This window comes from Microtetraspora sp. AC03309 (assembly GCF_020826795.1).
GTDB classification, from domain to species: Bacteria; Actinomycetota; Actinomycetes; order Streptosporangiales; family Streptosporangiaceae; genus Microtetraspora; species Microtetraspora glauca.
Genome location: NZ_JADDIL010000003.1, coordinates 55,577 through 108,871, shown reverse-complemented (window position 1 = coordinate 108,871; position 53,295 = coordinate 55,577). Strand labels below are relative to the sequence as shown.

Here is a 53,295-nt window from a genome sequence, read left to right as displayed (position 1 = left end):
CTGCTCGACGACGACGGGATGCGGGACTGCTCCCGCGCCGAGCACTGCACCAACCCTCGACGGGTAGAGGACGACGGCAGGACCGTCTTGGCCCCCGCCCTCACCCCCCGCGCGTTCTGTGAAGCCGACCGGGCGATCATCGACCGTAGCCTCAGCGAGCTGCCCGAGCTGTATGCCCGCGTCCACGCCGAGATCGGCAACAAGCGGCAAGCCAACGGCCCCAAAGTGTTCGCCAGCAAGACCGCCCCCGTCCCGCTCTCACCGCCCGTCGACGCGCTGCTTCGCCACATGGTGGCCGTCCTCACCTCGTGGGAGGAGCGCGTCCGCGTCGCCGCCGGGCTCACGCTCCTCGACACGGACATCTCCCGTCGCCGCCGCGACCACGTAGCCGTACGCACCGCTTGCGCCGTCCTCACCGCACACCTGGACACGCTCCTGTCCCTCGACGGCGAGCCGATGGTCCGCGGCGTCGAACTTGCCGAACTCGCCGGCGTCGCCCACACCCTGTCCGGGGTCGCCCACCCGAACGCCGGCTACGCCGAAGTGTTCATGCCGCTCGACGGCGCCGACGCCGGACTGGAGGTGCTGCATCTGCACTACCGGTGCCGGACGCTCCTGTCGGAGACCAAGCCGCCGGCGCAGCACCTTCCCGTGCCGTGCAAGGCGTGCGGGTTCCGGAGGCTGTACGAGCGGCGGGATTGGGACGGCAACCCGGACGGTGCGGTGTGCCGCCACTGCGGGGCCCAGTACACGGACAACGAGTTCACCGTGCACCGCGGCGAGGTGTATGCGGCGGAGGCGGCGAAGCGCGCCGTCAGCGGCGGCAGGATGCGGGCGTACGCGTTGCAGGCGGCTGAGTCGGATAGCGGGTCCGGCCGGGCGTAAAGGTGGGAGAATGGGGGAGCGATGGCCGCTTCCCCTCCTCTCCTTGCCGATGTCGCTTATGTCATGTCTCGCGCTGACGGCGGCTACCGAGTGGTGCCTTTCGTTCTGCCGATTGATGTGCCGCCCTCGGCGCTTTCGATGACGGTTGCGGAATGGCTGGCGGTCGAGACGGGACACGCCGAAAAGTAACGGTCGCCCCTATTTGCTAACGCTCTGACCTCGTGCGACACTAAGGATCGAAAGTTGACCTTGCACGCCCACGAACCAGCCCGGTTCGGGGCGTTTTCGCATTTCAGGGGGTGGCCCTGGATGCGAGACGATGACAAGGTCCGCCCGACAACTCTCGCCGCCGCCGCTGCCTTTTTCGGCAAGCCGTGGTCCACAATCCGGGATTGGCCATCCCGCTACGACTCGCCTCGCGTCGGCAAGGTCGGCAGGCTCGTCTACTACGACATGCGGGACCTTGAGACGATCGACGCGTTCAAGAACCTAGGCAAGCCGATCCCGTCCCACGAGGAGCGGATGCGGTATCGCAGGGAGAGCGCGGCACCTCGCGTCTCTGCCGCCTAGACATCCCTATACATCCCAAGACGCGCGCCTTCGGGTGCGCTTGCTCCACTGCGATGTCTTCCCCGTCGTCGTGGTGTTGAGCCCTCCAAGACGCAGCCCGATCCTTGCTGGGGGGTCGGGGTCGGGCTGCGTCGAGACTTCAACCCCCGGAGGCACCATGAGCCAGGCCCCGAGCGTCGGCCGTATCGTCCACTATGTCTCGTACGGCACCCCGAATGGCGAGTACAAGAGCGAGTGTCGGGCCGCGATCATCACGGGCGTCGACGACTACCAGGCTGGCGAAGGGGGCGGCGGGCTGCACGTCGGCCACGTCAGCCTCGCCGTGCTCAACCCCGAGGGCATGTTCTTCAACCGTGCAGTCCTCCACGACGAGGGCGCCGAGACTCCCGGCTCGCCCGACTGTCCCGACAAGGGGTCGCATGGCAACCCGTTCCGCTACTGCGTGTGCGGCTGGATCGAGGGGGCGCACCGTGGCGGCACGTGGCACTGGCCGGAGCGCGCCTGATGGGCGGGCCCGAGATCACCCCCGAGGACATCGAGGTCTGGCATTGCCGCGCCTCGCAATGCACGGCCACCGCCCCCGCCGGTGCCGACGGTTGGGCCGACGACCTCGGCGGCCCGTACTGCGGGGTGCACGGCTGATGATCACAGTGAGCACCGAACAGGAAGCCAAGAGGACGATCCTGCTGCCTCCGGGCCCCGCACTCCTGTACGTGACCGAGGGTGACGCGCCGACCATCACCATCCTCGACAAGGCCGTCATCGATCAGATGCCGAGCCGCGACCGCGCGCTCTGCCGCGCGCTGTTGGCCTACGTCACCGAGCAGTTCGCCACCTGAGAGGGTCCACAATGCCGCCTGCCCAGCAGTGGTGACTGATCCTCGCCCCCCGAAGCTGGACGCTCTGCAGGGTGTCCTCCTGCCATCCCTTCGGGGATGTGCTCGGCGCTTAACCCGGCCTTCGTCGGGGGCGGTGCCAGACCGCCTCATTCCGGTGAGGCTTTTGCTGCTGGCCGTCCTCCGGGGCTGGCGAGCAAGTCCTAGCACCTCCTCGTTGAGGGGCTAGAAGCTCAGCGAAAGAGGTCCGGTAAGCCTCTGCCGCCGTCTCCCGCTTGACGGTGGCTAGCTGGGATCGGCCCGCGTCGGGCGGCGCAGTCATGCGCGGGCCGAATGTCCGCCTTCACGGCGGACCGTTCTCGTAGTCCAGCGGCCTAGGACGCCGTGTTCCGGACGGTTCGAATCCGGCCCGAAAGGGCAAGTGGCCACGGCACGGTAGCGCCGGTTCAAATCCGGTCGAGAACGCGAAGGGACGGCGGCGTGCGTGCCCACGGAACACTGTGCCGCCGTCCCTGAACAACTCCGTCCTACAGGAGGTCTGCATGGCGGCGACCCCCGCGCCCTGCGGATTGATAAGCCTCCGGGCGAAGCAAACGAACTTGTCAAACCTGGGAGACTGGGCAGCATGAGCGGACGTTTCTCGGGCGCGGACTGTTAGGTCCACGCCGAAGAGCTCGGCGGGGCCGAAAGGCTCCCGCATGTCCCGCACCGTCCACCACGTCACCGACAAGCACCGCGACTCGACCCGCGAAGAAGACGCGCGCCCACCGGCACAGTTCTGGCGGATCACCGCACCGATGGCAGGGCACCGCATCCGGTCTCTCCGCTACTCGGCAGCGATCCTCCGGGGTGCGGTCGAGGCTGGCCACCGGCCACGCCCCACTCGGGTCTCGCGCCGCTTGGACGCCCACACCTACCCGCGCACCTACGGCGACCGCTGGATCGCCTACGCGGCGAACCGGCAGGAACGCGCTCTGCGTGCCGCTGACCGTGTCGCGGCAGTCAACACCAGGCATGTTCTCCGGGCCGCCGACGAGCTTGTGGACGCGGCGTGGGATATGGACTGGCCCGACCCTCGTCACCGCCATTTCGCCGTATGGGACTCGTACTGATCGGGCAGAATGGCGTCTATGACGACGACCGCTGCTTTCGCCGGCGAACTGGCCACGACCGTGCCGGATCTCGCGGCTGTGCCTCTCGGTGAGGTGCGCCCGGATGTGCGGCTGCTGGCGAGGCTTGTGCCTGACGTGCCGCGCGTTGATGTGGCGGCGTTCAACTCGTCGATCTGAGCTCTCCGAGGAGGCGTGATGCGTCTCCTCGGACGGAAGACCTGGTACGGGGTTCCCTGCTCGTGCTGCAACGGGCCGCGCGAGGTGAAGGTTGAGCGGGTCCGCGAAGAGCGCGAGTGGCGCCGGGAAGCCGACGACGAGACGCGGGATCGCGGCGCTGAAACACGTCTGGGCCTGACCTGAAGATCAGACCCAGAACCCAAGCCTCGCCAAGCCCAGCATCGCCCCGCCTCGACCAGCCCCGCCTGGCCTGAGCCCAGACTCGCCCAGTTGGTGCACTCAGGATATCGCGCGCTAGAGCGCCGTTTCCCAGCGTTCGGGCTCTCGCCACCAGTCGTCCGGGACGTGCCGGATCGCGACCGGTGAATATGCGTACCACGCCTCGTAGTGGTGTCTGCCCGAGTAGTAGTCCAGTAGGCAGTCCCAGCGGTCCTCTCGCTGATGCCACGCCTGGATGAGTCCGGCGTGCCAGCGCCCGTCGTCGCACAGTACGAGCACTGGCTTGCGCGGCTCGGCGGGCTGTTGCCGTGCGGTGGTTTCGCCTCTGAGGGCGCGAAGCATGGGGCGCGGGCACTGGTGCCATGACGAGCAGGCGGATAGACCGAGCATTCTTCCAGTCTCGAACACATGTGCTATTGATCGCCAGTTGAACCACCGAAGGGCCGTCCAATGGGCGGCCCTTTCCCGTGCCCAGAGGAGCCCCGTGGATCGTGCAGCCGCACTGAGAGCCCAAGCCGACGCCGTCGAGACGCTCGACCGTCTCGAGCGCGACCTGGCCGACGCGAAAGCCGCCCACGAGGACAACCCGACCCCCGAGACCTACGCCGCCAAGCAGAAGGTCGCCCACGCCCTGCGCGCCGCTCGTGAAGCCGCCCGCAGCGAAGGCGTGACCGTCGGCGGCGATGCCTACGTGGACGAGGAGAACTAGCCGTGGCCATCACCCAGTCAGGCATCTACGTCTCGACGATCGTGGACGTGTTCGACACCACCCAGTTGGCGATGAACCTCGACGCTGACACCCTCAAGGCCGCCCTCTATGGCGCCTCGATTACTCCGGACTTCAATGCGGCAGCCGCTTCCGCCGCGTACGGCGCCGGCGTCTACTCCGGCACGGAGCTGACCGGCACCGGCTACACGGCAGGCGGGGCGACTCTCGCGTCCACCACGTTCACTGGCGCGTCCGGTGTGGCGACGTTCGACGCCGCCGACGTGTCGTGGGCCAGCTCGACCATCTCGGGTGCTCGTGGCGTGCTCATCTACGACAGCACATTGACCGGAAAGAACGCGCTGGTCCTTGTGGACCTGGGCAGCTCGTATTCCACTTCGGCGGGCACGCTGGCCATTTCATGGTCCGCTAGTGGGATTTTCCGTCTCGCGCTGGCATAGGTGCCCACAGCCGCCCGTGACCGCCTGCTCGTCTTCGCGCCCATCCGCCTGTTGAGGTGAGGAGGCGGAACGGTGCTGAAGAAGAACTCGTTCTCTGGCGGCACGAACGGCGCGACGATCACCACCGCCAACAGCGGTGGCACCAGCGGGGATGCGTTCAACGACGCCAGCGGCAGTACCTACTCCAGCACTAACGCCACAGGGTCGCGCGCCCCGATGGCGGCGAACATCCCGTCGGGCGCGAGCACCTACGTGGAGTGGTCGGGCCTTTCGCTCGCCGCCCGGACGATCTACGTTCGCGCGCATGTCTACCTGACGTCCGCCCCGACGAGTGCCTCTCCGTTCGTCGGGGTGTACACGGCGGCCTACGGCGGCGTCGCGTTCGTCGGGATCGACACGGCCAGGAAGGTGTATGTCGGGAACGCCTCCAGCACGGCGGTATCTGGGACGACGACGACCGCTGCGATTCCCACTGGTCAGTGGGTCCGCATTGAGGCTCAAATCAACGTCGGCACCACCACCAGCAACGGCACGTGCGAGCTGCGGATTTACACCTCGGCCGACTCCACCACAGCTACGGAAACCAGGACCGGATCTGGCGCCAACTTCGGCACGACACTGCCAACGGTTGTAAATTTCAACGGGTTGCCTGGCGTCGCCTACGGCCTGGATGACATCGGCGTCAGCGACACAGGCTGGCTCGGCCCTGCTGTTTCGAGCCAGAACGCGACCGCTACCCCGTCGGCCGTTGCGGCTACGTCGTCAGTCCCGTCCTCGACCATCTCGGCAGGCGCTAGGACGTCGCCCACACCGGTCGCCGCTACGGCGTCCGTCTCGGCTCCGACTGTCACGGCGACGTCGAACGCCACCGCGACGCCCGCTCCGGTTGCCGCAACGTCCACGGTTCCAGCCCCGTCTGTGGCGACGGGTGCGACCGCGTCTCCCGCTGTGGTGTCTGGGACGTCGTCGATTCCGGCGCCCACCACAACCGTGAGCGCGACCCCGTCACCGTCCACGGTGGCAGCGTCGTCTACGGTGCCTGGACCTGCCGTCACAGCGGTCGTCAAGGCGTCCCCGAGCGTCGTCGCCGGTACAGCTTCGGTTCCGGCCGTGTCGGCGTCTGCGGGTGCTACAGCCTCACCGGGCACGGTCGCCAAGACGACCACGGTCCCGGCGCCCACGATCACCGCTGTTGTGGCCGCGAACCCGAACACGGTCGCCGCCACAGGGTCAGTGCCAGCGCCCACGGTTTCGGCCTCGACGAGCGCGACCGTCACACCCGCTGTCGTCACCGCATCCTCGACCGTTCCGGCGCCCACCGCTTCGGCAGGCTCCACCGCGAGCCCCGCCGTCGTGCAGGCGACCACGAGCATCCCCGGCCCCACGTCGGCCGCCGGCTCAACCGCCAACCCGGCCACGGTCCAGGCGACCTCGACGATCCCGGGCCCGGACGTTCAGGCGAGCTCGACCGCCGCTCCTGGTGCCGTGTCCGCCACGTCGTCGATTCCTGGCCCGACCACATCCACCGGCCTCATCGCCCACCCGGACGTCGTCACCGGATCGGCAACCTTCTCGGCGCCCGTCGTCGCGGCGAGCTCCACGGCCACGCCCGGCATCGTGCTCGCCGCGGCTTCGGTTCCCGCGCCGGATGCCACCGCAGGCGCGACCGTGCTACCGGCCGTCGTCACCGCAAGCTCGCAGGTCTACCAGCCGTCCGTCAGCTACGGCACGGCAGCGACACCAGGCGCCATCACCGCCGCAGCGTCCATCGCCGCTCCGACGGTTTCGGCAGGGCAGACGGTCACGCCCGACGTCGTCACCTCCGCGGCGAGCATCCCGGCGCCCACCGTCCAGGCAGGCAACAGCACCACCATCACACCTGGCGTCGTGGTCGGAAGCGCAAGCTTCGGCGCCCCGAACGTGACGGCCGGTTCGACCGTCAGTCCCGCCGCAGTGAACGCCAGTACCGCCGTGCCGACGCCTGCAACGTCGGCGGGTGTCACGGCGTCTCCCGGCGTGGTGAACGCGTCTACGGCCATCCCAGCCCCGGCGGTCAGCGTCCACACCACCGTCACCCCGGACACCGTCACCGCGACCACGTCCACCCCCACACCCACCGTGGGAGCCGACGGCAACGCCACCGCGGCGCCGGCCACCGTCACCGCCACGGCAGCCGTACACGCGCCCACCATCACGGCGTCCACAACCATCACCGCGGCGACCGTCCTCGCGACCGCCGCCGTTCACACACCCACTACTACCAGCCTGGTCGCCGCCACCCCTGCCACCGTGCAGGCGTACGCGACCATCCCGGCGGCACTCATCTCCACCACAGCCCAGCCGCCAGCCATCCCCGCGGTCTGCACGGTCCCCATCCCCGCCGTCACCACGGGAGGCGGGCCAGCGCTCGGACAACTCGGCGGCTCGCTCGTCGCTGCGAACGTCCTCGGCGGCTCACTCCTGACCGACCACGAGCTCGGCGGCTCACTCGCATAAAGGGAGGTCACAGTGTCCGACTGGGCGAACGTCACCATCCCCGAAGGGGCGAACACCTCCCGGACGTGGCGGCTGACGTCGGACGGCTCACCTCTGGGCCTGTCCGGCGTCACCGTCACCGCCGTCATCAAGCCGTCCGAGCACTACGAAGACGACGACCAACTGGCCCACACCCTCACCCAAGGATCAGGGCTAACCATCGTCGATGCCGCGGCCGGCACGGTGAAGCTGGCGGTCCCGACGGCGGTGACGCAGGCGCCGTCGTCCTGGTTCTACAAGATCATCCCGTCTAGCTCTGGTGAGACTGAGCCGGCCGTAATGGGCTGGATCTACATCACGGACGCTTGACATGGCGAGCCGCGCACAGCAGGTGTGCAGTACGCCGGGCTGCCCGAACTTGACACCGTCCGGCCGCTGTGACACCTGCCGGGCCGAGGCTGAACGTCAGCGGGGGACAGCGAGCCAGCGCGGCTACGGCTCCCGCCACCGTGACCGGTTCAGGGCTGGCGTTCTCGCCAAGCACCCGACATGCGTGATCTGCCAGTCAGCGTCATCAACCGTGGCTGACCACTGGCCGCTCGACCGGCGTGAACTCGTACGGCGGAGCCTCGACCCCGACGACCCCAAGCATGGCCGCGGGCTGTGTAAGTCCTGCCATGACGGTTCCACCGCGCAACGCCAGCCGGGCGGCTGGAACGCCCTCTAGGTGCCGACTTTTCGCAGGTCGCATCCGTACTAGTCGGTAACAACAGCGCTTCGTCGAGCAAGCCCAACAGCCCTCCCACGGCCCCATTTCCCGCACTTCAGGAGGTGGTCCATGGGACGCCACGGCGCATGGAACGAGCACGACCATCCCCGCGACCCCCTCGGCCGCTTCGGGCACGGCAACGGCGGAGACGGCCGCGGCACCGCAACCCCGCACAGCATCAACGCGAGAGGCGGCGACGGCCGGCGCGGAATGCCCGACACCATCGCCTCCGCGGACATCACCCTCCACAGCGGAGACGAACTCGCCCTCGACCGCCACGCAGACGGCAGCCTCACCCTCGCCACCGAACGAGCCCAGGTGACGCTGCAAAAGCATGAAGCCGCAGACCTGACGTACTACCTCGGGCAGATGTCCGCCGGAGCATTCGGCGATGGCGAAGAGGCGTGGATCAAACGCACCGAGACCAACCCGGACGGCACGCCAGGCTCATTCGGCCTCGCCGTACTCCTACGCCAGGACAGCGACAACACTTACAGCCTGCACCTGGCAGAGACCAGCAACCCAACCCCCGACGACGTGCGAGCGACACCCGCCCTCCGCCTCGGACGCAAAGACGTCGACCAGATCGAGAACGCCGACGCCGACCTGTCAGCCGCCTCACGTGTGGACACCGGCAACGGCGACGTCGACGTCTTCGTCAACGGCGAAGGCAATCCCGCCTTCCGCCACCTAGGAGACGACGGCAAGCCAGTCGAGGTGGCGTTCACCCCGAAGAGCTTCGAAAAGATCGTGGACGCGGTCAATGTCGTATACGAGGGCTTCGACGAGCTGGAGCAGTTCCACAAGGGCGACGCGGCAGATCACGTCACCCGCGTCGACGTCCCCACCAGCGCCGGCAAGGTCCGAGTCGAGGCGTTCGGTGAGTGGGGGGACGACAAGACGGGCGACCGCATCGAGATCACCGCAGCCGACGACTCGTGGGGAGTTGTCATCGACGGCTCGCGGTTCGACGAGTGGAGCGACGCCATGACCCGCGTCAACGACGCAGTCTGGTAGCTCGCGAGCCCCTGCCGATCGTTTACGTTTCCCCAGCTCGCCGAGATGCGACCTGCGTCTTTATCAATAGAACGATCAATGCACCCCCCAACGGAGGTCGGGTTGGACATCAAACTGAAGATCAAGCTCAGCGACGGTGGAGAGCTTGAAACCACAACCTCCGACTTCGCCAGCAGAGACGAGATGCTCGCTGGACTTCGCAACATCTGGAACGCACCCGCAGCCTGCATGACCATCACCAACCCTGACGGCAGCGTCGTCCTCATGAACCGAGACCACATCGTCACCGTCACGATTGGCTGATCGCCATGCCCAAGAACGCAGGGAAGAGCGGCCACATCCGCGGCATCACCCCAGGCCGCGAAGACGTGTACCGCGAACTCAAGCCGAGATACGGGAAGACGAAAGCGGCGAAGATCGCCAATGCGGGGAAGACGAATGAGCAGCGCTCCCGTATGGCGAAGAAGGCCGCACGCACCCGCAAGGCCCGCAGCGGGTAAGGCGACTCAAGGCTGCAAGGTCACCACCTGGTGCAGACAGTGATCTGCTCCCAGAAGATGGGCTGACCGTCGAGCGGCATAGAGCGCGCAACCCACACGTCGTTGCGGTGCGTCCCCGGTATGCAGCCCCACAGGTCCGCAGTAGCGTCCCGACCTGGCGGCCCCATCGGGCCCGCTGGCCCTTCAGGTCCCTGCTCGCCAGCGGCGCCAGGAACGCCGCGAAAGAGTTCGGTCCCCCCGAACACTCGCACCCCGCCGAACATGAGAAGCGCCCCGACAAGCCCTCCAAGCACAGCCGCCTTGAGCATGCGCCGGCCTTCTAAGTCACTCTGCTCCGTCACGAGCACGGGAACCTACGCCCCCTGAAGCTCGCGAGGGGCGCGCGCAGGTATCGGTTCGGGGTCAGCCGAGGTGTCGATCATGGGCTTCTCATTCCACTGCGAATGCACGACACATGCCAAATCGGACATAAAGGGGCATAACCCCCAAAGTGGACATTCAACAGGAGACCGCGGGGGAGAGCTCTCTTTGGCCGGGCGGGTTCAAAAGGTGATCATGCCCCTATCTTCCTGCCCGCCGCGCTGAAGCGCCTGCCTTCGAGCGGTGCGGCATTCAAAGCTTCGAGGTTCGGCGCAAGGCCAAGCCTCACCTCATCGCCGCGCAACGCGGCTTGTAGGGAGATGCATCATGCCCAGAGGTGGAGCCCGCGTGGTTTCAGGGCCGCCGCCGGACCCGAACGCGCTGCGGCGTGACCGGCCCGGTGACGCGGCGACATGGACGACACTGCCGGCGGAGGGACGCGCGGGGAGCCCTCCGGAGTGGCCGCTACTGGAGGCGGATGGCCGCGAGTGGGAGCTGTGGGCGGACCTGTGGACGAAGCCGCAGGCGATCATGTGGGAGCGGCTTGGCCAGTGGTATGAGGTCGCGATGTGCGTCCGCATGCTGGCGCGTGCCGAGCAGCCGAAGTCGTCGATTGAGCTCCAGAAGGTGGTCCGGCAGTACTTGGATTCGCTGGGGCTGTCTACGCAGGGGATGTTGCGGAACCGCTGGCGGATCGCAGCGAACGAGGTCGCGGAGAAGCGGGCGACCAAGACGCCGCGGGCTGCTGCGGGAGCGTCGATGCGGGATCGGCTGAAGGCCATCGATGGCGGGGGAGCGTAAGCCTCGTCCGCTGCTCGTCGCCCCGTCATGGGTTGAGGCTCACTGCGTTGTCCCGGACGGCTTCCGTCTCGGGGCTCCGTTCCGGCTGTACGACTACCAGCTGCGGTACTACGCGAACTTCTACCTGGTGCGCGGGGACGCGCTGTGGATCCCGTCGGATCCGGTCTTGGGGCCGGCGTTCGTCTACCGCCGCGGTCTCCTTGCCGGGCCCCAGAAGTTGGGGAAGGGCCCTCACACTGCTTCGCACGTGTGCGTCGAGGCTGTGGGGCCGGCGTTGTTCGCGGGCTGGGCCGGCCGGGATGACGGGTACGCCTGCTCGGACTTCGGCTGCGGCTGCGGGTGGGAGTATCCCTACGAGCGCGGCGAGCCGATGGGGATGCCGTGGCCGACGCCGCTGATCCAGATCACTGCGGTCAGCGAGGAGCAGACGGACAACATCTACGGTGCGCTCCGGCCGATGATCGATCAGGGGCCGTTGTCCGATGTGATCCCGAAGACGGGCGAGGAGTTCATCCGACTTCCGGGCGGTGGCCGGATCGACACGGTGACATCCTCGGCGAGGTCCCGCCTGGGCCAGCGTGTGACGTTCGTGCCGCAGGACGAGGTCGGCTTGTGGACGCAGTCGAACAAGATGGCCAACGTTGCCGACACGCAGTACCGCGGTCTTGCGGGTATGGGCGGGCGGTCGTCGCTGACGACGAACGCGTGGGATCCGTCGGAGTCGAGTGTTGCGCAGCAGCAGTTCGAGTCGTCGGCGACGGACATCTACCGGCAGTTCACGCAGCCGCCGGGGCATCTGTCGTACCGGAACAAGGCGGAGCGCCGGAAGATCCACCGGATCGTGTACGGCGAGGCGTTGCGGGAGAACGGCGGGCATGTCGATCTCGATGCGATCGAGGCCGAGGCGGCGGACTTGCTCGAGCGGGACCCCGCGCAGGCTGAGCGGTTCTTCGGTAACCGGATCGTGTACGGCGCCGGCCACTACATCGACGGTGATGTGTGGGACTCGAGGGCCGATGTCCGCGACGTGCCTGACGGTACGGCGATCGTGCTCGGCTTCGACGGTTCGGACGTCGACGACTGGACGGGCATTCGCGCCGAGACGGCAGACGGCTACCAGTTCACGCCGACGTTCGGCCCGGATGTGACGCCGACGATTTGGGACCCGGCGAAGTTCGGCGGCCAGGTGCCGAGGCTGGAAGTGGCCGCGGCCGTGGATGAGCTGATGGATCGCTTCAAGGTGGTCCGCTTCTACGGAGATCCTCCTGGTTGGGCGTCCGAGCTGGACTCATGGGTGGAGCGGTACGGCGAGAAGGTCGTGCTCCGCTGGGCGACGTACCGGACGGTGCAAATGCATGCCGCGAATGAGCGGCTGCTGACGGACGTCACGAAGGCGGATTCGTCATTCGGCCACGACGGGTGCCCGGTGACGGCCATCCACGTGCGGAACACGCGGAAGGCTCCGCGGCCGGGTCAGCGGTACGTGCTGGCGAAGGCCAGCCAGACACAGAAGATCGACCTCACGGTGTGCTCGGTCCTCGCCCATGAGGCGGCAGGAGACGCGACCGCCGCTGGCCTGTTCAACGTGGCGCCGGCGGCCGAGAACCTCATCTACACGGCTTCCTCCACTCGTTTACGCAGATAAGGCGGTGGTTCGGTGGTCGAGATGTCGGACGATGCGCGCTCGGCCATCCGGATTCTCAACCGCCTCGTTGAGGAGTTGCAGCGTCGGGAGAGGGAGATCACGACGCGACTCGACTACTACGAGGGCCGCCACAAGATCTGCTATGCCTCGCCGGAGTTCCAGGACTACTTCGTGGATCGGTTCGAAGGGTTTGCGGACAACTGGTGCGCGCCAGTGATCTCGGGTCCGACCGAGCGCATGAACATCCTCGGCATCCGCGTCGATGACGCTGACCGCAAAGCAGACAAGGATCTATCGCGGGCATGGCGCGCGGCGGACTGCGAGCGTGGATCCTCTGAGGCGTTCGTCGTCGCCTTGGCCGCGGCCCGTAGCTACTGCCTTGTCTGGGGCAACCCGGCCGATGAGGAGACGCCGCGGGTCACGTGGGAGCGGCCGGATCAGGCCATCGTCGGATACGACTCGGACACGGGGGAGCGGGCCGCCGGGTTGAAGCTGTGGCGGGACGACACCACCGAGTACGCCACCTTGTATCTGCCGGATGAGGTATGGAAGTTCTCTCGGCCGGCTTACGCCCGTTCGGGGTACACGGTTGCGGGTCTGGTCGTCCCTGATGAGGGGACGGTTCGTAGTCGCGGCGCTGGTGCTTGGGAGCCGCGGCAGGGGCCCAAGGATGATGCGTGGCCGATCCCGAACCCGCTGGGTGTAGTTCCGCTGATCGAGATGCGGAATCAGACGCTGCTGGATGACAAGCCGCTGAGTGACATCTCTGGTGTCATCGCGATGCAGGACGCGATCAACTTGACGTGGGCGTACTTGATGAATGCCCTGGATTTCGCGAGCTTGCCGCAGCGGGTGGTCATGGGCACGGACGTGCCGATGCTGCCGGTCTTGGACAGTAATGGTCAGGTCATCGGCAAGCGCCCGCTGGAGCTCGATCAGCTTGTCCGGGACCGGATCCTGTGGATCCCGGGGGAGAAGGCGAACATCGGTCAGTGGTCTGCGGCTGACCTTTCCGCCTACTCGGGTGTGATCGAGCGGGCGATCGAGCATATTGCCGCGCAGACGAGGACGCCGCCGCACTACTTGATCGGCCGCGTGGCCAACCTCTCCGCAGAGGCCTTGACCGCGGCTGAGACGGGTCTGACGGCTAAGACGAATGAGCGGATCGTCTACGTCCAGTCGGCCGTCCGTGAGGTCTTCGCGCTCATGGCATCCGTGATGGGTGATGACGCGAAGGCCGATGCCTGCCGCAGTGGCACGGTTATCTGGCGGGACGTCCAGTTCCGGGCGATGGGCCAGAAGGTCGACGCGCTGATGAAGCTGAAGTCGATCGGTTTCCCGCTCCGGTGGATCGCCGAGCAGTATGGCTTGGAGCCGCCCGAGGTGGATCGGGTGATGCAGATGGCTGAGGATCAGGCGGCGATGGATCCGTTCGCCCAGGCGGTCAACGGGAAGCCGGATCTGCCGGCAAGCCCACCGACCGCCCAGCCTGGCGGCGATCCCTTCCAGCTGGAGCCGGCCGCGGCTGGAGGGTAGTCGGTGGCTACTTCGCAGCAGGTCGCGCAGGCGTTTCACAGGCAGCAGCAGCAGATCTCTGCGGCGGCGACCCGTTCGGTTGTCCAGCAGTTCAGCCAGTTGGATGAGCATGCGCTGTCGGAGTCGTGGTCTGCCGGGATTGGCCGGTCGATCACGGCGACGGTGTCACAGGCTCAGCTCACTGCGGCGTCTGGCGCGGCTCCCTATCTGGCGGATCTGGCTGAGGCGCAGGGCGCCGCAGGGCAGGTTGCCGCTGCGGTGCTGATCCCGCAGGCGCTGTCGGGGATCGCGTCGGATGGGCGTCCGCTCTTTTCGCTGCTGTATCTGCCGATCCTGCTGATCAAGAGTCTGCTGTCGCGTGGCGCGAAGCTGCCGGATGCGATGCGGCAGGGCCGGACCATGCTGGCGTTGCTCACTTCGACACAGGTGGCCGACGCCGGCCGGGCGGCGGTGACCGTGGGGATGACTGGGGACCGCGGGTGGGTCTCCTACGTCCGGTTCTTGAAGCTGCCGTCGTGCGGCCGGTGCATCGTCCTCGCTGGGCGGGAGTACTCGTGGTCCACGGGCTTCCCTCGTCATCCGCAGTGTGACTGCTACCACCTGCCTATCCGGAGGGATAGTCCGGAGCGGCTGCTCGTTCAGAGCCCGGCTGAGGCGTTCGCGGCGATGACCCCTGAGGAGCAGGACAAGGCGTTCACGAAGGCTGGCGCCGAAGCTGTCAGGCTCGGCGCGGACATCGGCCAGGTGGTGAATGCCCGCCGCGGTATGCAGACCGCTATGGGTGGCCGTCTGGTCACTACGGAGGGCACGACCTCTCGCGGTATCGCTGGTAAGCAGCTCGGCAACCTCAAGAAGCAGCGGGGCGAGCGGTACCGGCGTAGCCAGACGGTACGGCCGATGCCCGAGCAGTTGATCAAAGACGCTGGCGGGGACCGCGAGCTTGCTGTCCAGTTTCTCCGCCGGTTCGCCTACTTGATGGGCTAAAAGGTGTACAAGGTCACCGAAGTTGTCAGTGAGGTCTGAGATACTGAGACCCACATTCGAATAAGGGCCCCGGCGACGACTGCAATCGTCCCGGGGCGTGGCCAACCTGTGTGAGAGGTTGACGTGACAAAGCCTATATGTCGCTGGGCTGCGGGTTGCGACCGACCCGCGGCTAGTCGGACGCTGTGCAAGCGGCACTACGCGCGCGCACGCCACAACGGAACGCTCGATGACTACACGATAGAGCGATTTTGCGAGGAATGCCGTCGGCCGCTTCCTGCTGACGCTCGAACTACTCGGCGATTCTGCTCCCGTCTCTGCATGATGGCGGTCTTTCGGCGGGGAAACCGCGAACGGCTTCGAATCGCTGCGCTGGAGCGCCGCCGAGCGACGGCGGAGGAACGTCAGAGGCAGCGCGAGGAAGCCAAAGCGCGGGCAGCTCGAACTTGCGAAGAGTGTTCGCAGCCGCTTCCTGCTGACGCTCGGTGGAATCGCCGGTTCTGCTCGCAAAAGTGCGTAAACGTGCGAAGCCTTCGCACCAAGCCTGAGCAGAGGATACAAAGCAATCATCGTCGTCGGGTACGTATGCGGAGCGGGCTAGCGTTCAAGGTCACGCCGCGCGACTGGGAGCGGCTCGTTGACCGATACCGCGGCTGCTGCGCCTACTGTGGCAAGTCTGGCCCCATGACTCGCGACCATATAATCCCGATCTCGCGAGGCGGCTCGCATTCGATCGGCAACATCCTTCCAGCGTGCTGGTCGTGCAATAACGGAAAGCGAGCCAAGCTCCTCATGGAGTGGCGAATGCGTCGCGCCAAGCGACGATCCACCATCTAGTTCGCCCGTTCAGTGAAAGGGGCGGCACCGCCTGGTGCCGCCCCTTTCGCGTTCACGGCCTACCCGACTAGTCGCCGACCAGTCAGCTTGCCCGGCATTTCGTCATGCCTTCGCGCAACGCGTCGGCTTCCACCACCTACCCCGCAATGGGAGAGGAATCAATGATCGAGTTTGACCTGCCTGTCCATCCGCGTACCGGTCTTCGGGCGATCGGCCTGCTCCGCAATGGTGCTCCGATCTGGCCTGTGCTCGGCGGATCGGGGGAGGGCGACGTCATTGTTCAGGACGCCGACCCGGTTCCTGCTTCGGCCGTCGACGACGAGCCGGAGGCGCAGGGCTCCACCGGGGAGCCCGATCAGGAGCCCGACGAGGATACGGATGAGCCGCTCGGCTCTGCGGGGCTGCAGGCCCTTCAGCGGGAGAAGGAGCGGCGGCGGGTGCTCGCCCGTGATCGGCGGCAGGCAGTTCGGGAGCGCGATGAGGCGCTCGCCGAGCTCGCTCGCCTGAGGCAGGCTGCGGAGAAGCCGAACGGCAAGGACGGCGATGGGGAGGAAGCTGGCCCCGACCTGGACGCCATCCGCAAGGAAGAGGCGGAGAAGGCGAAGGCCGCGGTCAAGGCGGAAGTGCTGAAGGACCGCGTCAGCGACAAGATCGAGGTTCTCGCGGCGAAGCGGTTCCAGGATGCAGACGTTGTCCGCACGCTCCTGATGGCTAGTAGCGAGATCGAAGACTTCCTCGACGGCGACAAGATCGACGCCGAGGCGATCAAGGAAGCTCTCGATGAGCTCCTTGAGAAGCGGCCCTATCTGGGTGTGGAGGCGCAAAGCCCCCGCCGGTTCAAGGGCTCAGGTGACGGCGGTGCCCGCAAGGGGCCCACGGGTCCGTCGCAACTCACCGAAAACGACCTCAAGCGGATGTCTCCCGAGGAGATCGTTCAGGCGCAGCAGGAAGGGCGCTTCAACGACCTCTTGGGCACTTCGCGCTGATCAGTAAGGACTCCACAACATGAGCATCACCCGATTCCGGCCGGAGATCTGGAGCGCGAACCTCCTGGTCGGCCTGCGTAAGGCCTTGGTCTATGCGGGTCCCGGCGTCGTCAACCGCGACTACGAGGGTGAGATCCAGGAGGCCGGCGACACTGTCCGGATCACCTCGATCTCCGATCCGACGATCGGTACGTACGTGCCGAACAGCACCGCGATCACGCCCGAGGAGCTCACCGACGCTCAGCGGACGCTGCTGATCGACCAGTGCAAGTACTTCGCGTTCAAGGTCGATGATGTGGACCAGCGTCAGGCGCGTGGCAACGTCATCCCTGAGGCGATCTCTCGCGCCGCATACAAGCTGGCCGACGTCGTCGACCAGTACGTGGCGAGCCTGTACACGACCGTCGCGACGGCGAACGCCCTGGGCACTGTCGCCGTCACCGCGGCGACCCCGACCGACGCCTACGACAAGGTCCTGGTCCCGCTGAAGGTCAAGCTGGATGAGGCGAACGTCCCCAACGCGGGCCGCTATTGCATCATCCCGCCGTGGTTCCACGGACGCCTGCTGCTGGATGGCCGGTTCATCAAGCTCAACGAGTCCGGCACGCAGGACGGTCTGCGGAACGGCATGGTCGGTCGGGCCGCTGGCTTCGACATCCTCGTCTCGAACAACGCGATCAACGTGACCGGCGACGACTACATCGTGCAGGCGGGCTCTCCGATGGCGATCTCGTTCGCGGAGCAGATCAACAAGACCGAGGCGTACCGGCCCGAGGGCGGCTTCTCCGACGCCATCAAGGGCCTCGCGGTGTATGGCGCCAAGCTGGTTCGTCCGGACTGCATCGCCACCGCCGCCGCGTCCCAGACCTGATCCCGACAGATACCAAGAGAGTGAGGGCCTGACTCATGGCTCGTACCGCTGTCGCGTACAGCAACCTCGTCCCCAACGGCAACCTTGCCGACCCGACAGGCACCGCGACCAACGCAGGCGCCGGCAACGGCCACGTCATCCCGGCGGCTGGGCCCAACGGCAAGGCATTCCCCGAACTGACGATCCTGCGGGTCATCGCGGGCGCCACGGGCGGCAACGTCACCGTCAAGGCTGGCACCAACCCGCCTGCTCTTGCTGCCGGCCAGGGTGACCTGGTGGTGGCCGTGGCCAACTCGGGCACACAGTGGATTGGCCCGTTCGAGTCCGGCCGCTTCCTGCAGTCGGACGGCACCATCCTGGTCGACATCGCCGCCGGGTTCGTCGCGGGCACCATCACCGCGTTCAAGGTCCCGAGGAACACCTGATGGCGGACCGCGAAACCGGATTCTTCCGGGGCGCGGGCGGTGTCATCTGGGAGATGGATTTGCCGCTTCCGGAGGTCATGGCCGACCAGCTCACGAAGGGCTACCTGACTCGCGTTGCCGAGGACGGTAGTCCTTACGTCGAATCCGTCGCCGAAGAGGAGCCGGGGGTCGAGCTTCCGCCCGCAGCCAACGCCTCCAAAGCGCATTGGATCGGCTATGCGGTCCGCGTCCACAATGTGCGCCCGGATGACGCCGAGGCGATGACGAAGAACGACCTGATCGAGAAGTACGGTCCCCGCTGACAAGAGGGCGGTGACTTGTGGCATCTCTCGCAACCATGGCTGATGCGGCGCGTCTCGGCTACAGCCTCACCGCAGGCGAGGAGGAGGCTCTGCTGGCTCGCGCGTCGGCTCGAATCCGGCGCGAGGCGGGCCAGCAGATCTCCTCGATCACGTCCACGGTGACGCTGGACGTCCATGGCGGCCGGGTTCTGTTGCCGGGCGGCCCGGTGACTGCTGTCGCGTCGGTGGCGCATACCGCAGCCGATGGCGGGGCGGCGATCACCGGGTGGCGCTGGAACGGCTACGACAAGGTCTATCAGCTGCCGCCGTGCGCGCAGCAGGTGGCGGTCACCTACACGCACGGGTTCGTGACGGTTCCGGACGAGCTGGTGGAGCTGGTGTGCTCGGTCGCCCAGCGGCTGGGGACATCCGATGGTGCGACGGGCATGGAGGCTGGGATTCGGTCGGAGTCGATCGATGACTACTCGGTGACGTACGCGTCGGAGGCGCGTGAAGATGCGTCCAGTCTGCTGCCGGGCGAGGTTCAGTCGCTGCGGTCGGTGCTCGGCACGCCGACTGCGTTCGTGGTGAGCCCGAAGTGAGCGTCGCATCGGCCCTCGCGCGGGGGCGGACCGCGGCGCTCCAGTTGATGGTGGATAGCTGCCGGATCGAGCGGAAGACCGGGAGCTCGTTCAACGAGGCGTCCGGTGCTGTCACCGAGATGTGGGTTGAGGTCTACGCGGGGCGGTGCCGGGTCAAGGGCGGCAGCTCGGGTCGTGACGCCCAGTATGGCGAAGGCGAAGTGACCTTGCACCGGTACGAGGTCCGCATCCCATGGGACGCCGTCGCGGAGATCAAACGCTGCGACCGGCTGACCATCACAGCCTCCGATGACGCGTGGGTCATCGGCCGGCATCTCGAAGTGATCGATGTGACTTATACCGGTACGTCCACTGCTCGCAAGATCTCCGCTGAGGACCGAACCTAGGAGGTTCTCGTGGCCGATCTGGACCTCGACGGCTCGGAGCTGCTGAAGCTGGCCGAGGAGATCGGCGCCGACGCGCACAAGGTTGCTGAGGGCGCCTACCCGCTGGTCAAACAGTACGCCGAGAGCCTGCGGAACGATTGGCGGGATAACGCCCGCAGCACAGCCCGCCGACACGGCAAGCACTACCCGCGTGCGATCACTGCCGAGCAGGAGTTCTCCCGCACGGATGTGATCTGGGAGGTCGGCCCGGAGTCGCAGCGGAAGCAGGGTGACATGGGCCGCGGTTTCGAATTCGGCGGCGCCCATCAGCCGCCGCACTGGGACATGAGCATCGCTGTGACGGGCGTCGAGCCGAAGTTCAACAAGGCTGTGGACGATCTGGCTCGGAGCTTCTTGTCATGACGACGCCGTTGGAGTCTCGGCCGCTGGTCGAGGCCATCATCGCCATGCTCGAAGCCCAGGACGTGGCCGTCTACTGGGGCGGTGCGCCCACTCCGACGCCTGAGATGCCCTACGTCGTCATCTACCCCGATGCGGGGTTGGAGTCGGCGTACAACCGGACTCTGGGGAACGCCGCTCCGAACGAGCTCAGGTATCAGGTGACGTCGGTGGGGGTGACTGCCCAGCAGGCCGCGTGGGCTGCTGACCGTGCGGCTACGGCGCTGCTCGGCAACACTGTCGCCGTGCTTGGCCGTCGGGTGTGGCCGACGGTTCGCGAGGGTTCGCAGCCTGTCCGCCGCGATGACGCGTCCGCTGGCCTCTGGTTCTCGACGGCCCAGTACCTGACGAGATCCGACTCCTGAAGCCCCTTCACTGACCGTTTCAGCCCGCCACCGTGCGGGTATTTTCCTGCCCTGAGGAGAGCCCGTATGGCTACCTATTCCGCTCAGGCGATCACGACCGCCGGAGCCACGCTGACGTCTCGGACTGCGGCGTCAGGAGACAAGATCAACCCTGATGACAACCTGGCGCTGATCATCACCAACGGGTCCGGCGCGTCGATCACCTGTACGGCCGACGTCCCTGGCACCACCCCATACGGCGAGGCCAACCCTGATGCGGTCCGCACGATCGGGGTGGGCGCGACGGTCGGGTTCAAGCTCCGTCGGGACTGGGCGTCGCCCACGGATGGGCTGATCGCCCTCGCCTGGTCGGCGACCACCTCGGTCACCTACTACGTGGTGCGCCTCTGATGGCCCGCATCCGGGTTCGTGACCCCTATCAGGCCGAGTTCGAGATCGACTCCTCAGCAATCGCCTTCTGGGAGAACCGGGAGGGCTACACGGTCCTTCCTCCCACAGCACAGTCGGAGGCCGACGACGTATCGGCCACTGCACCCAGTACGCGTCAGCACACCACCAGGGCGGCGTCTCGGCCTGCCTCGGACGACAAGGAGTAGCAGGCCATGAGCAAGCGTCTTACTGACGGCAACACCAAGGCGACGTTCGTTCCGGCGATCTCTTCGATCACGGCTCCCACTGTGGCGGAGCTGACCGACGCGTCGATCGTCGTGCTCGAGAACACGGTCACCGATGACGGCCTGAAGGTCGACTTTGATGAGGGCACTGTGGCCGGCAACGTGCTCGCCTCCACTCAGGACTTCGAGTCGCCCGGCCGTTCGAAGGCTCAGATCGAACTCACCTACTACCGAGACTCGACCACGAGCGCCGACCGCATGTGGTCGGTAATGACTCGCGGCACCCAGGGCTTCCTGGTGGTCCGCCGCGGTGTCACTGCCGACACTGCCTATGCCGCCTCCCAGAAGGTGGAGGTCTACCAGGTGACCTGCGGTGAGCGGCGCCCCCTCGCGCCCGAGCGCGAGTCGTACGAGAAGGTGACGCTGAAGCTGTACGCGTCCGGCACCTACAACCTTGAGTCGACGGTGGCCTGACCTTGGCGACCTTCGAAGAGATCCGGGCGCTGTCCAAGCTTCCGGAGAAGACCGTCCCGCTATGTCTCCGCGGCGACCTCCAGGCCGAGTATGAGGAGCTGGAGCGTCAGCTGAAGGCGGCGAAGGCTCGGCGGGGCGGGACGCTCTCCGGCAGCGGCGACGACGTGAAGGCTCTCGAAGAGCAGGTCAAGGCTCTCAAGGAGCAGATGGCCGACAGCACGGTGGTGTTCACCCTGCGTGGAGTGACCCGCTCGAAGTGGTCGAACCTGAAGGCTGAGCACGCGCCGCGGGATGAGGATCAGGTCAAGGGCATCGACTACCACGGCGAGGAGTTCCCTGTCGCCGCCGTGCAGGCTTGTCTGATCGATCCCGCGCTCACCATCAAGGAAGTCGAGCAGCTCGTCGATGAGGTGTTCACGCAGGGGCAGTGGGACGCACTGTTCTGGCAGACGTGGATCCTCAACCAGGGGACTGTTGAGGTCCCTACCTAAGGTCTCGCATCCGCGAATCTCCTGAGCACGCCCAGGAGATGGCGGTTGCGCAGACCTACCGGCTGCCTCGGGACATCATCTTGGGGCGGGAACTGCGCTCTGTCACCACCTATGAGTACGACGATGATGGGCGTCTCGTGCGGTCGGTGACGGTGCATGAGAACCCGTGGGACGCACAAAACGTCGGCTGGGCTGTCGCGAAGATGGCCGAGGACGCAGACCGCTGCCCCGGCTGTCGCATGTCTCTATCGGAGACCACCGCCATGCGCGACGGCGAGCCCGCGCACAGCTACCACGTCGACATTCCACGGGTGTGCCGGGCGTGTGAGGCGCTGGCGAAGCGCCAGGACTCTTACGCCAAGGAGTACGAGGACCCGTATCCCGGTGCGAAGGTCTGGGAAGTCGAGCAGAGCGACTGATCGGCTACTTGGACTGTCGGTTGGATCGTCCGGCGAGCTTGACTGCCGCGAATACGACGCCGAACAGGACGACAAGAACGACCAAGCCGACGAGCAATTCGGTGGGGCCGATGTTTCCCATGGCGGGTCCTCCGTACTGGTGGGCGATTCCCCGATCCGTTTCGCGATGATGGCACGTTCCTTCCGGCGTTTGCGGCTGATTCCACTCGATCTGTTATGAGAGCGACGCATTTGGCGGAGGTGAGATCGCCTTGGCCGAACGCAGCATCTCGACTCGTTTGACGCTCAAGATTGCCAACTTCCTTGCGGGCGCGGACGGCGCGAAGCGCGCCTTGGGTGATCTGAACCGCAAGTTCACTGAGACTGCGGGCTTCGCGGCCGGCTTCCGCAAGAAGCTCGACGACGCGTTCAAGCGCCTTCCGAAGATCGAGATTGACGCGAACAGCACGCCGGCAGAGGTGAAGATCGCCGAAGTTCGGTCGAGGCTGGAGCAACTTCGGGACAAGAAGGTCGGCGTCGACATTGACGCCGGCGCTGCGCTCGCCGAGATGCACATGATTCAGCGGGAGCTCGCGTCGATCGACGACCGCGACGTGTCCTTCGACGTCAAGGCCGGCATCTCCGGGGCGATGGCGGAACTCGCCGCCGTCGACGCGGAGATCTCCCGTCTGGACGGGCGGGACGCCCAGGTACGTGTTCACGCGGACATCTCCGGGGCGATGTCCGGGATTGCCACGGTGGGGGCTGCCCTGGCGGCTCTCGCGGCGACGCCGGCGATCGTGTCCATCGGTGCCGCAGGTCTGGCTCTGGGCAGCGCGTTCGGCGCGGCGGGTGCTGGCGCGCTTGGCATGGCGGCTGTTGCGGTGCCAGCGCTCGGCCGCGTCAATGAGGCGCTCAAGCAGCAGGAAAGCTCGGCCGGTGGCGCTGGTGGGGCGGTCAAGTCTCTGGCGCAGAAGCAGGCCGAAGCCGCTGCTGCTGCGTTGCGGCTGGCGCAGGCTCAGGAGCGGGTCCGTAAGGCGAACGAGTCAGTCAAGGACGCAGCCCGCGGGGTTGTGCAGGCTCAGCAGGATGTGAAGCGCGCCCAGGACGCTGTCGCGCAGGCATCCGCCGACGGCGCCGCTCGTGTCGCTGACGCTGTCCGGCGGGTCAGTGACGCGGAGCGCCAGTACTCCGATGCGGTACGCGCGAGCAAGGACGCGCAGGAGGGCCTGAACGACGCCCGTCGTCAGGCTGTGAGGGACCTTGAGGACCTCGGGAACCGGCTGACGGACACCAAGCTCGATCAGCGTCAGGCGGCGCTGGATCTTGCTGACGCTGAGAAGGCGCTCAACAAGGTCAAGGGCAACAAGAACTCTTCGGCTGCGGACATCGAGCGGGCGACGATCGCCTACGAGCGCGCCCAGCAGCGGGTCAAGGAGCTGGCGACCTCGGTTGAGCGGCTCACCGCCGACAAGGCTGAGGCGGACGCGAAGGGCGTTGAAGGTAGCGACGTCGTCAAGTCGGCTCAGGACCGGCTCGCGGATGCGAATCAGCGGGTTGCCGACAGTCAGAAGGCAATCGCGGACGCGCAGGCGAACGTCGCGAAGGCGCAGACTGAGGCGGCTCAGAGCGTGGCCGCCGCCCAGGACCGTGTCGCATCGGCGCAGGAGAAGCTGATCGACGCCCAGCGCCGGTACAGCGACGCACAGCGTGACGCGATCATGGCCGAGCGGCAGTTGAAGCTGGAGAAGCTGCAGCAGAAGGCGGCAACCGAGCAGGCCGGCGCGGCTGCCGGTGGCGCCGCGTCGAAGATGGCCGAGCTGACGGTCGAGGAGCAGAAGCTCGCCAAGGCGATCAAGGGTTTCCAGGACGAATACCAGGCGTGGCAGCAGGGCCTTGAGGGCGATGTGTTCCCCGCGATCGTCGGCGGCTTGGACCTGGTCAAGGCCGGACTACCCAAGATCGCGCCGCTCGTGAAGACGGCCGCCAAAAGCTTCGTCAATTTGGAGAAAGACGCCAAGAAGGCTCTTGAGGGGCCGTTCTGGGACCGTTTCATCTGGGACCTCAACACCTACATGCCGGGAGCTATCCAGAATCTCGGCCGCACCACGGGCAATGTCTTCGCCGGAATGGCCGGCGTTGTCGACGCCTTCCTGCCGCATTCGGCGGCTGTCACCCAGTCCATCGAGGACGCCTCGAAACGGTTCGCCGAGTGGGGGCAGAACCTCAAGGATTCGCCCGGGTTTAAGGCGTTCATCGCCTATGTGGCCGAGCAGGGCCCGAAGGTTAAGGAGATCTTGTCGAACGTCGCAGAGGCGGTCGGGAAGATCTTCCAGGCTGGGCTCGATGTCGGCCCTGGGGCGCTGGACATTCTGGTTGCGGTGTCGCAGAAGCTATCCGAGCTTAGTCCCGATCAGATCAAGGCAATCGCGACCGGTGTTGGGCTGATCTTCGCAGCGCTCAAGATCGGTCAGACATTGAAGATCACTGCCCTGCTTGGGCTCGCCGAAGTGATCGGTAAGCTGCCGCCTCCGGTGCTGTATGCCGTCGCTGGCGGCATCGCCGCTGTCGTCCTGGCCGTCAAGGGCGTCCAGGCGCTCAAGAGCGTCACCCAGTGGTGGGGTGACATGCGGGGCAAGATCTCCGATATCGGCGAGGCGGCAAGTTCGGCCAAGTCGAAGGTCTCCGGCCTCGGTGAGAAGGTCGGCGGTCTCGGCGAGAAACTGGGCGGCTTGTCCACGGTGGTTGGCGGGGCGGCATTGACTGGCGGCCTGATGGTCCTGGAAAGCCGGTTCGCGGATGCCGCGACCGCTGCGGACCGTTACGCCGGGAAGGTCTTGGCGGCAGCTGGTAGTGACCTTGATTCGCAGATCGCGGCCGTGAGTCGCGAGCTGAAGAAGCAGAACGACCTCCAGGGCCCGAACATCGCCAACTGGATCTACTTCACCTATGCGGGGAAGGAAGCCGGCGATCGGGCGGCGACGCTCCAGGACAAGCTGGACGAGCTCAATTATCAGAAGGAGCTCGCAACGATCCAGGCCGGGAAGACCGGCGACGCGTACACCACCATGGGCGGCAAGATCGATGGGGCCACGGACGCCGTAAAGGGTCTGGACAAGTCTCTCGACACCTTCACTGCCCGGACTGACGTCGCGGCGGCGCTGCAGAACCTGACGAAGGACTACAAGGACGTCAAGCAGGCGATTGACGAGGCCAACGGCAAGCTGGACGTGAACGCCGGGAAAACCGATGCGCAGAAGAATGCCATCATCCGCGCGCGTGAGAAGTTCGCGGGCTACCTCACTGACCTCAGGAACGCGGCGGACGCGCAGAAGGGCCTCTCTGGGAAGACGTTCGACTCGACGAAGACGATCGTCGAGCAGTTGCCCAAGTTGTTCGACCTGGCTGGCAAGAACAAGGAGGCCAGGACTCAGGTTCTGCTGCTGGCTGAGGCATATGGGATCTCCCGTGAGGACGCTATCAAGGCGGCCAAGGGCGGCAAGGACCTGAAGGAAGTCCTGGACAAGCTGAAGTCAAAGTCTGTCCGGATTGATGCGAACACCAAGCCCGCTGAGGGCGCGTTCCAGTCCTTCCTCAACACGATCAACAACAAGGTGGCGTCACTCACCATCACGGCCGAAGTTCGGTATCAGCAGGCGAAGAAGACCGAGGCCGCCCGTAACAGCGCGGACGGCAACATCTTCATGGCCGACGGTGGGATCACCCGCTTCGCCAACGGCAGCGAGAAACACGTCGCCCAGATCGCCATGCCAGGCACCCGGATTTGGGCCGAACCTGAGACGCAGGGAGAGGCGTACATCCCACTCGCCCAGAGCAAGAGGCCGCGGTCATTGGCGATTCTCGACCAGGTGGCTGAGATGTTCGGCAAAGCGGTCGTGCCCGCGACCGCCGCGCCAACGCGGTCGGCTCCGGTGCAGTCTCGTCCTCGGGTGCGGTCGGCGCCGATCCAGATAGGCGGCCGAGGAAGCAGTGGCCCGGTGATCGACGGCCGGGTTATTGAGCGGCTGGAGAAGGCGCTCGCCTCGCGGCCTGCGTTGAACATCGAGTCGATGCCGGTCTATGAGACGGCGGACGTTGATGTGGTGTTGGCGAGGGCGTCGATGAAGATGGGCGCCCGCGGCTGACCTTCCTCCGATTGGCCCTGAGTCGAGTCCGGCTCAGGGCCTTTCTCCTCCTTTACCAACGAGAGGCGGTTTCGGCATGTCCGGATACGACCCTGCGTGTGGCGTGCCGTACGGCGAGTGGCTCAAGCGCAAGGGGATTGGCTTCAACCCGAATGGCGTGGTCCGTACGGAGCGGGTGACCGCTGAGGGCTACCTGCCGTCCGGCGAGCGGTTCAAGACCGTGCAGGACGAGCTCGGCAACCGCGTGCGTGAGCGGTCGGCGGAGATGGGCGTGAGCACCGGCCAGGACGTCCATATTGCCGCGCCATGCGTGACGGCGACGCTCGGGACGACGGAGACCCGCGACGTTCAGCCCGCGACCGGCTGACATTCCAGTACACGAGAAGAGGAGCCTTCGGTGGCGATTACCGCGTCCGGCTTGTACTACCAGACTTGGTCCAAGATCCTCGACGCCACGCAGCTGGCGGTGGATTTCGACGCCGAGAACCACAAGATCGCGCTGTTCACGAACAGCATCACGCCCAACTTCAGCACCGACTCGAGCTACTCGTCGTCGCCGTACACGTCCGGCCAGTCCAGCGGCACCGGCTACACGGCTGGCGGCCAGGCGCTCACTGGTACGGCGATCTCCGAGTCCCCGACGAAGACGATCAAGTGGGCTGCGGACAACATGCAGTGGACCAGCAGCACGATCACGGCGAGGGCGGCGTTGATCTACGCCGACGCGTTGGCCGGGAAGAACTGCATCCTGCTGTCGAATTTCGGGTCCGACTACGCAACAGTTTCCGGCACCCTGCTGATCACCTGGAGTGGTAGCGGAGTTATGACCATCGCCCTGTAGAACGATCCGTTCCGAAGTTAACCCGCCGCCGCCTCCGGGCGGCTTTTTCGTGCCCGCCAGCCTTCGCGACCTGACAGGAGGTAGTGGCGCGTGCTGAAGAAGAACAGCTTCAACGGCGGCACATCCGGCGCGACGATCACCACCGCCAACTCCGGCGGAACGAGCGGCGACGCGTTCACTTCGGTGTCCGGATCCCCAACATTCTCCACCAGCCAGGCGACGGGCGCCCGGTCGCCTTTGGTGGCGAGCGTCCCGTCGGGCGCGTTGTCGTGGGAGTCGTTAGTCGTCTCGGGGCGAGACGTCTACGTCCGGGCCCACATCTACATCACCGCGTCGCCGACCGCCGTGGACTCGTTCATCATCCTCACCAATGACGCGAGCTTCTCGACTGTCGCCCGGGTGCACATCGACACCAGCCGCCGCCTCTCCGTCCGCAAGGACGGGTCAACCACCGACCTTGCCAAACAGACCGGCGGCATCCCCACCAACCAGTGGTGCCGCATCGAGGTCAAGCTCGGCATCGGCACGACGACGTCCAACGGATCATGTGAGATCCGCCGCTACGACTCGGCGGACAGCAGCACCTCCACCGAGACCACCACCGCTTCCAGCATCAACCTCGGCACCCTCGTTCCCGACGCGATCACCTACACGTATGCGTCGAACCTGACGTTCTTGTATGACGACATCGGCGTCTCGGACACTGGGTTTCTCGGCCCGGCCACAGTGGACGCCACTGCCGCTCCGAGCGCGGTCGCTGCTGTCTCTGCGATCCCCGCTCCCGCGTTGTCGATTCTGCCGTCGCCGGCCGCGGTCACTGCCGTCTCGGCGGTTCCAGCTCCGACGGTCGGCACGGGCGCAAGCTTTGCTGCTACCTCGGTGGCTGCAACGGCTGCCGTACTCTCACCCGCGCTCGGGGCAGGACAGTCCGCAGATACTGCCACGGTCAGTGCATTGGCTGGCATCCCATCGCCGACCATCACCGTGGGCGACGTGGAGACGGTCGCGCCGACCTCGGTGGCGGCCCTCTCGGCGGTCCCGGCCGCCACACTCAGCGTCGGAATATCCATTGCCGCCCATGTGGCGGCAGCAGCGAGCGTGCCAACACCATCGCTTGCCACGGACAAGACGGTGTCGCCCGTGACCGCCGCCGCTGTCGCTCAGGTGCGGCTGCCGGAGATCAGCGTCCCCATCCTGCCCGGAGACCTGATCACCAAGCCGGGCCAGGTCGAGTACGACGGCAACCTGTGGGGGGAGGGCACACCATTCAGAGTCGCCGAGATCGAGGGCTGGGGCACGCCCAGCATTGACAACGGCAACACGCTCCGACCGGCACGACACGGTGCATGGGCGGGACGGAAGCTCGCGCAGCAGCGGCTCGTCACCATCCACTTGCAGGTCCTTAGCGGAGCTGACCCGACCCAGGTTGATGACCTGCTCGACGAGCTCGCCGCAGCTACGGCGATCCCGGATGACGAGAGCGAGTTCCCGCTCGTCATTCGCGGGTACGGCCCGAAGCGGATCGCGTACGGTGCCGTGATCGACTTCCAGCCCCCGATGGATGCCGACTACTCGGTGGGCATGCCGTCAGTCGGCGTCTTGATCGCTTGTTCGGATGCGCGGAAGTACGGCATGACCACCACCTCTGTGGTCGTAGCGAACGGCTCATCCACGGCCGCGGCCAATGCGGGCAACACCGGGACGCATCCGATCGTGCGGATCAACGGCCCCTGCAGCAAGCCAGCGGTCACGAACCAGACGACGAGCAAGACCTTGGCGTTCAACATCACTCTCGGCGTGAACGAGACCCTTGTGGTGGACACCAACGCCGGGACCGTGCTGCTCGGCACGGCAGACCGGATGTCCGCCCTGTCTGCACTCTCTGTCCCTCCCGAGGAGTGGTACCTCGCGAAGGGGACCAACGTCGTCTCCTACTCCGCCAGTACGGGCGGATCTAACGGTGTCGAACTCGAATACAGGGACGCCTATCTGGCGTAGGTTTGCCGATCCGGCGAGGGGGTGCGATGCCCGCGCCCTCCTACCGGTATGTCTTCGCCGACCTACTGACGGACGCCTACATCACCGATCTGCCGCTGCAGGACGTGTCGTTCGACCGGCGCATCCTGCAAGCCGGAACCTTCTCCGCGTCGGCGACGATCCCGAACCGGACCCTGGCTGATCAGGTTGCTCGCGTTGTGCCTCGCCATCCTGACGAGCTGACGACTGGGCCGGGCCGGACGGTCTGCCACGTCTACCGAGACGGCGCCATTTGGGGCACCTACCTGATCTGGCAGGCGAGCGTCTCACGCTCAGGCCGCGGGCCTATCCAGGTCAGGCTGCAGGGCTCCACCTTGGAGTCCTACCTCGAACACGTGACCATCCGGACAGACCTGACGTATGAGCAGGTGGATCAGATCGCCATCGCCCGGGACCTGCTCACCACCATGCAGTCCGTGCCCCGCTACAACGTCGGCCTGCAGCTGCAGGGCGGCACATCAGGGGTGTTGAGGGACCGCACCTATCTGGCGACGGAGGCAGCGCCATACGGGCAGCGCCTTTCTGAGCTCGCGAACGTGCTGGACGGCTTCGAGTACGTCATCGGAACGACCGTGGATCAGGCGACGGGTGTACGAACCCGCCGCTGGCGGTGGGGCTACCCGCAGCTTGGCGCGCTCGACTCCGACTACGTGTTCGCCGAGCCGGGCAACGTCTTGTCGTGGCAGGAGGACATCGACGCTCTACGCGGAGGTACTGCCTTCCTGACGCGCGGCGAGTCGATTAATGACGACGTCACCGAGGCGTCCGCCCCTCTCACCTCTGACATCTACCTCGCTCAGGACCATCTGGACGCGGGCTGGCCTGGCCTGGATATGACCGTGGACTACTCCACGGTCAAAGAGGTCTCCACCCTCAACGACTATGCGTCCTGGTGGGCCACCCATCGCGCGGGCGCTGTCCGCGTCCATCAGGCGACGGTGCGGCTCGACTCGGGGACAGCGTTCTCGCCGGCCGACTTGGGCAACTACGTCCGGCTGATGCTGGTGAACGATTGGTGGCCCGTCATCGACGGCGTCGCGAGCTTCTCCAAGTCGTGGCGTGTGGTCGGCATGGGGGTGCGGCCCGTCTCGCGCAGCAGCGGCCAGGAGGAAGCCACGCTCATCTTCGAAGAGGCGGTCGATCCCTGATGCCGGTCTTTCCCGATGATCTGCTGTTGACGATCCGCCAGTTGCAGGCCGACGTGCGGCGGCTGTTTACGAGCCTCGCGCACAGTGAGCCGTTCACGCGGCTGATCGCCCGGCAAATGCAGGTCGGCCAGGACGCGCCACAGAGACGGATCATCTTCAACCCTGACGATGCCCCGTCCGGTAGCGCCCAGATCTCCATGGTGCCCACGGGCAGCTCGAATGCGGTCCGACTGATCGCGGACACGGATGCCGCCTACCCGAACGAGGCCCTTTTTCACGCGGTGTCCGGCTCGTCGTCGTCCGGCGACAGTGAGTTGCGGATGGCGTCCGGCGAGGTCTTCATGCGGATCCGCGACTCGGGCGGTTCCGATGCTGGCGGGTACGCGTATTGGGGCCGCTCTGAGGCGATCTTCGGCTACAGGTCGTCGTCGAGTAGCAACTACTTCCGGTTCGGTTCGAGCATCTGTCGCCACTTCGGCAAGTGGGACGACTTCGCGAGCCTCCCAAGCAACGCAGGCCTGCTGTGGGGCTCCATCACGGTCGGCGGTAGCAACCTCGGCTGGATCATCATCTATCCGGCGACCATGCAGTCGAACATGGGGCCGATCATCGGCTTCAGGCCCGGCACGTCCACGGACGGCAAGGTCGAGTGGGCCATCACCGCCTCCTCGACGGACCGGTTCACCGTGTCGTGGTCGATCGCCCAGTCCGTCGCCATCTACATGTGTTCGTTCCGCCACTGACCAGGAGGTTCGTGTGGACATTGGTCAGATCTGGCACTGCGAAGCCTCCTATAGCGGTGACGCGATCCAGGACCGGGCCGACCTGGACGACGTCCATCCGGCGTGGGGCATCCACATGCACTGGCCGGACATGGATGAGGGCCGTGGGGCGTCGCTGGGGGCGACGATCTACCACGCTCGCCTCGAGAGTATGTGTGCCCGCTACGGGTTCGACGTCAACGACCTCGAGGGCATCGTTGACACGATCCTGCACCTGCCCCCGTTCGACGCCCACGATCCACTCCTGGACGAGCACCCCAATCCGGGTGTCCACCGGGTACGCCAGGCGATCGTTGAGATGCCGGACCCGCAGGACCCGCGCATGCCCTACTCGGAGCGGCGGGACGTGTTGATCGCCCATGCTGATGCGGTACGGCAGCACATGCTGTCCATCGACCACGCGCCCCGAGAGGACAGGCAGGCGGCGTTGGACTTCAGGTCGGCGTGCATCGACGTGCTCGAGGAGCAGTGCAACGCCGACGGCATACCGCTCCCGGCGCGCTTCCGCCTCAACCGCGAGTTGCGAGCGCCGAGGAACCCTCTCGCCCCGCTGATCGACGGCGGCCCGCTGGATGGCCGGCGCGTCATGGCTCGTCGTGCTCGGGACGAATACCTGGCTGCGGCGGCGGACCGGGCGTCCGACCCTGCGGTGGTCGCCCTGCAGCGCCCGCAGACGTTCGGGTTCTCGCTCGACGTGCCGCGGCTGGTTCCCGCCGCAGACCCGCAGGCGCCGTCAGGGCCGGTAGAGGTCGCGGTGCGCCGGGCGCGCTGACTGCATTACACACATGCGCCGCCGGCAGCGGCCCGGCGGCCCTATCCACATGTCGGGGGACAACCTTGGACTTCGTCCAACTGCCGATCATTCAGGGCGGCGCGCTTGCTGTCCTGCTGGCGGCCTGCTGGCTGGTCTATTCCGGCCGTCTCGTGCCCCGCTCAGTCATGGACGACCTACGCAAGGACCGAGACGCGAGAGTCGCGGAGATCCAGGCGGAGGTTGCCGAATATAAGGCGGCTTGGCTGGCCTCGGAGCAGGCTCGCCACGAGCAGGACGGGCAAATGCGTGAGCTCATGGAGTTGGCCAGAACGACGGACCAGGCCATCCGTGCCCTGGCGGGCCGTGGAGGGAGCCGCGATGCCGTGGCTCCGTAGACGCGGATACCGATCCCATCCGACTCCTGAAGCTCAACGGCGACTCGACGAGGCGCGGGCAGCCCGCGAGGAGACCGAGCAGCGCCTGGAAGAGGTGCGGGAGCGGTGGCCGGAGGTTGAGCAGGTTGTGGCGTCCTTGCGCCGGGCCAGGGAGCGGAATGGGTTTGCCGAGATGGTGACCAGAGCATTGGGGGGCGACCCGTGATCCAGGTCATCGGTAGCGTCCTCGTCGTCGTGACGGCGGTCCTGGCGGACGCGTGCGCCCTCCTTTACGGGCTGGGTTTCCGCTGGTGGACGCACCGGACGGGCTGGCATCTGCTGTCGTTCATGACCGCCATCGGGATCGTCGCGACGCTCGGAACGGTCCGCCTGCTGACTGGCGAGCCGTCGTGGTACGAGGTTGCCCGCCTGGTGGCGTTTTCGCTGGTTCCCATGGTCGTGGGCTGGCGGTTGGTGATCCTGATTCGCGCACTTCCTGGGGAGCGCCGGAGACGATCGGAGGGCCGAGAGTGAAGTACGTGCAGGCCGCAAAGCATGGCGGCTCCCAAACCAGCGTCAATCGGATCGTCATCCACGGAACGGTCTCGCCGTGCGTGCGCGGGGGAGCGAAGAACGTCGCCCGCTACTTCCAGTCCCCGTCTGCGGGCGGGAGCGCTCACTACATCGTGGATCCTGGCGAGATCGTCTCCTGCGTGCGCGAAGGCACTGTCGCCTACCATGCCCCGCCGAACACGGGCAGCGTCGGGATCGAGTTGTGCGACCCACAGAATGGCTCGTCGGCCCGGTGGCGAGACGACGACCATGAGGCGATGCTGAAGCTCGCCGCGGACCTTGTCCGGCAGGTCGCCAAGCGCTGGGATGTTCCATTGCGTCGGCTGACCGTGGCCGAGCTTCGCTCCGGGAAGCGCGGCATCTGCGGGCACGTGGACATCAGTAAGGCGTTCGGCCAGACGGACCACAGCGACCCGGGCAGTGGCTTCCCTTGGGGCCACTTCATGGCCCTCGTCCTGAACGAGGAGGCCGAGCCGGTGAAGGTCGTCATCAGCGATGGCGTTCCCCAGTGGCCGGGCCGCGTCTTGAAGGTGGCTGACCCGATGCTGTCTGGCGAGGACGTGAAGGTGTGGCAGGCCAAGCTCAAGGCGCGCGGCTGGTCGATCGACGTCGATGGATGGTACGGGCCGAAGTCTGCGGCGGTGGCGAAGGGCTACCAGAAGGCAACCGGGCTCAAGCCTACGGGTGAGGTCGACAAGGCGACGTGGGAGATGACCTGGTCGTGGAAGCCGCCGCAGCCCGAGGAGCCTCCACAGTCCGGCGTGGTCGACGCCGCCAACTGAGATCAACCACTTTCCAGCTTCCCGCCAGAGTGGCGGGCGTTCCCCCGAGGAGGGGCACTATGAAGGTTGGTTCCTACGCCAAGGCCGTGGTCTCTGCGGCCTCCGCCGGCACGGCTGCGCTGGTCACCGCGATGGGTGACGGCGTCGTTGTGACCGGTGAGTGGGTCACTGTGGCCCTGGCCGTGCTCGGCGCGCTGGGCATCACGTATGCGGTGCCGAACGCTGCGCAGTCCGAGCAGCGTCAGCGGTAGGACGCGATCTACGCGTGACGCCCGCTCCTCCTTCGGGAGGGGCGGGCGTTCTTCGTCGTTCCGGATGGCGTCTCGTAGGATCGCCGGGTACTACGCGCGACCCTGGGGGGCCGATGGCCGAGACCGACTTTCCTGCTGACCTGCTCGACGCCCAACGCTCGTTCTGGGCAGCTGATGCCCGTGTGAGGGAGTTGCTCGCCACACTGCCGCTGGGGTCGGCCATTGCCGCGTGCGAAGCCGAGATCACCGAGGAGCAGCACGCGGCGCTGAAGGCGGCCCGCGACGAGCAACATCGATGGCTCGACGTGCTGTACGACCACTCGCACTGGGCGACCGTCGCCGATTCCTACGCCGAACGGATGAAACTGCAGGCAGCAGCGAAGGAATGACGCGTTTCCTGCGGATTTGTCGCACCTGACCGGTACCGTGATCGCACAGTCGAGCGCTCCGGTTTCCGGTGGCTCACAGAGAAGGCCCGCACATCCTCACGGGTGTGCGGGCCTTCTTCGTATTGTGGCGTAAAGCGATCTCGATCGCGAGGACGCCGTGCGGCGATTCGGCAGGCCGAGGGGATCTCGCTATCCCCCGGACCCACCGCCTGTCCGATCTTTCCTTCCGGGGCGCGCTATCTGGTCGCTTGCACCAAGGCCGTCAGGTGCTCCGAGTTGCTGGTAGCAGGGATCGGGGCGACATGCGCGCCAAGATCCAGAAGCCAGCGCAGGGACTTCCCGACCCCGGCAGTGGCCGTCAGCCGACCGGCGTTCAACGGCCGGTAGGGCACGTACGGGATGTTGTTGTCCGCGCAGTAGTCGAGGGCCGGGTCGTCCGGCTCGTCGAGGTTGAGGCAGTTCTGGACCGCGGCGATCGGGACGATGCGGGCGGCCTCCTCGATCTGCTCGGGGGTGACCTTGGACAGGCCGACCGCTGCGACCTTCCCCTCGGATCGTAGGTCGGCGAGCGCTCCCACCTGATCGGCGAGCGGCACGGCCGGATCGACGCGGTGCAGGTAGCACAGGCCGACCGTTTCGACGGCCAGACGCCGCAGGGATCCCTCGACCGCGGCGCGCAGGTAGTCCGGCCGGCCGAGCGGACGCCACACGTTCGGGCCGGGACGGATCATCCCCACCTTGGTCGCCAGCAGCAGATCGTCCGGGTACGGGTTCAGGGCTTGCCAGATGAGTTCTTCGGCGGTGTGGGGGCCGTAGGCGTCGGCGGTGTCGATGTGGGTGATGCCCTGGTCCATCGCCTTGCGGAGAACCTCGACCGCGGTGAGCGAGTCGGCAGGGATATCCCACGTTCCGGGGCCGGTCAGGCGCATGGTGCCCAAGCCGAGGCGGGAGACCTGCTTGCCGGCGATGGTGATGACGCCGCCGGGGGCAGAGCTACTCATGGCGTCTCCAGGGATTCCATGACAGTGGTGACGGCGGTCTGGACGGCCTTGGCGTGATCGAGTCGGCCGACCGGCACGTAGTTGAGGTGGTGGTCCTTGAGAAGTTGGTGGAGATGCTGGTCAACGGCGGAACGGAAAGCGGTGTCGGGGTAGTCCGAGTCCTTGCCGGTGGGAGGAGTGAACCGGGCGGCGGGGTCCAAGACGGTGGCCATGATGAGCGCCTGGCGGTGGGCGTGGAGCCGAGCAAGGGTCACCAGGCGGTCCAGCTCATCCGGTGCAGCGACTTCCCCGCGGTGGTGAAGAGCAGCGAGGTAGTAGGCGAGAGCGTCGTATGCGGTGCGGTCCACAATGACGATGTCGGCGTGGAGCTCCGCTTCCAGGGTGGCTGCCGCTCCGGAGGCAATGATCCACTCGGTGGAGGCGGCGGTGTGCCGGGCCATCTTGGGGAATCCGAGTTCAGCGGCGCGTTTGGCGAGGCCGCCAGTGCGTGCGACGGTCAGGCCGGTGGCGCGGATCTCCATCTCGATGCGCCGGGCCAAGGTCGTTTTGCCGGTGCTGTGCGCCCCGGCGAGGCCGAGACGGATGGGGGTGGTCACCATAAGGTGGGTTCCTCGTGACGTGGGGAGACGAATCCCGGCATGCCCGGCGGGACGGCTGCTGCGGTGAGGGCGTCCCATGTGGGGTAGTGGCCGGCGAGGTTGAGCAGGAGAAGCGCTGTGGCGTGCGCATCGAATCCCGCCCGGTGACGCTGACCGTCGATGCCGGTCAGCGGGATAGCGGTGTAGGCGAGCAGCGCGTCCAGGCCGTATTTCGGGGCGGCAGGGTAGGTGGCGCGGGCCAGGCGCAGGGTGTCGATGACCCCCGCGGGCTCCCAGCCGGGTAGGTGGCGGCGCAGCGCGGTGTAGTCGACGCTGGCGTTGTGAGCGGCGATCCACGCGTGTTGGAGGTGAGTGTGCACGCCGGGGGCGACCTGCTCCCAGGAGGGGGCGCCCTCCACGGCCTGATTGCTGATGCGGTGGATGCGGGCGGCGAAGGGCGTGATCGGCTGCGGCGGCCGGACCAGGGTGCAGCGTGCCGACTCCGGCACCGGCCGGCCATCGGCGATGGGGATGGCGGCGACCTCGACCAGGTCGGGCGGGGTAGCCCCGTTGCCCTCCACATCGACGACAAGGAGCTGGTGAGGCCAGGTGCCGAAGTCCACGGGTCCTCCTAGGCAGTCGGCCAGCCGATGTCTGCTCGGCCGTGCCGGCGGTAGTGGTGGGGCTTGCTCCGGTCGTGGACCTGGTAGCCGTGGCTGTGCTGCAGGTAGTACCGCGGCGGCTCGTCCAGGCCCTCCACCATGATGGCGCGTTCGGTGATTTCCACGTCGCCGACCGCGCCAAGTGAGCGGGCTTGGCCGGTGACCAGGTCGAGGTCCGGTGTCTTCCAGGCGTCGCGGCACAAGCCGAGCTGGGCCTTGGGGCAGATGTCGCACAGCTCGCGGATGCCGTAGTGGCCGTTGTAGTCGGCCTCCCCGTGGGCGTAGGCGACGCCGCAGCTGGTCTTGCGGAACAGTGGCCCCCACGGGAGGTCCTGGTCGTCGGGGCGGTGGAACGCCTCCAGGATCCGGCGTTCGGATTCCTCCGGCATGATCTTGCGGCGTGCGGTGTCCTCGTACGGTTCGGGCAGGCCGTGGTCGCGGTAGTAGGCGGCGATCTCGTTCCGGAAGAACAGGCCGGTGAACACCGTGGCGTGGGCGTGCTCAGACAGCAGTAGGGCCCGTTGAATATGGTCGTCGGAGTCGTTGAGGCCGGGCACGATCGGACGCCAGTACAGGACGGTGCGGTACCGGTCGGCGTGCTCGTAGAGGGTGCGCAGGCTCGCCGCGGCGATGGCGGAGTCCACCGGTTCAATCCCGGGGTGGTCGATCCCCGAGTGGGTCACCAGGACCGTGAGCCTGATGTTGCGGAAGCTGTTGAGGATGGCGCAGTCCTCGGGGACGACGCGCCACCGGGTGATGACCAGGACGTGGTTGGTCAGGCCGCGCTCGTCCAGGAGGCGCAGCACGTTGAAGGTGTGCGGCTTGACCACGGGCAGCATGGGGTCGGTGGCCCGGTTGAACAGCTGGATTGGCGTCTTGCGCGGCTGGAAGTAGTGGTGCCCGGTCAGTAGTTCAACCGCGGCCTCGTCGCTCATGAGCGCGCGAGGGGTCTTCATCTCGAAGTTGTCGAACAGGTGGCGGACGCAGTAGCCGCAGTCCAGAGGGCAGCCCACGACGTGGTTCAGGGACAGCCCGGATTTGCGGTACTCGATGACCTCGGCGAGTTCAGGCTTGAGGGTTGAGATCTGGTCGGGTGTCAGCAGCGGGAGAGGGCGCCGGGCGCGGGAGGTCGTGGCCATGTGGGGCTCCTGTCGGCTGGGGTGGGGTGAGCAGGTGCCGCTGGTCGCGGCCGTACCAGATGTCGAAGTCGCGTTCGACGACGGCGGCATGGTCTGAGGTGTGGATCAGGTTGTTGATGAGCCGGGTCTCGGCGCGTGCGTTGTGGAGGCTGTCGACGCCGAAGTGGCCGCGGATCGTGTCGGGCCCGGCGATGCTGGGGTCGGTGTGTCCGAGCAGCGCGCGGACACGGGAAGCGGCATCCGGGCCGTGGCCGAGCGCCACCATCACCTGGTTGCCGACGTACAGGCGGCGCAGCTCGGCCGGGACGTCCAGGCCGAACTCCCGGGACACCTCCGGCGGCAGCAGGTCGTCGTAGTGGGCGAAGATCTGCTGCTCGGTCGGCGCGATGACGCAGTGGGCGCTGACGTGGACGTCGCGGGCGACCCAGGCCAGCACGTCGTCGGTCAGGCCGCGCGCCAGGCAGTCAGGTTTGAGCAGGATCACGGTCCAGGCGGACCAGTCTGTCGGGCTCACCGGTCTGCCTCGCTGATCCGGTCCGGCCAGCGGCAGGAGATCAGGTCATGGTGGTGCGGGGTCAGGGCGGCCATGACGTCGGCGTCGACGGGCCGGTGCGGCTGGTGGGTGATCTGCCGGTAGGTCTCCAGGAGGAGGAGTACCTGCTGCCAGTACGGGTCCAGTGGCAGGCGAGCGGCCTCGCCGGGGTGGAGACGGCGTCGGTTGGTCCGCAACTCCTCCTCCCACTCCAAGACCTGGTCCAGGGTCTGCCAGGTGGTGTCGGCTGGCATGGCGGGTGCTGCCGCCGGCGGTCGGGAGGGGTGGGCGAGGATCGCCCGGACGCGCGGCAGGTCTGGTTCGTTGAGGTGCATCGACGCCACGTGGTGGGTGTAGGTGCCCAGGGGGACGCCGAGCTGGATCGCGGCGAACTCGGCGATGAGCGTGAAGGAGAACACGTCGCACAGCAGCCCGATCATGGCGTCGTTGCCGCGCATGAAGCAGACAGTGTGCAACTGGCCGCCGCGGATGAGGAACTGCAGCCCGACGGTGCAGGCCACGTCAGGGTTGGCCGGGTCGGCGAACTCGTCCGGCCGCATGATCACCATGGCGGCGCGTTTGCTGCCGGGGTCCTTGGTGAGCAGCCGCATCGCGTGGTCGAACTGGCTGTCCCCTTGAGGGTGGAACAGGCGCGGACCGTAGGCGGTGCCGGTCAGCTGCTTTCCGTCCGCGGCGAGGGCGCGCAGTCGCGGCGCGTAGTAGCCGATCATCTCCGCGTCGCTGCGGCCCGCCAGGTACCACAGCGCTTCGGCGTAGTTGAAGATGATGTTGGTTTTGCGTGCGGGAGTGTTCGGGGTCCGGCGGCGCGGGTCGGCCAGGGCGAAGGAGATGTTCAGGCACTCCCGCGCGGTGTTTCCCCGAGGCTTCGTGAACTGCGGCCGGGTACTCACCTGCTCCAGGACTGCCAGGTAGGCATCGTGGAAGGTGGGGAAGAGGACTGGTTGCATCATCGGGCCTCGCCGGCGGGGGAGTGGGTTCTGGCGACCAGGTTCGTCATGACCTCGTGCAGGTGGCCGACCTGCTCGGAGACCCGCATCGGGTGCAGGTGTCGAAGGCACGAGTCGATCAGCTCGACATGCTCCGACGTCCCCGCGATGCCGCGCAGCCATTCGACGCGCTCGATTACTTCGTGCCGGTCAGCGGCGTGCAACACAGGCGGGATGGCCTGATCGGCGGCGACGATCGTCGCGGGGGTGATCGGCAGGCAGCCAGCGACCACCGCCTCGCCCAGGCGTTGAGTGAGCGCGCCAACGGTGGCATACCGGTCAGGAAGCAGCATCACCGTGGCGAGCGCGTTGCGGTAGATGCCGGCGACCTCGGGGAAGGCGCAGCGGCCAGTGAAGTTCACGTGCGGCCACCGCTCGGTGCGCGACCACTTCCCAGCTACCTGATGAGGGAACTGGACGGCGGCGGGGGCGAAGAACTCCTCGAACGCCTCGTCACGGTCGTACTGGTTCCCCACGTAGGCCAAGGCCAGGGGCCGGTCCGCGGTGGCGAGCTGTTCGGGGTCGGCTCCATCGACCAGCTCGTCAGGAACCATGCTGAACAGGACCGTCGAACCTGGAAGCGGGTGGCGTGCAGTGTCGCAGACGACGACGTTGGGCATCTGCCGCAGCGGATCTATCCCGGACATCTGCCGGTCGGTATCCCACAACACGGTCGGGGTGGCGCGGACCTGGGTGTAGTGGTCGAGCAACGCTTCTTGGCGATGCAGGTCGCAGGTATGGCCGGCGGATCCGCAGGGTGTGGTGTTGCGGCCGGGGAGCGGCCACCGCCACTCACACAGCAGGGCGTCGATGTCAGGGAACCCCGGCTCCCAGCGATAGGGGAGGTTCTCCCCGGCCTCGATCAGGTCGCGGTTGCTTTGCAGCATCACGATCTCGTGGCCGAGGGCGATGAGCTGGTCAATGATCGGGCGTCGCCAGAACCGTCCACCATCTGGTGTGTCGACGATGCCGGCACCGATGAACCCCCAGAAGCTGAAGCCGATTCTCATATTTCGGACCCACCCTTTCGGAGGTTCATACGCCACTGGGCTCCGGAAAGATCAATGGTCACGTTGTTCTCCTGACGCGAACGGTGGCGCCCGCAGCCCCGGGAAGTGCGCTGGCATTGCCAGAAAAGCTCCGGACATCCCCGCCGGGAAGCGGTTTTGCGTGTCCTGCACGCGGCATGCAGGATCTGCACATCGGCTGGACAGCTGCGGTGATCGGCCTACCATGTGCACGTGGCCTGACAGTTCGACCCCAATTGATCACATTGGGTAGTTGTGGCTGCCGGTGGAAACTCCCGCGAGGTCGGAGCCGCGATGGACGCGCACGAGGACGTGTGGCGATCTCCTCAAGCGCGCGCCTTGATTGACGCTCAAGACGTCGGCGGACTGATCAAATTCGCCCGGCAGGCACGCGGCTGGCGGCAGGCTGATCTCGGACGGGCCATCGGCTACTCCGCACCGACGGTCTCCCGCCTGGAGAGCCGACGAGTCGCGATCGACCTCGACACCATGCGGCGAATCGCGCGGGCGGTCCAAATCCCGCCGCATGTCCTGGGCGCGCTGCTTGTATTTCCGGTCCCTCCTCTGCCTACGGTAGCCACGACAGCCCCTCAGGCCGAGGAGGACCCGATGCACCGCCGCACCCTCCTGACCGCCCTGGGGCTGGCGATCCCCGCGCACCTGCTGACCACGCTCGATGACGCCTTAGCCGTGCTGCCGGCAGCGTCCAGCCCTCCGGACCTGACCCGCATCGCCGCACGGCTCGCACAGGCACGCGACCGATACGACATGGGCGACCTTACGCGGCTGATCGCAGACCTGCCCGACCTGCTGGCTGCCGCGCACGAGGCCTCCGACCACCACGCCACACCCGACTCCTACGCGCTGGCGGCTGGCAGCTATGACCTGGCGACCGTGGCTCTCAACAAGATCGGCCGTCACGAGTCGAGCCGCCTCACTGCGGACCGCGCCACGATGCTTGCCCGATTGTCCGGCTCGCCGGTCAGTATGGCCGCCTCTGCGAGGTGCCTGGGTATCGTTCTGCGCCATGAGGGCCGCGCGAGTGTGGCTGATCAGGTCGTACTGCGCGCAATCGCACTCCTGGAGTCCACCGGGCTCACCCGGCCCTCCGAGGCCGCCATCTGGACGCAGATGCTGTGCGCTGCCGGCTACAACTCGGCTCGGCTCGGAGATCGCGACCGTGCTTTGGCGATGATCAGAGAGGCGTCACAGGCTGCGGCCCGGCTACCTGTAATCCCTGGTCAGCGTCTAGCGATCAGCCCTGCTCACGTCACCGGGTACGAGGTGAGCGTCCATTGGCGGCTGGGCGACGCGGGCGCGGCGCTCCACGCTGGCCGCGGCCTCCACCCGAGCCAGCTACCCACACCGGAACGGCGAGGGCGGCTGCACACGGACCTGGCGCGAGCGTGGTGGCAGTGGGGAAAGCCCGAGCAGACCGCACTTGCCCTGCTTGCCGCATGCCGGGAATCGGTGCCCGAGGTACGAGACCGCCCGGCCATCCGCTCGATGGCCGTCCAACTCATCGAGCGGCACCCTAGGACATCGGGTGTGCGCGAGCTGGCCGGGGCGATCGGATACCGGAAGTCCGCCCAGGGATAGGGGAAAGCAGCCCTCGCGACAGATGGTGGCCTGGTAAGGATGAGGCCATGACCTCACACCCAAGTTCCGTCGCTTGCCCTGCCCCCAACTGCCCCCAAGGCGAGGTCTTCTTGCGGGAGGAGCGGGGCGAAGGCGGCGACGGCTCCGTCGTGATGGCAGGCCGCTGCGACAGTTGCGGCTTCTACTCTGTGTACTGCCAGGAGTGCGGGGACGTCACCCTCTTCCTCGACGAAGAACTGAGACAATGCGACGGCTGCTCGGCGGTCTACCAGCAGGACCTTGACCGGAAGGGGTCGGTGGAGACGTTCCGGCGTGTCTCATAAAGGCCCTGGGCCCGCGGCAGTTCGACGACCTCGACCAAGTCGGCGAGGTCGACATGCTCGGCCACCTCTCGCACCGACCGGCAGTAGGCGACCAGGACCCGGGCGCCCCGGACGCGCTTGGAGACGCGGAGCGTCGGCCGGTTGCCGAGCATGATGTGCTCCACCTCGTAGCCGTTGATGCCCCGCCACAGCGCCATGCCGCGAGGATAGGAAACTGCAGGTCAACGGGCAGCAAAACGCCGCATCGTGGTGCTCGGAAGCCGCCCTCGCGCGGACCATGCCAACACCCGCTGGCCCCTGGCTCGGCTACGTGGCGACTGCCCATCTTGTGACCTGCCGGGGGCTGACGTAGGGCCCTCTTCTCGGACAGAATCACCGCGTGGAATTAGTCCTGTCGTTTATCGTCACGGCAATAACCGTGATCGACTTTGTGCAGAGACAAAAGGACAGACGGAGACAAGGCAAGCCGGTTCCGCCGCTGAGCGAGCAGGAAAGCCAGGAAACAACCTCTACCCCTCCTGCGCTAGGGGGCAAGGTCGGGCAACCGTCGTCTGCGGTAACCGCTGGCTGGACCGTGCTCAGGACCGTACTGCTGCCTTTGCTTGGCCTAGTTCTCGTCGCGTGGATGGGGGCCCAGCTCCTGTTCGAGAAGAACCCCGACGTTGGGAACGCGATAGTGCTCGTCGTTGGCGTGGCCGTCATCATCTACGGCCGCGCTGGGGCACGGCCCAAGAAGCGTTGACGCACGCCAGCTGATTGACAGCGTCCAGATACGGAAATCGTTGCCGAGGTTCACGCAGCCAACGCGGTCCGCTGCACGAGCAGACGCCGCCGCTGCATCTCCGACAGGCCGCCCCACACCCCGTACGGCTCCTCGTTCGCGAGCGCGTACTCCAGGCACTCGGCCCGCACCTCACATGAGCGGCACACCCGCTTCGCGTCCGCGTTGCTGGCGCCCTTCTCCGGGAACCACATCTCAGGGTCCGTCTGGGCGCAGAGGGCGGACTCCTGCCAGTCGAGGTCGTCGCCGGCGGCGAACAGGTCAGTCAGGTCGCTGGCGTTCATCACTCACTTCTCCGTTCACGATCTTCGTTGGTGACGGTCCGTGCGCGGGCGCCGAGCCGTGCGGGAACGCCGGTGTGGGTGCTCCGCGGACTGTGACGTTCGGGCTGTGCGGCCTCGTGTCCTTAAGGGGAGCGGGGCGAACAGTGGGGGAGGGTAGGCCGTAACTGTTACGTCGATCTTGGTAACAGTTACGGCCAACAGCGCCCCGCCAGGTCACTCTGGGTAGTCGGTGAGGTCGCCGCGGTTGGTGTGCTTCACCAGGTAGACGCCGTAGCTGTCGGTCTCCTCAATGCAGCCCCAGCCCTGTAGAGGCTTCATGCAGCGGCGCACCCACGAGTCGCTGCGCTTAGCCCGCGCCTCAATCGCTTCGTACAGGTGGCTGGGCTTGAAGGTGTTTCCCTCGCTGATGTCGTTCTTGAGGATGTCGAGCAGGACGTCGATTGCTTCGTCGCGGCTGGGGATCAACTCGAAGTGCGCCTCGTCCGGGTCGTCGGGGAACTCGATGTCCGGCCGCGGCACATACAGGCCATCGGCCTGGTCGTCCTCATCGTCGCGGCCGTAGCGGGCGAGCCCGTCGTACGCCAGGTCAAGCACACCTTGCGCCTCGGGGTCGTCGCCCAGCGCGTTCACCATGCCGACGACGACGTTCTCGGCGGCCTCCTCGACATCGCGCTGTTCGTCCTCCGCGCCCGGCTCGTCTTCTGAATCGCTGTCCTCGTGCTGCCAGCCGGGCGGTGTCAGGTCGAACCCCATGTCCTCCTCCTCTCGCTCGATCACAGAGGGGGGATCGGCCGGCTGGACAGGCGGGGCCACGGGCGTGCTGGCACGATCGAGCAGCACCGCGCCGGCGAGCGCGTGCTGTCGCGGGCTCCGGTCATGCCGAGCATCGATCTCGGCCCGGTATCGCGCGTACGGCTCGCCCCACGACGCCGCCGTGATCGGGTCACACGGGCTGGCGAGGTGCATGTACTCCGCGAGCGCCGCGGCGATGTCGCTGCCGTCCGGCGCATGGCGGGCGAATCGCGCGGGCATCGCCTGCCGGGCAAGCGTCAGCTCAGGGAACACGACGTAGCAGGTTCCTGGCTGCTTGTTCCGCCACGCCGCCGGGTTAGCCCCGAGGTCGATCAGCTCGGGCGGCAAAACGAGCGAGGCATCGTCCATGTCGTAGGTGCCGAAGCACAGCAGAGCGGCCATATTCGACCTGGCGTTGGTGTCGATCCGGTCGTGGATGCCCTTCTGTGCCTCGATCACAATCTCGATGCCTACCGACGCGGCACGCTCGGTGATCTTCGTCATGTCCTGGTTGTTGTACAGCGCTGCCGCCTCGGCTACATGCACCATGACCCAGGACAGGCCGCAGCCCGGCGCCCACTCCCGCAGCACCCGACCGAGCTGGTTCCTCGTGGGGTTGCCCAAGTATGCGGCTCGATCGGGGATGGTCTTGTTGACGAGACGGTGGAAGAACGCCCGGATCTTTGGGGTGGTGTCGAGGACGTAGTTGGCGCCCTCGCTGATCGGCCCGACCGACTGGTCCGCCTTCACCGGGTCGCAGAACACCACGATGCCGTCCTTGCGGGTGGCGACGTTCACGTCGATCAGTTCACCCGCGGCGCCCTTACCGGACCGGGACATGCCGATGATGGCCAGGTGCGACTGCTGCTTGTCCGGCTCGCCGTTCCTGCCGGCCACGAAAGGCAACCTCAAGGACAGTTCGACGAAGTCGCGGTAGCGGCCGATGCCCTCGATCGGCTCAATCATCGACTCGCCGGGAGCGTTGGGCCCCTGCCACGGCATCGCGGTCTTGAGCGGGTCACGGCGTGCGATCCGGACCCCCACCTTGTCGAGGTAGTCGCCAGTGATCAGCGACGCCCCGCCGACGACACCACCAGCGAACCTTGTCAGGCGCTCCAGCAGCGGGCCGACGTCGGACGGCACACCCGCCTCGCCGAGGTCGAGCCCGGCGACAAACTCGTCCCTGGTGTCCTTGAGCACCGTCATCGTGGAGTCGGCCAGGCTCGGCATGTGCTCGGCCGCGAACTCGCGCCACCGCGCCGGCATATCGCCGTACACCGCGCCTTTGCCGTTGGCTACCTGCTCCAGCTCACGGATGGCGGTGGAGGTGTGGCGGCGATTCCACACGATGGCTGAGGCCGCGCCGAAGATCGTCGCTGCGATCAGCACGTACTTGTCCGGGCCGAAGCCGACCGTGTAGGCGACGACAGCGACCGGCGCAGTGACGTTGAAAAGCTCGTGCGCCCGGCCGAGGAACCGCCGTCCGCGGGTGAGGTGGAGAGACACCGCGGCCACGGCGACGCCGGCAACGGCGATACAGGACGCGGTGAACCCCTCGACCTGCCCCAAACTGGCGAGCAGCCACGTTGCGGGTGCGCCGATTAGGGCGGCTGCCAGCAGCGCCCAAGGCGCGAGGACCCGCCACATCTGGCCGAGCTCACCGCCCACGCCGCCGAGCTGGCGGCGCAGGCTTCGCTCGGCCCGCTTGGTCTCCCGGAGGCTCCTATTAGTGATCGTCGGGTGCATCAGACGTCCAACGGTTCGTCGCCACCGCTGGTGGACTTCCACTTGCCCTTGCCGTACTTGGCGTCGCGCAGCCCGTCGATCTCGACTCCGGCGAGCTTCTCCATCGTCGGATAGACGACGCGGACGCCGTGGCGGGCAAGCCGGACGGCGACAGAGGCCTCGATCAGGCCGATGGTGATGCGCATCGACCGCAGCCACTTGTCCTCGCCTTTGCCGATGCCCTGCTTGTGCGCGGCCTTGAGCAGGCCGTGGATGCGCTTGGCGAGCTCTCGGCGGCGGCACTCGAACTCGGTGGCGAGATCGCCGAGGATCTCATCGGCCACGCGGCCATAGTTTTTGACCTGCTCAGGAGTCCTCGTTGGGACCTTGACCAGGTCAGCCGAGCGGCGTGCCATTGGTCATACCTCCAATGAGTTCGGGGGAGGGGTCTCGCCTCTGGGAATTGGCGAGGGCGATACGTCGTGCGCGGGCTTCTCGCACAACGCGATGTCTATGCGTTCGACGGGCATGACCCGCGGCGCTACTGCTGAGGCGGCCCGGCGCAGCCCATACCAGGTGGCGAAGGCCGCCCCGGCGAGCACCGCGGCGACGAGCAGGACGCCGACGAGTGCCAGTAGGGCTGTGCAGGCTCCGACGAGGCAGGCGGCCCCTGCGATGGCCTTTCCGAGTCGGCCGACGATGGGCCACGGGCGGCGGTGCATCCGCTCCTGCGCCCACCACGCCCGCGGCGGGATCCCGTCGTAGCGGGACCGCTGGACGCCAGCTGCGAGCGCGAGGAGGCCGACGACCAGTAGGAGCCATTCGAGCGGTGTGAGTCCGATTAATGCGTTGCCCATGGCGGGTCTCCGGGTGGTTGCCGGATTACAGGGATTGGCCTACTGGCCGCCAGGCCGAAAGGCGAAGGCGGCCAGCGGGCGACTATGCGTACGGTCCGGGCTCGTCGGCCGGCAGCCCGAGACTTTCAAGAAGCTCCCTCGCGGCCGACGCCTCGCGATCATCAGAGGTCGCGTCGCCGGGGTACGGTCCGGGCTCGTCCGTGGGCAACCCGAGGGCGTCGAGGAGCCGCGTCTTGGCCGCGTCCTCAGCCGACGCCTCGGGCTCACCCAGGTCCGCCTCCGGGGTGAGGGACTTGTTCGGCACGAGGACCGTGCCGTCGTCGAGGAACTGGTAGCCCTGGCCGGTCATCCGCTCCTGTACGGCCTTGACACGGTTGCCGCCCCAGCCGTCACTGAACCCGAACTTCTTCCCGACCTCGTTCCAGGTGGGCCGCTGGCCGACGCCGTTCCTGCCGCGGCACCTTGTGCGGATCCACTCTTCGGCGCGGCGATTGTCCTGCTCGTTGGGCCTGCCGCGCTCGTCGCGCTCCTCATCGTCGTACTCACGCGACTGCTCACTCTCGGAGGCGCTACCTGTGTCCGTGATGATGAGGATGTCACCGTCCTTCAGCGGCCACGTCTCCGGGTCGCCTACGCTTACGGACTCGCTCACGGGAAGTGTGGGCAGGAGTGTGGTCGCCGGGTCTGCTACGGTGCGCGGCGGCGTGTGTGCGTGCCCGTTCACGGGCTTCCCGTTGCTGCTCACAAGCGCTGGCACGCGGCCGCTCACTGCGTGAAAGGCAGGAGTGCGTGGAGGCGTGATGGGGAATGGGAGCAGCTTGGGCGGCCTCCAGCCTTTGTAGGCGGCGATCGCCTCCTGAGCCTCCTGCGGCATCTCCGCGGGCTCCTCCGCGGGTCCACCGAGGGCGGGATGGTCGAGCCGCGACCACGGGGCGGTCGCCTGCGCCAGGATCTCGGACAGGCTGTCTGCGCCGCCGAGGGTGGTGACCAGGTCGAGCAGGACGGTCTGCTTGGTCGTGTCCTGGGCGAGGTTGGTGTGCTCCACAGCCAGGTCGAGAGCGCGGTCTCGGCGGGCGATAGCCCGTCGCAGCTTGCGGTCGGATGCTCCCGCCTCGCTGAGCTGGTGCACCTTCTTGGCGGCGAGGGCGATGCGGGTGATGCGGCGGTGAGCGTCGACTTCGCCCGCGGTACGGTCTGTCGCCTCGGCCAGGCCGATCCGCACGAGGACACGCTCGGGGGTGAGCCGCCAGTGGATCCGAGACCGGCCGGTGATGCGGCGCCGCTCGATCGCCATCCCGCGCTCCCACAGCCACGCCGCGACCAGCGGGGCCGCGAGGCGGAACAGCGCCTCAGGCAGCGACCGAGCCTCCAGAGCAGCCAGGAGCGCCGACGCGGACGTGAGCACCCACACGGCGATTCCGTCAACGCCGGCGGAGAAGCTCTCTCGCATGCTGCGCTTGGCACGTACTGCGGAGGTGACGACGGCGATCTCAAGGAACGCGAACATCAGCGCCCGCAGGTACCAGGGGACATCGCCGATGATCCGCTCAAGGAACTGCCACATGCCCTGGCCGGCGACGATCGTCGCGATGAGGGCGGCGGCGCGGGTGAGCATGTCAGCGCCCTTGTTGGCGTTCTGAGGCTCGTCCTCGGGCTGGTTGATGCGTCGGCGGGTGATCAGTCGCCAGGCGAGCAGGCCGCAGCCGGCAATCGCGATGATTAGAGCGGCGAGTCCGGCCCAGATGTAGGGCGGAATCTCGGGTAAAAGATCAGCCGGACTACCGCTGATCAGCACAGAAGAACTATCGTGCTCCACGGGCTCAGACCTTCTCTGTAACGGGTAGGGGTCTGTGTCAAGTCGTCCTCGGGTCGCGTTGGCGCGCGGCCCGGGGGCGCACTGCTATTCGGTTGTGTCGGCCTCGCGGCCCTTGTTGATCCGCTTCGTGACCGCCTGGTGGGTGACTCCCGCCAATGCTGCGATCTCTTCTCGCGTCCAGCCGCGGCGGCCGGCCTCGTCGATGAGCAGCGCTCGCTCGGCTCGCGCGGCCTCGCCGTCTCTTACTCGCTGGGCCGCGGCCTTGAGCCGCTCTGCGAGCATCGCGTCGCTCACCTCCTCATCAGCCACAGGTCATGTGTAGCACGACCGAAAGCGGCTTGCAACCAGGTTGCAGAAATGGGCATGGCTTTCTCCCGTAGATACAGAAACGCCCCGCTCCTCAGCGCGAGGATGCGGGGCGCCGCTTGCATTAGTGCCAGCTGCGATGCAGCTTGAACAGCCCCTCACGTAGAGCGAGGACCTTGTCCCAGTCGTTGCGTAGATGGTCAGCCTGCAGATCCTCCAGGCAGAAGCGGACCACGCTCTCCAGCGAGACCCGCCCCGTTGGGGTGTGGTGCTTCCTGCTCAGCACCGCGTCGTCCGCGAGCTGGGTGTGGCCGGCATGGATGTGCGGATCGCGCATTTTGCTGGTGGGGTGCCAATGCCAGGACATGACCGCCTCCCCGCTGGCGGACTGGACCTCATAGACATACCCGCGGGTTGTGACCCGCCATGGCCCGTAGCCATCCCGATCGTCCGGGATGATCTCGTACTTCATCCGGACCCACAGCAGTAGTTGCTGCCCCTTGAGTTTGATTGGCTTGTCGTCGTTGACCACAAGCGCATGGACGCGGTCTGACGTGTTCTGGCCACCCGGCGACACCGTCACCTTGGCGTGGGCGACACAGGACAGTGCGTCATGGAGGGGCTCCTGGAAGGCGCGGAAAGCTTCCGCTTTCGTCCTACCGGGCAAAGGGAATCAGCATGGCGACCCCGGCAACGGCTGGGTCGTCAGTGTCGTCGTAGAGGCCGCCGTCGTAGCGGGAGAGGAACTCCTCGCCTGAGATGCCGAGCGCGTCCTTGCTTGCCTTGTCGAACAGGCTGCGGCCTTCTTCTGGCGTGGCCTCGATCACATCGCAGGGGTTAGTGTTCGACGCGGTGCCCGACATGGCGTCGCTCCTCGCTTCTGTCGTCATATCGCTCCTGCTTGAAAGTAGCCGAATTTCTGTCTGTTATGCGTCACGGCAGGGCTACATCATCAACAAGGCTTGTGATCGAATCCAGCGGCTCGCAAAGATCGACCCTTATTGGGCGCCCAGATTGCGAGCGGGCTGTCGACTTAAAGACCCGATGCAGTACATCGCCACACAGATACCGTTAGGTGCATGATTCGCGAAGCTCAGATCACGCACGGTCGCGACGGCTACGCCCTGCGGGTGGCCGAGGTGCCGATGTGGGCCATAGCTGCTGAGCGGGCATCTGAGACGGTATGCGGGTGGACTGGGAGCTTCCTGTGCGGGACCAAGGAGTGGCCGTACAAGGTCGGGATTGGCCAACGCGATGAGTACGGCTCGCCGCGCTGGAACCTCGGGTCGGCGCTGTTCGCGTTCGGTCAGTGGTCGCACACGATCGCTGGCCGGCGAGAGAGGGACTGCGCTTGGCTGCCAGTCACTACCGAGTGGGTTGCTGAGCACTTCCCAGGCAGCCGGATCGAGTGGCTCGAAAACGGCGAGAGCCCCGAGGTGTAGCACCTCGGGGCCAGGAACGCAGGGCTCTAGCTCAGCGCCACCTTCACGCCGCCCGAGAACACGGAGTCGTGCAGCTCGATCGCCGCGAGCTGGAAGTCCGTCGGCACGTCGAAGAGCACGAACCCCGTGACCGCGTTGCCAGGGTTGATGTTCTTCAGGAACCCGTTCGAGTCCTTCAGCCAGATCGCGGCACCCGAATCGGCGTCGAACTGCCGGCCCTTGCTGTCGAGGAGCTTCTGCGCCGAGTCGGTGAACATCTGAGCTTCGTCGCCGATGTTCTTCACCGTCAGATGGACGAGGACGTACTGGCCCTGAGCCTTCGAGGCGGTCAACCCTTCGCCGACGTGGTCGAGGCCCTTCTCGACCTTGGTGACCTTGAACGAGAACTTGCCGTCCCTCACGGTGTCGCCGATGCCGGCGGTCTTCTCGCGTTTGGCCTGCTCGCGCTTCGGGGTGCTGCTCTGGTCGACTGCGGTCGTGGTGGTGTCGTCTCCTCCGCTGGCGATGGCGGCGATGCAGCCGCCGAACAGGAGGAGGGACGCCGCGACGGCGGCAGCCCAGATGAGGCAGCCGCGGCCCTTCTTCTGGGCCCGGTGCGGCGGATAGGGGCCTTGCTGCGGGTGCGGCTGGCCGATGGGGTGGCTGTGAGGGCCAGGCTGGTTGGGTGGCCCGTACGGGTGCGACATGGGGGATCACTTTCGGTGTCGGGGGTGGTGTCCGGTCCCCGAGGCGTGCGCTCTCACGCCTCGGGGACCGGCAGTCATGGGGGTGGCGGCCCCGCTGCGCGGGCCTCGCCCCCCAGCGAGGCAGCAGGGCCGCCAGTGCCCGACCCCGAGAATTCCGAGGCCCGGGGTGGGCGGTTTGATGGGCGGCCCCTCCGCCTGCGGAAGGCGTGTAAGGAGAGGGGCCACCCGCCCTGCCCGATCGCGGCCATGCGACCAGGCAGGGAGCTCTATAGGTCCTCGCGCCGGAGATCGGAGAGGGTGACGACGAGCTGCTGCGCGAGCGCCCCATTGAGGCGGCGGAACTCGTCCAAGTCGATCAGCACGTTGCGTTCGACGAGAACCGCGCCGCCGGTGCCGAAGGCAAACTCGTGCGCCAGCACGGCAAATGGCGCGCTGCCACCCGCCGTGTAGACCGCGGCGGATGTGCGCAGGCGCGGACAGCTCGCGATGGCCTCCGGGATGCACGCACAGCAGGTCGGTGGCGCGTTGGTGTACCCGTCACCCATGGAGGTGCCGTCGGTGTCGGTCAGGACCCACCAGATCCGCTCACGCTCGTCGACGGCGGTCTGGCCGCACACCTGGCACAGGCTGTGCTCCATACACCGCCATTGGCGCAGCGTGTTGACCAACCGCCACTCGGGGCGCCCTCTCTGGCTGAGGCCCTGGCGGGCGCGCAGCACCCCGTACACCCAATCGCTGTCGTGTGGGTCGGTGTAGGTCAGCCGCAGCCCGCCAGCTTCGACGTGGTAGCGGAAGGCGAGGTTCTGCGGCACGGCCTCGTCTGACCACGCCGTGATGTACGGCACGCGGAGAGTCGTCGACGCGGTCACGCCATCACCTCGTCTTCGGCGAGCTGCTGGTTGAGTAGTCCGGCGGAAGGCGCGGCGCTCATCGAGGCCCCTCCGTGTCGACGACCAGCTCGGCCCAAACGGTCATCCACTGGTCGTCGACGCCCTTATGCCCCCACTCGGCGGCCAATTCGTTGACGAGCAGCAGGCCGCGGCCACCCTCGTCCCCGTAGGCCGACGTGCCAGCACGAGGGGCGGTATGGGAGCCGTGGTCAGTGACCTCGATCCGCACCACGTCGCTCTTGCGCATGACCTCGACGGTGATATCGGGGCCCCGGGAGTAGCGGACCGCGTTGGTGACGAGCTCGGAGGCAACAAGCTCGGCATCGAACGCCAGCGGGTGACCGGCGAGGAATTGCCGAACGCCGATGCGCGCGGCCGGGACCATGGCGTCTGTGGCCGGTAAGGGCATGGCCCATACGTCCACACGCACCTCCGAGTGAGACAATGTGGAGTACCGCATAGTGAATGCGGTACTCCACATTAAGTCTGGAGTACCGCAATGTCTACGCGTCAGCAAAGATGGGGCCCATGCCTGAGGACGTCACCAAGACCCGTCGCCTCGTCGAAGACCTGCGGCAGCAGATCATCGACGGGACCCTCGCGCCTGGAGTCCTCCTGCCGACCCGCGCCGAACTGGCAGCCCACTACCAGGTCAGCGAGACAACCGCGCGTAACGCGCTCAAACAGCTGATCAACGAGGGCCTGGTGGTCTCCCGCACGGGCTCAGGCCACCGGGTGCGAGAACGGCCGCCGATGGTGCGGCTCGCTCGGGACCGCTACCACCGCAACAAGCCCCCGTTCGCCACCGAGATGCGCACGCAGGGCCGAGCGCCACAGGTCGAATGGGACTCGCAGCGCGTGCCGGCGCCGCCCGCGATCGCCGAGCGGCTGCGGATCGACGTGGGCGAGCAGGTCATGCGGACCGCGTACGTCATGAGGGCGGACGGAGAGGTTGAGCAGCTGTCCACCTCGTACGAGCCGCTGTCGATCACGCTGGGCAAGGGCATCGAGCTGCCGGAGGCCGGTCAGTTCCGCGGGCTCGGGGTGATCGCACGGATGGGCGCGATCGGTATCCACGTGTCCGAGGTGGTGGAGTCGCCGTACGCGCGCCCGCCGCTGGCGTGGGAAGCGGAGCGGCTCGGGCTGGCGCCGGGCGTGTGGGTGATGGAGATTGAGCGCACGCATTGGGCGGGGGATCGGCCGGTAGAGACGGCGGATATCGTGCTGGCCGCAGATCGGTATCGCCCTGTCTATCGGATCGCCCTCACGGACTGACCGCAGGCGAAGGGCCGCCCTCGCCTCGATGGGCGTTGTCTGCCGTTGCGGAGTAGTTAGCTGCGTCAGTCGATGGAGTGGCACGGCGGGAGCTTTCTCCCGGGATTTTCCCCTCTCCCAGGGCGGCCCCCGCCGTGCCGTTTCATGCCTTCGGGGCGCGGTCCGAGGCAAGTCTTGACATGTCGGTACACCTTGTCCTGCCTGGGCATGCCTGGGCAGGCCTATCCCCGCCAGGCGGGGCCAAGGTGTGACCATCTACGTTCGGTCCATGATCA

General features: G+C 66.8%; 71 protein-coding genes and 1 tRNA gene (2 of these 72 only partly in view). 51 read left to right on the top strand and 21 right to left on the bottom strand.

From position 1 onward, the window contains the following. The 9 genes from IMZ11_RS02485 to IMZ11_RS02445 all read left to right on the top strand — a co-directional run. A protein-coding gene (locus IMZ11_RS02485; RefSeq protein WP_228637265.1) for a hypothetical protein crosses the window boundary here: on the top strand, positions 1-885 show its 3' portion. The gene continues 27 nt to the left of window position 1, outside the view; 885 of the gene's 912 nt are visible here — the last part of the coding sequence; its start codon lies off the left edge, out of view; the stop codon is at positions 883-885. Between the two features lie 309 nt (positions 886-1,194). Beyond that, positions 1,195-1,455, top strand: coding sequence for a hypothetical protein (locus IMZ11_RS02480; RefSeq protein WP_228637264.1), 261 nt, complete (start codon positions 1,195-1,197; stop codon positions 1,453-1,455). A 157-nt stretch (positions 1,456-1,612) separates the two neighbouring features. Then, on the top strand, positions 1,613-1,960 hold the full coding sequence (locus IMZ11_RS02475) for a hypothetical protein (RefSeq protein ID WP_228637263.1): 348 nt from the start codon (positions 1,613-1,615) through the stop codon (positions 1,958-1,960). Then, positions 1,960-2,097 (top strand): hypothetical protein, encoded by a 138-nt coding sequence (locus tag IMZ11_RS02470; protein WP_228637262.1) that lies wholly within the window; start codon positions 1,960-1,962, stop codon positions 2,095-2,097. Before IMZ11_RS02475 ends, IMZ11_RS02470 begins: the two co-directional genes overlap by 1 nt. Beyond that, positions 2,097-2,294: a hypothetical protein gene (locus tag IMZ11_RS02465; protein WP_228637261.1), complete on the top strand. Its 198-nt coding sequence runs from the start codon at positions 2,097-2,099 to the stop codon at positions 2,292-2,294. The genes IMZ11_RS02470 and IMZ11_RS02465 overlap by 1 nt, the downstream gene beginning before the upstream one ends. Before the next feature lie 352 nt (positions 2,295-2,646). Beyond that, positions 2,647-2,756, top strand: a tRNA-OTHER gene (locus tag IMZ11_RS02460). 233 nt (positions 2,757-2,989) lie between these two features. After that, the gene (locus tag IMZ11_RS02455) at positions 2,990-3,403 is read left to right on the top strand and encodes a hypothetical protein (RefSeq protein WP_228637260.1); all 414 of its coding nucleotides are present in this window, start codon (positions 2,990-2,992) and stop codon (positions 3,401-3,403) included. An 18-nt stretch (positions 3,404-3,421) separates the two neighbouring features. Continuing rightward, positions 3,422-3,580: a hypothetical protein gene (locus IMZ11_RS02450; RefSeq protein ID WP_228637259.1), complete on the top strand. Its 159-nt coding sequence runs from the start codon at positions 3,422-3,424 to the stop codon at positions 3,578-3,580. Between the two features lie 18 nt (positions 3,581-3,598). Continuing rightward, the gene (locus IMZ11_RS02445; protein WP_228637258.1) at positions 3,599-3,763 is read left to right on the top strand and encodes a hypothetical protein; all 165 of its coding nucleotides are present in this window, start codon (positions 3,599-3,601) and stop codon (positions 3,761-3,763) included. Positions 3,764-3,874: 111 nt separating this feature from the next. Here IMZ11_RS02445 and IMZ11_RS02440 read toward each other — a convergent pair whose 3' ends face one another. Beyond that, positions 3,875-4,189: a hypothetical protein gene (locus IMZ11_RS02440; protein WP_228637257.1), complete on the bottom strand. Its 315-nt coding sequence runs from the start codon at positions 4,187-4,189 to the stop codon at positions 3,875-3,877. 94 nt (positions 4,190-4,283) lie between these two features. On the opposite strand from IMZ11_RS02440, the gene IMZ11_RS02435 reads away from it, so the two are divergent. Both IMZ11_RS02435 and IMZ11_RS02430 read left to right on the top strand, forming a co-directional pair. Beyond that, on the top strand, positions 4,284-4,508 hold the full coding sequence (locus IMZ11_RS02435) for a hypothetical protein (RefSeq protein WP_228637256.1): 225 nt from the start codon (positions 4,284-4,286) through the stop codon (positions 4,506-4,508). Positions 4,509-4,510: 2 nt separating this feature from the next. Further along, positions 4,511-4,966: a hypothetical protein gene (locus IMZ11_RS02430; protein WP_228637255.1), complete on the top strand. Its 456-nt coding sequence runs from the start codon at positions 4,511-4,513 to the stop codon at positions 4,964-4,966. 659 nt (positions 4,967-5,625) lie between these two features. On the opposite strand, the gene IMZ11_RS02425 is transcribed toward IMZ11_RS02430, so the two are convergent. Beyond that, positions 5,626-6,339: a hypothetical protein gene (locus tag IMZ11_RS02425; RefSeq protein ID WP_228637254.1), complete on the bottom strand. Its 714-nt coding sequence runs from the start codon at positions 6,337-6,339 to the stop codon at positions 5,626-5,628. On the opposite strand from IMZ11_RS02425, the gene IMZ11_RS02420 reads away from it, so the two are divergent. The 35 genes from IMZ11_RS02420 (at position 6,320) to IMZ11_RS02255 (ending at position 34,297) form a co-directional block, all read left to right on the top strand. After that, positions 6,320-7,462: a hypothetical protein gene (locus tag IMZ11_RS02420; protein WP_228637253.1), complete on the top strand. Its 1,143-nt coding sequence runs from the start codon at positions 6,320-6,322 to the stop codon at positions 7,460-7,462. The genes IMZ11_RS02425 and IMZ11_RS02420 overlap by 20 nt on opposite strands. 12 nt (positions 7,463-7,474) lie before the next feature. Then, positions 7,475-7,810 carry a hypothetical protein gene (locus IMZ11_RS02415; protein WP_228637252.1) on the top strand — a complete coding sequence of 112 codons (336 nt, stop codon included), beginning with the start codon at positions 7,475-7,477 and terminating at the stop codon, positions 7,808-7,810. 211 nt (positions 7,811-8,021) lie between these two features. Further along, positions 8,022-8,168: a hypothetical protein gene (locus tag IMZ11_RS02410; protein WP_228637251.1), complete on the top strand. Its 147-nt coding sequence runs from the start codon at positions 8,022-8,024 to the stop codon at positions 8,166-8,168. Positions 8,169-8,420: 252 nt separating this feature from the next. Then, positions 8,421-9,227 carry a hypothetical protein gene (locus IMZ11_RS02405; protein WP_228637250.1) on the top strand — a complete coding sequence of 269 codons (807 nt, stop codon included), beginning with the start codon at positions 8,421-8,423 and terminating at the stop codon, positions 9,225-9,227. Between the two features lie 102 nt (positions 9,228-9,329). Then, complete coding sequence (locus tag IMZ11_RS02400; protein ID WP_228637249.1) at positions 9,330-9,530, top strand: hypothetical protein; 201 nt, start codon at positions 9,330-9,332, stop codon at positions 9,528-9,530. A 5-nt stretch (positions 9,531-9,535) separates the two neighbouring features. After that, a complete protein-coding gene (locus IMZ11_RS02395) occupies positions 9,536-9,727 on the top strand; it encodes a hypothetical protein (RefSeq protein ID WP_228637248.1) in 192 nt (63 codons plus the stop codon). 687 nt (positions 9,728-10,414) lie between these two features. Next, complete coding sequence (locus IMZ11_RS02390) at positions 10,415-10,888, top strand: hypothetical protein (protein WP_228637247.1); 474 nt, start codon at positions 10,415-10,417, stop codon at positions 10,886-10,888. Between the two features lie 589 nt (positions 10,889-11,477). Further along, entirely contained in the window at positions 11,478-12,533 is a 1,056-nt protein-coding gene (locus tag IMZ11_RS02385; RefSeq protein ID WP_228637246.1) for a hypothetical protein, read from the top strand. 21 nt (positions 12,534-12,554) lie between these two features. After that, positions 12,555-14,069, top strand: a complete 1,515-nt coding sequence (locus IMZ11_RS02380; protein WP_228637374.1) for a phage portal protein — start codon at positions 12,555-12,557, stop codon at positions 14,067-14,069. 3 nt (positions 14,070-14,072) lie between these two features. After that, entirely contained in the window at positions 14,073-15,053 is a 981-nt protein-coding gene (locus tag IMZ11_RS02375; RefSeq protein ID WP_228637245.1) for a hypothetical protein, read from the top strand. Between the two features lie 321 nt (positions 15,054-15,374). Beyond that, positions 15,375-15,890 (top strand): HNH endonuclease, encoded by a 516-nt coding sequence (locus tag IMZ11_RS46600; protein ID WP_374461973.1) that lies wholly within the window; start codon positions 15,375-15,377, stop codon positions 15,888-15,890. Between the two features lie 161 nt (positions 15,891-16,051). Then, on the top strand, positions 16,052-16,876 hold the full coding sequence (locus IMZ11_RS02370) for a hypothetical protein (RefSeq protein WP_228637244.1): 825 nt from the start codon (positions 16,052-16,054) through the stop codon (positions 16,874-16,876). Positions 16,877-16,895: 19 nt separating this feature from the next. Next, positions 16,896-17,747 carry a hypothetical protein gene (locus IMZ11_RS02365; RefSeq protein ID WP_228637243.1) on the top strand — a complete coding sequence of 284 codons (852 nt, stop codon included), beginning with the start codon at positions 16,896-16,898 and terminating at the stop codon, positions 17,745-17,747. Positions 17,748-17,782: 35 nt separating this feature from the next. After that, positions 17,783-18,172, top strand: coding sequence for a hypothetical protein (locus IMZ11_RS02360; protein WP_228637242.1), 390 nt, complete (start codon positions 17,783-17,785; stop codon positions 18,170-18,172). Further along, entirely contained in the window at positions 18,172-18,474 is a 303-nt protein-coding gene (locus IMZ11_RS02355; protein ID WP_228637241.1) for a hypothetical protein, read from the top strand. Before IMZ11_RS02360 ends, IMZ11_RS02355 begins: the two co-directional genes overlap by 1 nt. 35 nt (positions 18,475-18,509) lie before the next feature. Next, positions 18,510-19,055, top strand: a complete 546-nt coding sequence (locus IMZ11_RS02350) for a hypothetical protein (RefSeq protein WP_228637240.1) — start codon at positions 18,510-18,512, stop codon at positions 19,053-19,055. Then, positions 19,052-19,441 carry a DUF6093 family protein gene (locus IMZ11_RS02345; protein WP_228637239.1) on the top strand — a complete coding sequence of 130 codons (390 nt, stop codon included), beginning with the start codon at positions 19,052-19,054 and terminating at the stop codon, positions 19,439-19,441. Before IMZ11_RS02350 ends, IMZ11_RS02345 begins: the two co-directional genes overlap by 4 nt. Positions 19,442-19,450: 9 nt before the next feature. Continuing rightward, positions 19,451-19,843 carry a hypothetical protein gene (locus IMZ11_RS02340; RefSeq protein WP_228637238.1) on the top strand — a complete coding sequence of 131 codons (393 nt, stop codon included), beginning with the start codon at positions 19,451-19,453 and terminating at the stop codon, positions 19,841-19,843. Then, positions 19,840-20,244, top strand: coding sequence for a hypothetical protein (locus tag IMZ11_RS02335; RefSeq protein ID WP_228637237.1), 405 nt, complete (start codon positions 19,840-19,842; stop codon positions 20,242-20,244). Before IMZ11_RS02340 ends, IMZ11_RS02335 begins: the two co-directional genes overlap by 4 nt. A gap of 66 nt (positions 20,245-20,310) precedes the next feature. Continuing rightward, positions 20,311-20,634 carry a hypothetical protein gene (locus tag IMZ11_RS02330; RefSeq protein WP_228637236.1) on the top strand — a complete coding sequence of 108 codons (324 nt, stop codon included), beginning with the start codon at positions 20,311-20,313 and terminating at the stop codon, positions 20,632-20,634. Between the two features lie 212 nt (positions 20,635-20,846). Continuing rightward, the gene (locus IMZ11_RS02325; RefSeq protein WP_228637235.1) at positions 20,847-21,332 is read left to right on the top strand and encodes a hypothetical protein; all 486 of its coding nucleotides are present in this window, start codon (positions 20,847-20,849) and stop codon (positions 21,330-21,332) included. Positions 21,333-21,334: 2 nt separating this feature from the next. Then, positions 21,335-21,823 (top strand): hypothetical protein, encoded by a 489-nt coding sequence (locus tag IMZ11_RS02320; RefSeq protein ID WP_228637234.1) that lies wholly within the window; start codon positions 21,335-21,337, stop codon positions 21,821-21,823. A gap of 38 nt (positions 21,824-21,861) precedes the next feature. Then, positions 21,862-22,242 (top strand): hypothetical protein, encoded by a 381-nt coding sequence (locus IMZ11_RS02315; protein ID WP_228637233.1) that lies wholly within the window; start codon positions 21,862-21,864, stop codon positions 22,240-22,242. Between the two features lie 251 nt (positions 22,243-22,493). Further along, positions 22,494-26,366: a hypothetical protein gene (locus tag IMZ11_RS02310; RefSeq protein WP_228637232.1), complete on the top strand. Its 3,873-nt coding sequence runs from the start codon at positions 22,494-22,496 to the stop codon at positions 26,364-26,366. 76 nt (positions 26,367-26,442) lie between these two features. After that, a complete protein-coding gene (locus IMZ11_RS02305; protein WP_228637231.1) occupies positions 26,443-26,733 on the top strand; it encodes a hypothetical protein in 291 nt (96 codons plus the stop codon). A gap of 30 nt (positions 26,734-26,763) precedes the next feature. Then, a complete protein-coding gene (locus IMZ11_RS02300; RefSeq protein WP_228637230.1) occupies positions 26,764-27,207 on the top strand; it encodes a hypothetical protein in 444 nt (147 codons plus the stop codon). 90 nt (positions 27,208-27,297) lie between these two features. Then, entirely contained in the window at positions 27,298-29,205 is a 1,908-nt protein-coding gene (locus IMZ11_RS02295; RefSeq protein ID WP_228637229.1) for a phage tail domain-containing protein, read from the top strand. Positions 29,206-29,231: 26 nt separating this feature from the next. Continuing rightward, complete coding sequence (locus IMZ11_RS02290) at positions 29,232-30,392, top strand: hypothetical protein (RefSeq protein WP_228637228.1); 1,161 nt, start codon at positions 29,232-29,234, stop codon at positions 30,390-30,392. Further along, a complete protein-coding gene (locus tag IMZ11_RS02285; RefSeq protein ID WP_228637227.1) occupies positions 30,392-31,135 on the top strand; it encodes a hypothetical protein in 744 nt (247 codons plus the stop codon). The genes IMZ11_RS02290 and IMZ11_RS02285 overlap by 1 nt, the downstream gene beginning before the upstream one ends. Before the next feature lie 13 nt (positions 31,136-31,148). Then, the gene (locus IMZ11_RS02280) at positions 31,149-31,946 is read left to right on the top strand and encodes a hypothetical protein (protein WP_228637226.1); all 798 of its coding nucleotides are present in this window, start codon (positions 31,149-31,151) and stop codon (positions 31,944-31,946) included. A gap of 65 nt (positions 31,947-32,011) precedes the next feature. Further along, the gene (locus IMZ11_RS02275) at positions 32,012-32,323 is read left to right on the top strand and encodes a hypothetical protein (protein WP_228637225.1); all 312 of its coding nucleotides are present in this window, start codon (positions 32,012-32,014) and stop codon (positions 32,321-32,323) included. Between the two features lie 201 nt (positions 32,324-32,524). Further along, positions 32,525-32,836 (top strand): hypothetical protein, encoded by a 312-nt coding sequence (locus IMZ11_RS02270; RefSeq protein ID WP_228637224.1) that lies wholly within the window; start codon positions 32,525-32,527, stop codon positions 32,834-32,836. Then, the gene (locus IMZ11_RS02265; RefSeq protein WP_228637223.1) at positions 32,833-33,657 is read left to right on the top strand and encodes an N-acetylmuramoyl-L-alanine amidase; all 825 of its coding nucleotides are present in this window, start codon (positions 32,833-32,835) and stop codon (positions 33,655-33,657) included. Before IMZ11_RS02270 ends, IMZ11_RS02265 begins: the two co-directional genes overlap by 4 nt. A 59-nt stretch (positions 33,658-33,716) precedes the next feature. Next, positions 33,717-33,908: a hypothetical protein gene (locus IMZ11_RS02260; protein ID WP_228637222.1), complete on the top strand. Its 192-nt coding sequence runs from the start codon at positions 33,717-33,719 to the stop codon at positions 33,906-33,908. 113 nt (positions 33,909-34,021) lie between these two features. Beyond that, entirely contained in the window at positions 34,022-34,297 is a 276-nt protein-coding gene (locus IMZ11_RS02255; RefSeq protein ID WP_228637221.1) for a hypothetical protein, read from the top strand. A gap of 236 nt (positions 34,298-34,533) precedes the next feature. Here the strand turns inward: IMZ11_RS02255 and IMZ11_RS02250 are convergent, their stop codons facing one another. The 7 genes from IMZ11_RS02250 to IMZ11_RS02220 are packed head-to-tail and all read right to left on the bottom strand — an operon-like array spanning position 34,534 to position 40,226. Continuing rightward, positions 34,534-35,298 (bottom strand): aldo/keto reductase, encoded by a 765-nt coding sequence (locus IMZ11_RS02250; RefSeq protein WP_228637220.1) that lies wholly within the window; start codon positions 35,296-35,298, stop codon positions 34,534-34,536. Then, positions 35,295-35,897 (bottom strand): AAA family ATPase, encoded by a 603-nt coding sequence (locus IMZ11_RS02245; RefSeq protein ID WP_228637219.1) that lies wholly within the window; start codon positions 35,895-35,897, stop codon positions 35,295-35,297. The genes IMZ11_RS02250 and IMZ11_RS02245 overlap by 4 nt, the downstream gene beginning before the upstream one ends. After that, on the bottom strand, positions 35,891-36,499 hold the full coding sequence (locus tag IMZ11_RS02240) for a 3'-5' exonuclease (protein WP_228637218.1): 609 nt from the start codon (positions 36,497-36,499) through the stop codon (positions 35,891-35,893). The genes IMZ11_RS02245 and IMZ11_RS02240 overlap by 7 nt, the downstream gene beginning before the upstream one ends. An 8-nt stretch (positions 36,500-36,507) precedes the next feature. Continuing rightward, the gene (locus tag IMZ11_RS02235) at positions 36,508-37,677 is read right to left on the bottom strand and encodes a hypothetical protein (RefSeq protein ID WP_228637217.1); all 1,170 of its coding nucleotides are present in this window, start codon (positions 37,675-37,677) and stop codon (positions 36,508-36,510) included. Further along, positions 37,604-38,191 carry a nucleoside-diphosphate kinase gene (locus tag IMZ11_RS02230; RefSeq protein ID WP_228637216.1) on the bottom strand — a complete coding sequence of 196 codons (588 nt, stop codon included), beginning with the start codon at positions 38,189-38,191 and terminating at the stop codon, positions 37,604-37,606. Before IMZ11_RS02230 ends, IMZ11_RS02235 begins: the two co-directional genes overlap by 74 nt. Next, entirely contained in the window at positions 38,188-39,180 is a 993-nt protein-coding gene (locus IMZ11_RS02225; RefSeq protein ID WP_228637215.1) for a thymidylate synthase, read from the bottom strand. Before IMZ11_RS02225 ends, IMZ11_RS02230 begins: the two co-directional genes overlap by 4 nt. Next, complete coding sequence (locus IMZ11_RS02220; protein WP_228637214.1) at positions 39,177-40,226, bottom strand: hypothetical protein; 1,050 nt, start codon at positions 40,224-40,226, stop codon at positions 39,177-39,179. The genes IMZ11_RS02225 and IMZ11_RS02220 overlap by 4 nt, the downstream gene beginning before the upstream one ends. A 312-nt stretch (positions 40,227-40,538) precedes the next feature. Here IMZ11_RS02220 and IMZ11_RS02215 point away from each other — a divergent pair, with 312 nt between their 5' ends. Beyond that, the gene (locus tag IMZ11_RS02215) at positions 40,539-41,843 is read left to right on the top strand and encodes a helix-turn-helix domain-containing protein (protein WP_228637213.1); all 1,305 of its coding nucleotides are present in this window, start codon (positions 40,539-40,541) and stop codon (positions 41,841-41,843) included. A 265-nt stretch (positions 41,844-42,108) separates the two neighbouring features. Here IMZ11_RS02215 and IMZ11_RS02210 read toward each other — a convergent pair whose 3' ends face one another. Beyond that, positions 42,109-42,363 carry a hypothetical protein gene (locus tag IMZ11_RS02210; RefSeq protein WP_228637212.1) on the bottom strand — a complete coding sequence of 85 codons (255 nt, stop codon included), beginning with the start codon at positions 42,361-42,363 and terminating at the stop codon, positions 42,109-42,111. A 182-nt stretch (positions 42,364-42,545) separates the two neighbouring features. On the opposite strand from IMZ11_RS02210, the gene IMZ11_RS02205 reads away from it, so the two are divergent. Then, on the top strand, positions 42,546-42,908 hold the full coding sequence (locus IMZ11_RS02205; protein WP_228637211.1) for a hypothetical protein: 363 nt from the start codon (positions 42,546-42,548) through the stop codon (positions 42,906-42,908). 50 nt (positions 42,909-42,958) lie between these two features. Here IMZ11_RS02205 and IMZ11_RS02200 read toward each other — a convergent pair whose 3' ends face one another. The 8 genes from IMZ11_RS02200 to IMZ11_RS02165 all read right to left on the bottom strand — a co-directional run bounded on the left by IMZ11_RS02200 (position 42,959) and on the right by IMZ11_RS02165 (position 49,590). Continuing rightward, positions 42,959-43,216, bottom strand: coding sequence for a WhiB family transcriptional regulator (locus IMZ11_RS02200; protein ID WP_374462010.1), 258 nt, complete (start codon positions 43,214-43,216; stop codon positions 42,959-42,961). Between the two features lie 228 nt (positions 43,217-43,444). Beyond that, positions 43,445-45,769, bottom strand: a complete 2,325-nt coding sequence (locus IMZ11_RS02195; protein WP_228637209.1) for a hypothetical protein — start codon at positions 45,767-45,769, stop codon at positions 43,445-43,447. After that, positions 45,769-46,092, bottom strand: coding sequence for a hypothetical protein (locus tag IMZ11_RS02190; RefSeq protein ID WP_228637208.1), 324 nt, complete (start codon positions 46,090-46,092; stop codon positions 45,769-45,771). The genes IMZ11_RS02195 and IMZ11_RS02190 overlap by 1 nt, the downstream gene beginning before the upstream one ends. 75 nt (positions 46,093-46,167) lie before the next feature. Further along, a complete protein-coding gene (locus IMZ11_RS02185) occupies positions 46,168-46,605 on the bottom strand; it encodes a hypothetical protein (RefSeq protein WP_228637207.1) in 438 nt (145 codons plus the stop codon). Positions 46,606-46,687: 82 nt separating this feature from the next. Further along, positions 46,688-48,400 (bottom strand): hypothetical protein, encoded by a 1,713-nt coding sequence (locus IMZ11_RS02180; protein WP_228637206.1) that lies wholly within the window; start codon positions 48,398-48,400, stop codon positions 46,688-46,690. 105 nt (positions 48,401-48,505) lie between these two features. Next, positions 48,506-48,730 carry a hypothetical protein gene (locus IMZ11_RS02175; protein ID WP_228637205.1) on the bottom strand — a complete coding sequence of 75 codons (225 nt, stop codon included), beginning with the start codon at positions 48,728-48,730 and terminating at the stop codon, positions 48,506-48,508. A gap of 121 nt (positions 48,731-48,851) precedes the next feature. Further along, positions 48,852-49,394 (bottom strand): hypothetical protein, encoded by a 543-nt coding sequence (locus tag IMZ11_RS02170; protein WP_228637204.1) that lies wholly within the window; start codon positions 49,392-49,394, stop codon positions 48,852-48,854. Beyond that, positions 49,384-49,590: a hypothetical protein gene (locus IMZ11_RS02165; RefSeq protein WP_228637203.1), complete on the bottom strand. Its 207-nt coding sequence runs from the start codon at positions 49,588-49,590 to the stop codon at positions 49,384-49,386. Before IMZ11_RS02165 ends, IMZ11_RS02170 begins: the two co-directional genes overlap by 11 nt. A gap of 216 nt (positions 49,591-49,806) precedes the next feature. Between IMZ11_RS02165 and IMZ11_RS02160 the strand changes: the two genes are divergently transcribed. After that, positions 49,807-50,169, top strand: coding sequence for a hypothetical protein (locus IMZ11_RS02160; RefSeq protein WP_228637202.1), 363 nt, complete (start codon positions 49,807-49,809; stop codon positions 50,167-50,169). 26 nt (positions 50,170-50,195) lie between these two features. On the opposite strand, the gene IMZ11_RS02155 is transcribed toward IMZ11_RS02160, so the two are convergent. From IMZ11_RS02155 to IMZ11_RS02145, 3 genes are all read right to left on the bottom strand, one after another. Continuing rightward, positions 50,196-50,855 carry a DUF4352 domain-containing protein gene (locus tag IMZ11_RS02155; RefSeq protein ID WP_228637201.1) on the bottom strand — a complete coding sequence of 220 codons (660 nt, stop codon included), beginning with the start codon at positions 50,853-50,855 and terminating at the stop codon, positions 50,196-50,198. A gap of 266 nt (positions 50,856-51,121) precedes the next feature. Continuing rightward, a complete protein-coding gene (locus IMZ11_RS02150; RefSeq protein WP_228637200.1) occupies positions 51,122-51,724 on the bottom strand; it encodes a hypothetical protein in 603 nt (200 codons plus the stop codon). A gap of 58 nt (positions 51,725-51,782) precedes the next feature. After that, the gene (locus IMZ11_RS02145; protein ID WP_228637199.1) at positions 51,783-52,169 is read right to left on the bottom strand and encodes an ATP-binding protein; all 387 of its coding nucleotides are present in this window, start codon (positions 52,167-52,169) and stop codon (positions 51,783-51,785) included. Positions 52,170-52,273: 104 nt separating this feature from the next. Here IMZ11_RS02145 and IMZ11_RS02140 point away from each other — a divergent pair, with 104 nt between their 5' ends. Next, entirely contained in the window at positions 52,274-53,020 is a 747-nt protein-coding gene (locus IMZ11_RS02140) for a GntR family transcriptional regulator (RefSeq protein ID WP_228637198.1), read from the top strand. 268 nt (positions 53,021-53,288) lie between these two features. Beyond that, positions 53,289-53,295: the start of a winged helix-turn-helix domain-containing protein gene (locus IMZ11_RS02135; RefSeq protein ID WP_228637197.1), read on the top strand. 251 nt of this gene lie beyond the right edge of the window; 7 of the gene's 258 nt are visible here — the first part of the coding sequence; the start codon lies at positions 53,289-53,291; its stop codon lies beyond the right edge, outside the window.

Coding starts and splice junctions, on each gene's coding strand:
- IMZ11_RS02480 (WP_228637264.1), top strand. CDS start 1,195: ATGCGAGACGATGACAAGGTCCGCCCGACAACTCTCGCCGCCGCCGCT.
- IMZ11_RS02475 (WP_228637263.1), top strand. CDS start 1,613: ATGAGCCAGGCCCCGAGCGTCGGCCGTATCGTCCACTATGTCTCGTAC.
- IMZ11_RS02470 (WP_228637262.1), top strand. CDS start 1,960: ATGGGCGGGCCCGAGATCACCCCCGAGGACATCGAGGTCTGGCATTGC.
- IMZ11_RS02465 (WP_228637261.1), top strand. CDS start 2,097: ATGATCACAGTGAGCACCGAACAGGAAGCCAAGAGGACGATCCTGCTG.
- IMZ11_RS02455 (WP_228637260.1), top strand. CDS start 2,990: ATGTCCCGCACCGTCCACCACGTCACCGACAAGCACCGCGACTCGACC.
- IMZ11_RS02450 (WP_228637259.1), top strand. CDS start 3,422: ATGACGACGACCGCTGCTTTCGCCGGCGAACTGGCCACGACCGTGCCG.
- IMZ11_RS02445 (WP_228637258.1), top strand. CDS start 3,599: ATGCGTCTCCTCGGACGGAAGACCTGGTACGGGGTTCCCTGCTCGTGC.
- IMZ11_RS02440 (WP_228637257.1), bottom strand. CDS start 4,189: ATGCTCGGTCTATCCGCCTGCTCGTCATGGCACCAGTGCCCGCGCCCC.
- IMZ11_RS02425 (WP_228637254.1), bottom strand. CDS start 6,339: ATGCTCGTGGTCGCCTGCACGACGGCGGGGCTCGCGGTGGAGCCTGCC.
- IMZ11_RS02405 (WP_228637250.1), top strand. CDS start 8,421: ATGCCCGACACCATCGCCTCCGCGGACATCACCCTCCACAGCGGAGAC.
- IMZ11_RS02395 (WP_228637248.1), top strand. CDS start 9,536: ATGCCCAAGAACGCAGGGAAGAGCGGCCACATCCGCGGCATCACCCCA.
- IMZ11_RS02390 (WP_228637247.1), top strand. CDS start 10,415: ATGCCCAGAGGTGGAGCCCGCGTGGTTTCAGGGCCGCCGCCGGACCCG.
- IMZ11_RS02380 (WP_228637374.1), top strand. CDS start 12,555: ATGTCGGACGATGCGCGCTCGGCCATCCGGATTCTCAACCGCCTCGTT.
- IMZ11_RS46600 (WP_374461973.1), top strand. CDS start 15,375: ATGATGGCGGTCTTTCGGCGGGGAAACCGCGAACGGCTTCGAATCGCT.
- IMZ11_RS02370 (WP_228637244.1), top strand. CDS start 16,052: ATGATCGAGTTTGACCTGCCTGTCCATCCGCGTACCGGTCTTCGGGCG.
- IMZ11_RS02365 (WP_228637243.1), top strand. CDS start 16,896: ATGAGCATCACCCGATTCCGGCCGGAGATCTGGAGCGCGAACCTCCTG.
- IMZ11_RS02360 (WP_228637242.1), top strand. CDS start 17,783: ATGGCTCGTACCGCTGTCGCGTACAGCAACCTCGTCCCCAACGGCAAC.
- IMZ11_RS02355 (WP_228637241.1), top strand. CDS start 18,172: ATGGCGGACCGCGAAACCGGATTCTTCCGGGGCGCGGGCGGTGTCATC.
- IMZ11_RS02350 (WP_228637240.1), top strand. CDS start 18,510: ATGGCTGATGCGGCGCGTCTCGGCTACAGCCTCACCGCAGGCGAGGAG.
- IMZ11_RS02335 (WP_228637237.1), top strand. CDS start 19,840: ATGACGACGCCGTTGGAGTCTCGGCCGCTGGTCGAGGCCATCATCGCC.
- IMZ11_RS02330 (WP_228637236.1), top strand. CDS start 20,311: ATGGCTACCTATTCCGCTCAGGCGATCACGACCGCCGGAGCCACGCTG.
- IMZ11_RS02325 (WP_228637235.1), top strand. CDS start 20,847: ATGAGCAAGCGTCTTACTGACGGCAACACCAAGGCGACGTTCGTTCCG.
- IMZ11_RS02315 (WP_228637233.1), top strand. CDS start 21,862: ATGGCGGTTGCGCAGACCTACCGGCTGCCTCGGGACATCATCTTGGGG.
- IMZ11_RS02305 (WP_228637231.1), top strand. CDS start 26,443: ATGTCCGGATACGACCCTGCGTGTGGCGTGCCGTACGGCGAGTGGCTC.
- IMZ11_RS02290 (WP_228637228.1), top strand. CDS start 29,232: ATGCCCGCGCCCTCCTACCGGTATGTCTTCGCCGACCTACTGACGGAC.
- IMZ11_RS02285 (WP_228637227.1), top strand. CDS start 30,392: ATGCCGGTCTTTCCCGATGATCTGCTGTTGACGATCCGCCAGTTGCAG.
- IMZ11_RS02260 (WP_228637222.1), top strand. CDS start 33,717: ATGAAGGTTGGTTCCTACGCCAAGGCCGTGGTCTCTGCGGCCTCCGCC.
- IMZ11_RS02255 (WP_228637221.1), top strand. CDS start 34,022: ATGGCCGAGACCGACTTTCCTGCTGACCTGCTCGACGCCCAACGCTCG.
- IMZ11_RS02250 (WP_228637220.1), bottom strand. CDS start 35,298: ATGAGTAGCTCTGCCCCCGGCGGCGTCATCACCATCGCCGGCAAGCAG.
- IMZ11_RS02245 (WP_228637219.1), bottom strand. CDS start 35,897: ATGGTGACCACCCCCATCCGTCTCGGCCTCGCCGGGGCGCACAGCACC.
- IMZ11_RS02235 (WP_228637217.1), bottom strand. CDS start 37,677: ATGGCCACGACCTCCCGCGCCCGGCGCCCTCTCCCGCTGCTGACACCC.
- IMZ11_RS02225 (WP_228637215.1), bottom strand. CDS start 39,180: ATGATGCAACCAGTCCTCTTCCCCACCTTCCACGATGCCTACCTGGCA.
- IMZ11_RS02220 (WP_228637214.1), bottom strand. CDS start 40,226: ATGAGAATCGGCTTCAGCTTCTGGGGGTTCATCGGTGCCGGCATCGTC.
- IMZ11_RS02215 (WP_228637213.1), top strand. CDS start 40,539: ATGGACGCGCACGAGGACGTGTGGCGATCTCCTCAAGCGCGCGCCTTG.
- IMZ11_RS02210 (WP_228637212.1), bottom strand. CDS start 42,363: ATGGCGCTGTGGCGGGGCATCAACGGCTACGAGGTGGAGCACATCATG.
- IMZ11_RS02195 (WP_228637209.1), bottom strand. CDS start 45,769: ATGCACCCGACGATCACTAATAGGAGCCTCCGGGAGACCAAGCGGGCC.
- IMZ11_RS02185 (WP_228637207.1), bottom strand. CDS start 46,605: ATGGGCAACGCATTAATCGGACTCACACCGCTCGAATGGCTCCTACTG.
- IMZ11_RS02165 (WP_228637203.1), bottom strand. CDS start 49,590: ATGTCGGGCACCGCGTCGAACACTAACCCCTGCGATGTGATCGAGGCC.
- IMZ11_RS02160 (WP_228637202.1), top strand. CDS start 49,807: ATGATTCGCGAAGCTCAGATCACGCACGGTCGCGACGGCTACGCCCTG.
- IMZ11_RS02155 (WP_228637201.1), bottom strand. CDS start 50,855: ATGTCGCACCCGTACGGGCCACCCAACCAGCCTGGCCCTCACAGCCAC.
- IMZ11_RS02140 (WP_228637198.1), top strand. CDS start 52,274: ATGCCTGAGGACGTCACCAAGACCCGTCGCCTCGTCGAAGACCTGCGG.